Source organism: Methylobacterium sp. J-092 (assembly GCF_022829325.1).
Classification (GTDB): domain Bacteria; phylum Pseudomonadota; class Alphaproteobacteria; order Rhizobiales; family Beijerinckiaceae; genus Methylobacterium.
In genome coordinates, this window is record NZ_JAKSXU010000067.1 from 111,397 (window position 1) to 163,595 (window position 52,199).

Below are 52,199 nucleotides of genomic sequence, written 5' to 3' on the forward strand. Positions count from 1 at the left end.
GCCGTCTGAAGGCCTTGCGCCGCGAACTGCTCGATCCTCGCATCGTGGGCGCGCGCGGTCGTATCGTGAAGTCGACTGGCGATGGCCTGATCGCCGAGTTCCCTAGCCCGGTCCGGGCGGTCTCCTGCGCTGTTGCAATTCAGCGAACGATGTTGACGCGTGAAGCAGGCGTGTCCGACGACGACGCGTTCAGACTTCGCATCGGCATCAACCTCGGCGACGTGGTCGCCGAGCCGGACGGCGACCTCTTCGGGGACGGCATCAACGTGGCGGCTCGGCTCGAACCTTTGGCGGAGCCGGGCGGGATCTGCATCTCGCATACGGTTCACGACCAGGTGCGGGATAAGTTGCACTATCCGTTCGAGGACCGGGGCAGGCAGTCGTTGAAGAACATAGCCCGGCCTATCGGCGTGTTCGCGCTGTCCGCCACAGCCATACTGGCGGTGCCTGTCGAGACCGACACTGAGACCGAACCTTCAGTTCGGACTTGGCCCGCAGTGCGCCGACTACCGATACGGTTCGCGCTCGCTGGTGGGTTACTCATCCTCACCGTTCTCGGCAGCCTCTGGTTATGGTTCCAGATGACGCCGCGCGAGGCGGGACGGATCCCGCCGGCGGCTCTCGCCGATGACCGTTCCGGCACGGACTGGATACCGGCCGCGGATATTCGGCAAAAGCTATTGGACATAGGTTACACGTCGATCACCGAGCTCAAACCCGATGATGGTTTGTGGGACGGCAAGGGGACGAAGAACGGCGTGGAGGTGAGGTTTCACGTCGATCCGCGAACGGGAGCGATCCTGTCCGAAAGGGCGGACGACTGAGACGAGCCGGGCTGGTTTGGCCCTCAGCTACCATTTGGCAGCGAGAGCGGCGCGCCGTAGTGGAACGTCGAGGTGCCTCCGGAGCTTTCGGTGAACGTACCATCTCCATGATCGGCCCATGCAGTCGTCACGGTCCCGTGCAGGATCCCCGCGCCGGTGCAGTCGAGGCTGATGGGCACAGGCGCATGCTTGAGATCTAGCGCGAAGCTTCCGCTGCACACGACGTAGCCCGTCGCATCTCGCGTGAAGAAGCTGATGCCGAGAAGGCGGACCGATGCGTGACCGTTCAGAACACTGCCGTTGGCGCGCTGGATCCGGAAAGGTAGGGAGTCGAGGCCGAACGTGCTGCCGCCCTCGCTTGAGCCGATCTGGATACCCGGCAACGCCTCTCCGCCGCAGCCGGACAGGAACAACAGCAGAATACCTGCAAAACCCGAGAACGCGCGCCGCCGCATCGAAACCTCGTCCGTTATACCGCCCGTCCACGTACGTTCGGCGCATGCCCCCCGCATCAGCCGTCCGCTCTGACTCACCTGCGGCGGACGCGTGCGGGACCAGGGGGTCATCCTGCGGGCATCCGCAGGAGCCGCAAGGCATTCGCGGTCACGAGGACCGTGGCTCCGGTATCGGCCAGGATCGCGGGCCAGAGCCCGGTGAGACCAGCCACCGTCGTCACGAGGAACACCGCCTTGAGACCGAGGGCGATGGCGATGTTCGCCCGGATGTTCGCCAACGTCCGGCGAGAGAGCTCGACCATCCGGGCCACGTCGGCGACGCGCCCATGCAGCACCGCGGCGTCGGCCGTCTCCAGGGCGACATCGGTACCGCCGCCCATGGCGATGCCGACATCGGCGGCCGCGAGCGCCGGAGCGTCGTTGATGCCGTCACCGACCTTCGCCACTACCGCACCCCCGGCCTGGAGCTCGCGCACGATCCGCTGCTTGTCCTCCGGCAGGAGCTCCGCCCGCGCCTCGATGCCAAGGGCTCCGGCCACGGCCTGGGCGGTTCGTGCGTTGTCGCCAGTAAGCACGACCGCTCCGACACCCTGTGCTGCCAACCGGTCGATCCCAGCCTTCGCGTCGGATCGAGGCTCGTCGCGCATGGCGAGCAAACCGGCCAAAGCGCCGTTTACCACCAAGACGGCTACCGTCTTGCCATCGCTGTTGAGTGCAGAAACCTGCACCTCCTGCTCCGCCGTAAACGCCACGCGCTCCGCCGCCGCGCGCGGCGAGCCGAGGAAAACGTCCAGGCCCCCGACCTTTCCAGTCAGGCCCTTACCGCCGAGCGCCTTCGTCCCGAATGCCGGTGGCACCGGTGCGCCGGCCTCTGCCGCCTTGGCAAGGACCGCCTTGGCGAGCGGGTGCGACGAGCCGCCCTCGAGGGCGGCCGAGAGCGAGAGCACGTCTCGTTCGGACCGTCCGAACCCGGAGATGTCGGTGACGACCGGTTTGCCTTCGGTCAGGGTGCCGGTCTTGTCGAAGGCGACTATGGTTACGGCGGCGAGCCGCTCCAGGACGGCACCACCCTTGATGAGCAGGCCCCGCCGGGCGCCGGCCGAGAGACCGGCCGCGATGGCTGCCGGTGTCGAGATGACCAGAGCGCATGGGCAGCCGATCAGCAGGATGGCCAGCCCCTTGTAGATCCACTCGGCCCAGGCCGCCCCTACGACGAGGGGCGGCAGCACGGCCACGAGGAACGCAACGCCGACGACGGCCGGGGTGTACACCTTTGAGACCCGGTCGATCAGGCGCTCGGTCGGGGCCTTCGCTTCTTGCGCCTCCTCGACCAGGCGTACCACCCGAGCGATCGTGTTGTCCCTGGCCGCCGCTGTGACGCGGATGCGAAGCGCGCCGTCGCCGTTGACCGTACCGGCAAAGACGGCTTCGCCGGGGCCCTTGCGCCGCGGCACGCTCTCGCCGGTGACCGGCGCCTCGTCTACCGCACTCTCACCGTCGAGGACGACTCCGTCCGCAGGGACGCGGTCCCCGGGACGCACCAGCACGCTCGCCCCAACCCTAAGGGCCGACGCGGGGACTTGCTCGGTCGCTCCATCCCGCTCAAGCAGGGCCGTGTCCGGCACAAGGCCGGTGAGACCACGGATGCTTGCTCGGGCGCGGCCAGCGGCGACGCCTTCCAACACCTCGCCGACTAGGAACAGGAAGACGACCGTCGCCGCCTCTTCGGTCGCTCCGATCAGGGTCGCGCCGATGGCCGCCACGGACATCAGCATCTCGATGGAGAACGGGGTACCATACCGGGCCGCGGAGACGGCGCGTCGGACGATCGGCACCAGGCCTACCATCATGGCCGCGAGGAAGGCCCAGCGCTCCGTCGTCGGCGCGACGTGGCCTAGTGCGTAGGCAAGCACCAGGGCCGTGCCGCACGCGAACGCCAGCAGCGCCTTCGGTGACCGCCACCAGGGAAGCTCGGCGGTGCTCGTATCCGTTGAGGTGGATACATCCGGCTCTTCGGCACCGTAGCCCAACCCCCGAACCGTCTCGGCGATGGCACGCGCGTCGATGCTCGGGCCGTGTCGAACCGTCAGGGTTTCCGTCGCCACGGAGACTTGGATGCCCTCGATCCCGGGCAGGCGCCGCACGGCATTCTCGACCTTGGTCGCGCAGGCAGCGCAATCCATTCCGGTCACGCGCAGGCGCGTTTGAGCTTGGTCGGTCTGGTCCAAGGTTGCAGCGTCGCTCATTGCCGATGCCTTCCACAATCTGAAGGTGATCCTATTTCCTCTACCGGCTAGAGGAGCAAGCGACATGAAGTCCATCGCGATCGGGGAGTTGTCGCGGCGCGCCGCGGTGAAGGTCCCCACGATCCGGTTCTACGAGGAGCGGGGACTCCTGCCGAAGCCGGAGCGAACGGAAGGCAACCGGCGCACCTACGGCGAGGCCGACGTCCGGACGCTGCGGTTCATCCGGCACGCCCGCGAGCTCGGCTTCGAGATCGAGGACATCCGCGCCCTGCTCGACTTGGCCGGCCATCCCGACCGGCCCTGCGGGGAGGCGGACGCCATCGCCCGAAAGCACCTCGCCGACATCGACGACCGGATCGCGCGGCTGACCGGCCTCCGGCAGGAGATGCAGGCCATGGTCGAGCAGTGCTCGGGCGGCGACGTCCGGGAATGCCGCATCATTGAGGTGTTGGCCGATCACGGCGAATGCCTCAGCGACCAACACTGACCAAGTCCGAAGCGCGCTCTTGCTTCTCTAGTCGCTAGAGGAATTAGGCAACGTGATCACCGCCTCGAACCGGAAGCCGAGATGACGGAAAGCCACGACCACGCCGGACACGACCATTCTCACGCCCACGGCGGGCACAGCCACGCCCCGGCGAGCTTCGGAAAGGCGTTCGCCATCGGGATCGCCCTGAACGTCGGGTTCGTCGTCATCGAGGCTGTATACGGTGTCCTCGGGAACTCCGTCGCGCTCCTGGCCGACGCGGGCCACAACCTCTCGGACGTGCTCGGCCTCGTGGTGGCCTGGGTCGCGACGGTGCTGGCCAAGCGCGCCCCGACCGCCCGCTACACCTACGGGATGAAGGGCTCCTCGATCCTGGCGTCGCTCTTCAACGCGGTGTTCCTGCTCGTGGCCGTGGGCGCCATCGGGTGGGAGGCGATCCAGCGCTTCGGCGAGCCGGCCCCGGTGGCGGGCAAGACCGTGATGGTCGTCGCGGCCGTCGGCATCCTGGTCAACGGTATCACCGCCTGGCTGTTCGCCTCCGGGGCCAAGGGCGACATCAACATCCGCGGGGCCTTCCTGCACATGGCGGCCGACGCTGCCGTCTCCGCGGGCGTGGTGCTCGCCGGCCTGGTGATCCTCTACACCGGCTGGACCTGGCTCGATCCGGTGACGAGCCTCGGCATCGTCGCCGTCATCGTCTGGAGCACCTGGGGCCTCCTGCGCGACAGCCTCACGATGTCGCTGGCCGCGGTTCCCCCCGGCATCGATCCGACGGCGGTCCGCGCCCACCTCGAAGGACTGCCGGGCGTCACGGCGGTGCACGACCTCCATATCTGGCCGATGAGCACCACGGAGACGGCCCTGACCGCGCACTTGGTCATCCCCGCCGGCCATCCGGGCGACAGCTTCCTGATGGAGGCCGCGCACGGGATGAAGGACGACTTCGGGATCGGGCACGTTACCTTGCAGGTCGAGACCGACGAGGCCACCGCCTGTTCGCTCGTCCCCGACCACGTGGTCTGACGCCGGCATGCAAGCCTGGATCTACACGCTCATCCCCGCAGCAGCGGCCATCATCGGCGCCGCCGTGGCGGTAAACATGCGACCGGGACCCGTCCTCGTCAGCGCCATCCAGCATTTCACCGCCGGCGTCGTCTTCGCGGCGGCGGCGGGCGAGATCCTGCCCGAGCTCAAGCATACGGGATCGATCTGGGCGACTCTGATCGGCGGTAGTCTCGGGGTCGCCGCGATGCTCGGCGTGCGCAGCCTCGAAAAGCGCGTGTCGGGCCCGGTCGGACTCATGGCCGTCACCGGAATCGACATTCTTGTCGACGGCCTCGTGCTCGGCATCGCCTTCGCAGCGGGCGCCAAGACCGGTATCCTGCTCACCGTCGCGCTGACGTTGGAGGTGCTGTTCCTAGGCCTCACAGTGGCGAACGAACTCGGCGAGGGAGGCGCATCGAAGCGGAAGGTCGTCGGCCTGACGGCGGCCCTCGTCCTGCTGCTCCCGCTCGGTGCACTCCTTGGCGGCCCTGTCGGCTCGCTGCCACTTTCCGTCCAGGGCGGCTTCTTTGCCTTCGGCTTGATCGCGCTGCTCTATCTCGTCACGGAGGAACTGCTGGCGGAGGCGCACGAAACGGAAGACCGACCTTGGGTCACGGCGATGTTCTTCGCCGGGTTCCTGTTGCTGCTTCTCATCGACGAGGCGATCGTCTGAAGGCAACAATCTCAGTGACAGCTCCGACCGCGCAGGACAGGCGGGGACGAAAACTACTTCGCATTCGCCAACGACTGCGCGTCGTTCGTCCGGGCGAGATCCGGGTCAGTCGTCGAAGTGGTGATGATGGTGATGGCGCCGTTCCTCGTAGAACGGCCTGTCCTCGTAGCTGCGGGGATGATGGTGCCGGACGACGACGTCCTCGTGGTCGCCATGCCGGTAGATATCGACATGGTCGTGCGGACGCCGCTGGCCGTAACCGCCCTCGTAGTATTGGGCGGACGCCGCCATCGGTGCCAGGATGAAAGCCAACCCGGCAATACCGGCAAGGTACCTTACCATCGTTGTTCCTCTCCGACCTCGAATGGCGTCAGCTTGTGCTGCCGCCGTTGAACGCGTTCTGAAGCCATCGTTCAGGAATGGACCGCCGGGAGATCGCGGCTCCGAGGCCGACCGGACATGCAATGCGCCCAGACGTCGTCGCCGCTGGCTTGGCCTTGCGAGAGATGTCGTGTGATTAGGAAAGATGCAGACATTCTTTGCCTACGCCGGCGCGGCACTCGCCGAGATTGCGGGATGCTTCGCTTTCTGGGCATGGCTCAGGCTGGGAAAATCGGCGTGGTGGGTCGCACCGGGCATGGTCTCCCTCGGGCTCTTCGCCTACCTCCTGACCCTTGTGGAAGTCGAGGCGGCCGGGCGCACCTACGCTGCTTACGGCGGGGTCTACATCGCGGCCTCGATCCTGTGGCTATGGCTAGCCGAGGGCCATCAACCCGACCGCTGGGACATCACGGGAGGCATCATTTGCCTCACCGGCATGGGCGTGATCCTTTTCGGACCGCGTGGTTGAACGACCCGCCGTAAAGTCTGAGCGAACGGCATGATTGCAGATGGAAAAGGGGCCACGTGCCGGGTGTCGTCCCGCGCTCATGGCCCCTTCCAGCGACTGACCTAGTGCCGGTGTTCTTTCACAACGGTGTGCTCGTGATGGTCGTCGTGGTGGTCGTGAACCACCGGACGGTCGTGGTGATGCTCCTCGACCGTCGAATGGGTATGCTCGACCTCGTCGTGATGTCGGTCCCCGTGGACCGCGACGCCGCCGGGACCGACGTCCACGTGCTGGGCGAATGCGCTGATGGGGGTAAGGACGAGGGCGACCGAGGCGGACAGGGCGGCAATCGTGAGCTTCATCCGAATCTCCTCCAAGTTGGAATTGAGATCGAAATGCAGATCTCCGCAAAACCGTTCCGGGATTATTTCCATGCGGTTTCCGTAGGCGTTTGCACTCAACACTCTCGAGCGCGCGATCGAATTGTGCTTCGCGCATCAAGGGGGATCGAGCTTGGGATGCGCTGTCTGTTGAAAAATCGCACTCGAATTCGGTTTCGGGCAGATGGGATCTATCGATAAGCTTCAGGCTGTGTGGTGCCGATCGTGAGTTCAAGTCGCAGGCGCGACGGCTTGTGTCCATGGGCTGAAATCGTGGATAAGGGCCACGATGAACCTCGGTGGATGGCATAGGCGTCGGCGAGCGGCACGTGGCGGGTGGGCACTCGCCGTCCGCACGTTCATGCTCGTCCTGACGCTCGCGTTCGTCACCCCGTCGGCTGGGCTCGCCGAGGATCTAGGCTTTCTTGCCGGACGCCACGATCAAGGCACGGAATTGACTGCGGTCGAGACCTCAGCTTCGACAACGGTGGCCGACCTTGGCCTCGCGTGCCATGCCCATTGTGGCTGCCACCAGATGGCCGACCTTGACGGCGCGCCCTTCGCGCCTGCGCCGGACCGCCCGCAACCGTCCTACGCACGGACCGCCGACGCTCCCGTCTCCATCGCATCCGATCGTCTGGCCCGACCGCCCCGCACTTGAAGTGACGCCGCGCGCTCCCGCGCGCGGATTGCGTTCGGTCGCTCCCCAAGGCTCCGGACCCGTCTCTTCTTGAAACCTGCGGAGCGACCGCGGCGGCATGCGTGCCCGCCGGGTGTTCCGGTCGAGTGGTATCCATGCGCATCCTTGTTCTCGCGGCCATGCTGGCCATCGGCATAGCCGTCGGCGCGACCGTGCCCGCCGTCTCCGGCTTCGTCCGCAATACCCTGTCCGCAGCGGGGGTGCCGCCGACCCTGTTCGCGTTCACCGCTGGGCCGGGCGCCGCAGCGCCGACGACCGAGCCCGACCACGCCGAGGGCAACGGCCAGGAAAACGCCAAGGCCAGACCTGTCGCGAAGGATGCAGACGGTCATGCCCACGGCGAGCACGCGCATTCCGAGGCAGAGGGCGAGGAAGGCCACGTCAGGATGACGGCGGAGCAGGTCGAGACGCAGGGCATCCAAGTGGCCAAGGCCGACGGCGGCACCCTTTCACGGCACCTTCTCGTCCCCGGCACCATCACCCCTGACACCGACCGGATCGCCCGGGTCCCGGCTCGGGTGGTCGGGACCGTGTCGGAAATGCGCAAACGCCTCGGCGACACCGTCCAGAAGGACGAGGTCGTGGCCGTGCTCGACAGCCGGGAGGTTGCCGACGCCAAGAGCGAGTACCTGACCGCTCAGGTCCAGGCCGAGCTTCAGAAGATCAACTTCGAGCGCCAGCAGAAGCTGGTTGCATCGCAGGCGGCGTCCGAGTCCGCCTTCCAGAACGCGCGCGCCGTCTACCTGGAAAACCAGCTTCGCGTCGACCTCGCGCGCCAGAAGCTGTCGGCGCTCGGCCTGAACGCCGTTGAGGTCGCGGCTGCTCAGAAGCGCGACGAGGCGACACCGAACCGGTCCAGCCTGCGCCGCTACGAGCTGCGCTCGCCGTTCACGGGCCGCATCGTCGAACGCAAGGTCGATGTCGGCACCACCGTCGGCAGTCAGGGTGATCCGGCCGACCTCTACACGGTGGCTGACCTCGGGACCGTCTGGATCGAGCTCTCGGTCCCGACATCCGAACTCGCCAAGGTTACGGAGGGCGCCGCCGTCACCGTCACCCCAAGCCAGGAGGGCGGGGAGCGGCATGAGCGCGGCAAGGTGATCTTCGTCAGCCCGCTGCTCAATGTGGACACCCGCGCTGCCCGGGTCGTGGTTTCCCTGCCGAACAAGGACATGGCGTGGCGGCCCGGTACCTACGTCACCGCCGAAATAGAGATCGCGAACGACCAGGTTCCCGTGCGGGTGGAAAAAACGTCGCTGCAGACCATCGAGGGCAAGCGTGTCGTCTTCGTGCGGACCGAGGAGGGTTTCGAGAAGCGCGAAGTCGAGCTCGGGCGGTCCGACGATGAGGCCTACGAGGTCACCGCGGGGCTGAAAGCCGGCGAGGACATCGCGGTGGCTAATACCTTCCTGCTCAAGGCCGAGCTCGGCAAGGCCGAAGCCGACCACGACCACTGAGGAGCAGGACATGATCAGCCGAATTCTCGACGTCTCGGTCCAGCAGCGCTGGCTCGTCCTGCTGCTGTCGCTGCTCGCCGCCGGTTTCGGCGGCTACTCGCTGACTAAGCTGCCCATCGACGCGGTGCCGGACATCACCAACAACCAGGTGCAGATCAACACGACCGCGCCCTCGCTCTCGCCGGTCGACATCGAGAAGCAGGTGACCTACCCGGTCGAGACGGCGCTGGCCGGCATCAAAGGCTTGGAATACACCCGCTCGCTCTCGCGCAACGGCTTCTCGCAGGTCACCGCCGTCTTCGCGGAGAAGCTCGACATCTATTTCGCCCGTCAGCAAGTTGCCGAGCGGCTTGCGCAGGTGAAGGTGGACCTGCCGCCTAACACCGAGCCACGCTTGGGCCCGATCTCCACAGGCCTGGGCGAGATCTACATGTGGTCGGTGCACTACGCGAAGCCGGACGAGCGCAAGATCTCGGCTCCGGGCAAGTCGGGCTGGCAGCCGGACGGGAGCTATCTGACCCCTGAGGGCCAGCGGCTGACGACCGAGTTCGAACGCACGGCGTACCTGCGCACGGTCCAGGACTGGATCATCCGCCCCCTGATCAAAACGGTCCCTGGCGTCGCCGGCGTCGACGGCATCGGCGGCTTCGAAAAGCAGTACCACGTCCAGCCCGACCCCACGAAGCTGGCAGCTCGCGACCTGTCCTTCTCCGACGTCGCTCGGGCGCTGGAGACGAACAACGCCAACCAGGGCGCCCGCTACCTAGAGGACAACGGCGAGGGCTATGTCGTCCGCGCGGCCGGTCGCCTGGAGAACATGGACGAGATCGCCGATGTGGTCGTGGCCACGCGGGGCGGCGTGCCGGTCCGTATCAAGGACGTCGCCGACGTCCGCATCGGCCGCGACCTGCGCACCGGATCCGGTAGCGAGGACGGGCACGAGGTCGTCATCGGCACGGCCCTAATGCTGATCGGCGAGAACAGCCGAACAGTCGCAGCCGCCGTCGACGCTCGCATGGATCAGATCCGCAAATCCCTGCCGCCCGGCGTCGAGGTACAGACGGTTCTCAACCGAACGCTGCTGGTCGAGGCCACCATCCGCACGGTGGCCAAGAACCTCGCCGAGGGCGCGGCCCTCGTCATCGTCGTCCTGTTCCTTCTGCTCGGCAATATCCGGGCGGCCGTCATCACGGCGCTGGTCATCCCGGTTGCCATGCTGATGACCATGACCGGCATGGTTGAGGCACGGATCTCGGCCAACCTGATGAGCCTCGGGGCCCTGGATTTCGGCCTCATCGTCGACGGGGCCGTCATCATCACCGAGAACGCCCTGCGCCACCTCGCCGAGCGGCAGCATGGGCTTGGCAGGGCGCTCGATACCGAGGAGCGCCTGGAGACGGTCCGAGCCTCGGCCGAGGAGATGATCAAGCCGTCCCTCTACGGGCAAGCCATCATCATACTGGTCTACGTCCCGCTACTGACCTTCACGGGCGTCGAAGGGAAGATGTTCGAGCCGATGGCGCTCACCGTCATCATAGCCCTCGTCGCGGCCTTCGTGCTGTCGCTGACCTTCGTGCCGGCCCTGATCGCCATCGTGATCACCGGGCGGGTGACGGAGAAGGACAACCTCATCATCCGGGCCTTCAAGGCGATCTACCGGCCGGTACTGGGCGCGGCGGTACGGGCGCCATTTCTATTCGTCAGCGCGGCCCTGCTCCTCCTCGTCGGGGCCGGCGTGCTGTTCACCCGGCTCGGGACCGAGTTCATCCCGCAGCTAGACGAGAAGAGCATCGCGCTGAACGCCACCCGGATCCCGTCGACGTCTCTGACCCAATCGCAGGCGATGCAGCTCAACATCGAGCGGGCGGTCTCGAAATTCCCGCAGGTCGCCTACGTATTCTCGAAGACCGGCACCGCCGAGGTCGCCTCGGATCCGATGCCGCCGAACTCGTCCGATACCTTCGTCATCCTGAAAGCGCAGGATGAATGGCCCGACCCGGACCTGTCCAAGGCCGAGTTGCAGGAGCAGATCGAGAAGGCGGTCGGTGCGCTCGCCGGCAACGTCTACGAGTTCTCCCAACCGATCCAGCTCCGCTTCAACGAACTCCTGGCCGGCACTCGCGGGGACCTCGCCGTGAAGGTGTTCGGCGACGAGTTCGAGCCGATGCTCAAGGCCGCCAATCAGGTTGCGTCTGCACTGAAAGGCATCGACGGCGCCGAGGACGTAAAGGTGGAGCAGACGGCAGGCCTGCCGTTCCTGGAGATCAAGATCAACAAGGCCGAAGCCGCCCGCTACGGGCTCAGCACCGGGGCGATCCAGGAAGTCATCGGTGCCGCCATCGGCGGTAGGGACGCCGGCGTCGTGTTTGAGGGAGACCGGCGCTTCCCTATCGTGGTCCGCCTGACCGACAAAGTCCGCGAGGATCGAGAGGCGCTGGAGAACATCCCGGTGCCGCTGCCGCCCGGATCGAACGGGCGCGCGATCTCCGTGCTGCTGAAGCAAGTGGCCTCGTTCTCGGTGACCGAGGGGCCGAACCAGATCTCTCGGGAGAACGGCAAGCGCCGAGTGGTGGTGACGGCCAACGTCCGGGGCCGCGACATCGGATCGCTCGTTGCCGAGGCACAAGCCAAGGTCGGCGGCCAAGTGCAGCTTCCGCCTGGGTATTATGTGACCTGGGGCGGGCAGTTCGAAAACCTCGCCTCGGCCAAGCGGCGGCTGATGGTCGTGGTGCCGGTGTGCTTCTTCCTGATCTTCCTGCTGCTGTACTCGGCCCTTGGTTCGTCCCGGGACGCGCTGCTGGTGTTTAGTGCCGTGCCGCTGGCGCTCACCGGCGGCATCTTCGCTCTCTGGCTGCGCGGTATGCCGGTCTCGGTGCCAGCCGCCGTCGGATTCATCGCGCTCTCCGGCGTGGCGGTGCTGAACGGCCTGGTGATGCTGACCTTCATCAAGCAGCTGATCGCGGAAGGGCGCCCGAAGCGCGAGGCCATCCTAGAGGGGGCCATGACCCGTCTGCGGCCAGTAGCGATGACGGCGCTCGTCGCCTCGCTCGGCTTCGTGCCGATGGCCATTGCTACCGAGACCGGCGCCGAGATCCAGCGCCCGCTCGCCACCGTGGTCATCGGTGGCCTGATCAGCGCGACCTTGTTGACACTGATCGTGCTGCCGGCCCTCTACGCCCGCTTCGGCAAGGCGGCGGTGCCGCAGGCCGCTAAGAGGCCGACGGAGACGATGCCGCGGCACCTCAAGGCAGCGGAGTAGGCCCATGCGCGTCCTCGCGATCACGGTTACCATAGCCTCCATGGCCGCCTTCGCCACCACTTCCGCATCCCCCGAGGTCTCGGTCGACGCCGGCGACGCGCCGTTCGGGTTGTCCTGGGGACCGGTCGACGCGGTGCCGCGCCCGCTCAAAGTCGACCGCGAGGCCAACCTGACCACGCTCTATTATCCGCATGGCTGGCCGCCGACCCTCAGAGCGGGCACCGCGGAGGCAGTCCTTGTGGTCTGCGGAGACGATGAGCGTGGTCGGCGTCGGCCTCGCGGCGTTCCGGCACGACACGACAGCCCGTGCGAATTAACGTGCTCGGGATGAAGCCCCCTGTCGAGAGGAGCCACGTGCAAGGTAGGACGGTCAGGCCTCGCGTGCTCGATATCAAAGGATGCATCTCGCGCCGGAAGCCTGCACCGTCCGCTCAGTCTTGCCCCACGGTGACCGGAACGCCTCGGTTCATAGCCTCATTCCTGATCGGTCTTCAGCAGCCTCGGGACCGGCGCACCGACGGCGCTTGGCGCCGTGCTCTGGCGTGGCTGCTCGCTTTCGTCCTGATTATCACCCTCGTAGACCCGGCGCTGACATCGGCCCGGATAGGACCCGACCACGAGAATGGGTCCGGCACGTCGTTCCGGTTCGAGCCGGGTACGACCGTATCGGCTGCGGACAACCCCTCCGACCGCAGCAGGCTCGGACCGGTCCGATGCAACGGCTGCTGCCCCTGTCATGTGGCCGTTCGGCCCGACGGCGGCCTCGCGGTGCCCGCCCGCGTCGCACGAGCTCTGGAATTCCCGCTGTCCGGCGACGAATTCTGGTCCCAGAAGGCCGCCCCTCCCCTCGAGCCGCCGCGCGCCTGACTACTCGTTCGCTGCCAGCCGCGGCGGCGCACCGGGTCGAAGAGTCCTGTCGCGTGACCTGGATGTGAGTTCGCTTGCCTCGCGTGAGCGCGCGGCCTGTCGCTGTGACGGAGCCGCAGGTTGGAATCGCCTACGAGATCGAGTGGAGCGATGCGAGTGGCTAGTCACCCTTGACCAGCCCTGCACGGCCGACCGTCGAGCTGGAAGCCGAGGGCCGTTGGCAAGCGCAATCATGCCCGCCGGACATCTCTGGCTCCTCGAGGTGAGGGAGCCCACTGCCGTCGGACACACTGAAAGCAGTTTGCCCGCCCCAGGCGAGGCTCGCGCTGAGCGGCTCAACCGGCGCTCCCATGGCTCGCCTCGCGCGGCCTAGCCACCCCTGCGTCAACCCGGCTTCCGACCCTGCCGACCTGGAACGGCGTGGGAAGCCCCAAAGCCCTCACGAGAGAGGGCCGGACAACATATCGGAGCCCTTCTTGGTCATGCCTTCCCTGATTCATGCCCTGGCCCACAGGATCGTGGGGGTCGATTACCCCCACAGCCATTGGTGGGTCGACCTCCTGGCGCTGCTCGCCTTCGTGGTCGCGCCGGCCTGGACAGGATGGCTGATGGTCCGGCTCGGCCTGCGATGGATGAGGTCGGGAGGACTTCGACGGGTCCATCCGGTTGTCATTCCGTCTCGCGAGCCCCGAACCGGATCGGTGCCGCCGACGTCGGGCGCCGTCCATGAGCGCCGCGCTGGCTGGTGCCTGGAGCGTTTCGTGGTCCGTGCGACGCTGCGCTTTCAACTGCGTCTCGTGCTGCTCTCACTGCTGACGCTGCCCGCGGCGTGGCTGCTCCTCGAAATCCCCAAACACATCATCAACCGCGCCATTACCGACGCGGATGGGGACGGACGTCCGGAGATGGTCGTCCTCGGCTTCACCCTAAGCCAGGTAGAGTTGCTGTTCGCCCTGTGCGGGAGCTATCTCGCCGTCCTCACGCTCGGCGGGCTGGCAAAGTATGCGGTCAACCGATCGCGCGGGCGCGTCAACGAGCGTCTCGTACGCCGCCTGCGCCTTGCCATCCTCCGTCGCGCGCGAGACGAGCCCTCTCCCGAGCGACGGACCACGCTGGCGGCCGTGGCCATGCAGGAAGTTGAGCCGATCGGCTACTTCGGTGGGAGCCTCGTCGTCGTGCCGCTCGTGCAGGGCGGCACGCTCGCGACCAGCATCGCATTCCTGCTCCTCCAGAACGTCGCCCTCGCGCTGGCGGCGCTGATGATGCTGCCGGTCCAGCTCACGCTGCTACCGCGCCTGCAGCGGCGCCTGAACGCGAAGGTGCGTGAACGGGTTCACGCGACGCGGGCCCTGGGAGGTCTCCTGACGGCGGGGCCGGTCGGTCGGGGGCCCATACCGCTTTGCGACCGGGTCGCACGAACGCCCGCTCGCTCGCGGCAGATGCGCTTGGCAGAGGACCTTGAGCACGTACGCATCGAGATCAACGACCTCAAAGGCCGTCTCAAGGGCCTGTACAACTACACCTCCAACCTGACGCCGTTGTTCTTCTTTGCGATCGGCGGCTACCTGGTCGTGCAGGAGCGCCTCTCGCTCGGCGCACTCGTCGCCGCCTTGGCGGCCTACAGGGAGATCGCTCCGGCGATGCGCGAAATGTTCGATTTCGTCCAGAGCCGGTCCGACGCGAACGCGCGGTTCGAGGAGATCACGACGGTGCTGCGCCCCACTCTGCACGACCATGCACTTCGATAGGCCCGAGCGGCCGAGCGTTTGATCCGGTTGCTCTGGCCGGCCCGGCGTGCCCGCCGCGGGCGGCAGGAAGGCGACGCGAAGGGGTTCGACGAGACGGCCGCTGTTCACGAGGAACATGGCGGCGGCGAGTGAGAGATAGAATTACGCTGTGACTGAGAGCTTTGAGCATGAGCAAAAAATTGGGGCGCCTTCAAACCGGTTGGACTTCAAACCCGCGTGGCAAGCGGCGCGTTCGAGCCGATATCCGCAAAGCTGCAGATCGCTCTATGTTAATTATTTTAGCAGCATTGATGTTGGTGGTGTTCGTATTGATTATATTAAGTCAATGATGTGATTATCAGTTTTCCGTAAAATACCCTTATGCGAATGGGCCGCCACAGCCGCCACGTTGGACGTCCGCTATGGAGTATCGACCGCGGCTCATTGGATGACCGAGATGGGTGCGGAGCAGCCGACTTCTCCAGTCCGAGCGAATGTCTGCTTCCTCGATCACACTTCCCGAAAGCAGACCGGCAAAAATCCACCCATCCCGGTCGTAGAGCGGACGCACGGGTCGCGACCCAACGCGTCGGCTCAGTCCGTTTCCATGTCTGCCTGTAAGCGGGCGTTGTTTTGCATCCCGCTGTTTGGGTAGGATCAGTGGAGTGTCGCCCAATCGACCTTCGACAACGGATGTACCGCAAGCGGTATTTCGTCGGCGAAGGCAGGGGGCGCTATAGGAGGCGAAGAGCAGAACCGAGGGCATGGGTAATGAGCGTCTTCATGCAAAATATGGTCGCAATCTGTGCTTTTCTCCTGACGGAAAATAACCCGCCAGGGGATGATCCAGCGACAAAAGATCAACTTCGAGCTTTTGGAGATTTAATTAGATCTGAAACTTACTCTTGCCCAATAGCAACGAGCGCGACCTTCCTGGGCAAGAGTGGAAATGGATACGCCGTGAGGGTGACTTGTTCTGATACGACCGTCGGAGCATTTTACGTTCCGACCGAGTATGTATTAATCATAGACCAGGATTTTAATGTCGTGATACGTCCGATGAAATAATATTAGAGGACGAAACCCTTTGCTCTTAGATCGGTAAATGAGCGTATGGGCCGCTTCCCGAATGCGAAATCCTCAGGCATACGATCGACCGGATCGTCCCCTTCTAAATCAAATCCATCCAACCGGTAGCGACGCGCATCCAAACCTTGGTCGTCGGTCACGGCAACACGTTGCGAGCCCTCGTAATGGTGCTGGAGGCCTTGGGCCGAGCCAGGTCGAGGCCATGGAGATCCCAACCGGATCGGTCCGGATGTACGGCTTCGGGGCCGACACGACCATCGCCTCGCGTAGGGTGATCGGCTGGTATCCGACCGGGTCCTAGACCTCTCCTCCGACCGTCGGACCATGCACCCAGGCCCCCCTGACGCTTCGGCGGATTTCGCCAGCAACCGGTTATATGAAGCGTCATACGCACAAAGAATCAAAACGATGCAACAATAGCTTTCCCAAGATCAATGCCCCCCGACGGCGAAGGTCGCCCCAGGTTTATCGTGAGTACCGATGCGCTCGACCATCGTTGCCATCGCCTCGTTCATGCCGACGACGTCGACCGTGATCCCGTGGTGGCGGAGCTTGAGGACGACCCGGTCGAGGGCATTGATGGCCGAGATGTCCCAGAAGTGCGCCGCCGAGAGGTCGATCACGACGCCCTTCAGAGCTTCCTCGCGGAAGTCTGGATCGCCCTGATCTCAACCCCAATCTCAATTCGCAAACCCGTTACTCGGACGGGCTACTAGAGCCGTTTCCGGTCATGTTGGGTCGAAGGCATCGTATCCAGCAGCGGTGACGTAGTTTCGGCATTCGTGCGGGCGGAAGGCCTTGAAGGCTTCTCGGATGGCGGCCCAGAGGTCTGGCACCGTGCGCGCGGCGGCCGTGCGCAGGAGCGCCTTCAGCTTGGCGAAGGCTTGCTCGATCGGGTTGAAGTCCGGGCTGTAGGCCGGGAGGTAGAGCAGATGCGCGCCGGCCACCTCGATGGCCTTCCGCACGCCGGCCACCTTGTGGACGCTCAGGTTGTCGAGAATGACCGTGTCGCCGCGCTTCAGCACCGGGACCAGGGTATCGGTGACGTAAGCCAGGAAGCGCCCGCCGTTCGTCGCTCCGTCGAACAAGGTGGTGGCGACGAGGCCGCTCGTGCGCAGGGCGGCGGTGACGGTGGTGGTCTTGTAGTGCCCGTGCGGAGCGGAGATGCGGCAGCGCTTGCCCCGTAGGGATCGGCCATAGGACCTCACCATGTTGGTGGCGGCCGCCGTCTCGTCGATGAAGACGAGGCTGTCCGGATCGAGATCGAGTTGGCCGTCGAGCCAAGCGTCCCGGGCCGCCCTCACGTCCTCGCGCTGCTGCTCGTCTGCATGAAGAGCCCCTTTTTACGGGTGATGCCGTGGCGACCGAAGAACCGCCACAGCCCGCTCGTGCTGGTTCGGACACCCTGCTGGGCCAGCCTGTCGCGTAGTTCCCGCAGGAAAATCTGCGGATGCTCGCGGCAGCTCTCCAGGATCGTCTCGGCATGAGCCTCGATGGCGGGCGGGGCCCGGTCGCCGCCCGCGGGCTTGGGGGCGATCTCGCCCGCGTCCCGGAAGCGCGCGTGCCAACGGATCGCGCTGGCCTTCCCGACACCGAAACGCTCAGCCGCTTGCCGGCGCGACGATCCCGCTTCGACCGCTTCGATGACTCGCTCGCGCAGATCGACTGACAGAGCTGATGGCATGGCGCTCTCCTTCGAAAGCGCGCCATCGAATCAGACCGCGCCCCTCACCGCTACCCCCGACTCAAGCCGAACGGGAACGGCTCTAGCCTTCAAGGATAGGCGTGCCGCCGGTTCCGTTCGAAGGCCTGCTCGCAGGCCTGATCGAACAGGGCGCAGGGGGGCCTCTCGCCGTTGGGCTCCGTCAGCATCGGTTGACCGCCAATGTCGCCCAGGGAATGTTCCTGCGAATAGCGGGAGCGCGGATCAAAATATGGATCGCTCGTGTAACTGCTCATGAAGGCACCGCCCGCTGGCTGTTCGTTCCGGGCCAGAGCAGAAGTGGCCCATGGCGAAAGGATCGCCAGAGCCGCGAGGACGCGGATGGGCTGTCTCGACATCGGGAACTCCGAACGCGCAAGCCTGCCGAGCCGGCGGCGACGGAGAATGGTGGCTCACAAACTCTGATCAGGCAATCGAATAAACATTTGATCGCTGAAGTAAAATAGCTGTTTTTAATTTTTATTTATAAATTAAATTTTTGACTATTTTGCGCTTGAGCCGTCCCTTCGCCTCACGGCTAGTTGCTTCCCACCTTTTAAAGGCTGCGTGGCGATTTTCTGTTTCAAAATATTTTTAAAAAATCAATCGCGAATTCATTCGTAAGACCTTTCGTCTAGCTCTATCTAGCGGTCGACTTACTTCGCTTCGTTAAAAGACCTCCAAATAGCGCCTTTCCTCTGTTCGTCCGAGCGCGCTTCAGGCGCTGGCCGCATGGTGGGTTGTGCCGGGAAGCCCGATTTATCGATGAATCTTGTTCGGTTCGCCCTGAAATTCCGTAAGAGCTTCTACGTTCTGGCGATTTTGATGGCGTTGGGCGGCGTCGGCGCAATCGCCGTAGCGCCGAAGGACGTGCTGCCCTCGGTCGACATTCCCGTCGTTGTCGTGGTGTGGACCTATAGCGGTCTCGACGCCACCGACATGGTTCAGCGCATCACGAACTACAGCGAGTTCTCGCTGTCGAGCAACGTGAACAACATCAAGCGAATCGAGTCGACGTCCATCCAGGGGACCGTGACCGAGCGGATCTATTTCGATTCCGCCGTAAGCATCGACCTCGCCATGACGCAGGTCGATTCCGCCATGAACGCCATCCGCTCGCGCATGCCGCCGGGCGTGCAGCCGCCGGTGATCATGCGCTTCTCGGCCTCCTCAGTGCCGGTGATCCAGCTTGCGCTGTCCTCGGGCACGCTGCCGCTGACCAAAGTGTTCGATTACGCCCAGTACCGCACCCGCCAGCGCCTCGCCCAGGTGCCGGGCTCGACCTTGCCGTCGCCCTATGGCGGCGCCCCGCGCCAGGTGATGGTCGATCTCGACCTCGCCGAGCTCCGCGCCGTGGGCATGACGCCGCTCGACGTCACCAACGCGGTCCTCAAGCAGAACCTCGTCGTCCCCTCGGGCCTCGCGAAGATCGGTCGCCAACAATACACCGTGCGGCTCAATTCGAGCCCCCAGCTCGTCGATCAGCTTAACCGCATCCCGATCAAGGTCGTGAACGACCAGCCGGTGCTCCTGCGCGACGTCGCCCATGTCCGCGACGGCTCGCCGCCGCAGACCAACATCGTCCGCGCCGATGGCGAGCATTCCGTGCTGTTGCAGGTGCTGAAGAACGGCTCGGCCTCGACGCTGGACGTGGTCAACGCCGTGAAGGCGGCCCTGCCGGACATCCGCGCTGCCTCGCCCAAGGGCCTGTCGATCACGCCGCTATTCGATCAATCGGTCTTCGTTTCCGACGCCATCGGCGATGTCGTACGCGAGGCGGTGATCGCCGCCGGGCTCACGGGACTCGCCATCCTCCTGTTCCTGGGCTCGTGGCGATCGACACTCGTGGTCCTCGTCTCGATTCCGCTCTGCATTCTCACCTCTCTGTCGGTGCTGGTGGCGCTCGGCCAGACCATCAACGTCATGACGCTCGGCGGCCTCGCGTTGGCCGTCGGCATCCTCGTGGACGACGCCACGGTGGCCATCGAGAACACTTACCGGATGTTCGAGGAGGGCTATCCCTTCCGCCGCTCGGTGCTGGAAGGCGTGGCTGGTATCGCCAAGCCGGCGCTGATCTCGACACTGGCTATCTGCTCGGCCTTCTCGGCGGTGTTCTTCCTAACGGGCGCCCCCCGCTACCTGTTCGTGCCACAGGCCGAGGCGGTCGTCTTCGCGATGCTCACCTCCTACCTGCTCTCACGCACCCTTGTGGCGATCCTGATCGACGTCCTCGTCGCGCCGGAATATGCAAGACATCATGGTGGGGCGGCTCCTGCGCTGGAAGTCGGCCCACGCCGCCGCTCGCTCCTGTCGCGCCTCCTGGCGCCGCTTGCGTGGCTGCTGCGCTTTCCACTGCGTGTCGCCTTGGCATTCCGCGAGGCCTTCGAGCGCGGCTTCGCACGATTCCACGCTGGCTATGTCGGGTTGCTCGGTGCGGTAATCCGCCATCCGAAGCGGGCGCTTGCCGGGGCAGCCTGTGTCTTCGCCGTGACAGCGGGGCTCTTCCCCTTCATCGGGCAGGACTACTTTCCGCAGATCGAGTCGAGCCAGATGACGCTGCACATCCGCACCCGGCCGGGAATGCGGATTGAGGAGGCGGAAAAGACCTTCGCGCAGGTGGAGGACATCGTCCGGCAGGTCGTCCCGAAGGACGAGCTAGGCCTCATGCTCGACAATATCGGCCTGCCGGCGTCGAATTACAATTACGCGTTCATGGACGCATCCTTCGTCGCCTATAACGACGGACAGATGCTCATCAATCTCAAGGGTGAGCACAAGCCGATCTCGTTCTACGAGCGGCGTTTGCGGAAGGTGCTACGTCGGGCGTTTCCTTCGGATGTCTTTTATTTCCAGCCCGCCGACATCATCACGCAGATCCTGAACTTCGGCACCGTGGCGCAGATCGACGTGCAGGTCTCTGGTCGGCACGACGCGAAGGACCTCGCCGTCGCCCGCGCGCTCGTGCGCCGGGTCGCGGCGGTGCGGGGGGCGGTGGACGTCCACCTGCACCAGATCGTCGATGCGCCGCAGATGTACGTAAACGTTGATCGCCGGCTCGCCTCGGAGATGGGGGTGAGCGAGCAGATCATCGCCCAGAACCTCAACGTCTCCCTTTCCGGCTCCTTTCAGGTCAGCCCTAACTTCTGGGCCGATCCGAAATCCGGCACGCCGTACCAGCTGTGGGTGCAGACCCCGGAATGGCGCAACGGAGACATCGCCCGGCTGATGAATACGCCAGTCTCGGTCCACGGCACCGGAGACGGCCAGCCGGGCATCCCGATCCTGCTCTCGAATATCGCCACGATGCAGCGGCAGCCAGAGCAGACGGTGATCAACCACGTCAACACCCAGCCAACCTTCGACATCCTCGCCAACGTGCAAGATGCCGACCTCGGAAGCGTGCGCAGCGCGGTCGAAAAGATCGTCGCGGAGGAGCAGGCGACGTTGCCCGCCCCCGACAAGATCCGTGTGCGTGGTCAGATCGAGAGCATGGAGGGCGCCTTCGCCCATATCGAGGTCGGACTCGGGATCGCGCTGATGGCGGTCTACCTGCTGCTCGTCCTCAACTACCAGACTTGGGTCGATCCCTTCGTAGTCATCGCTGCGCTGCCGCTCGCCTTCTGCGGCATCGTGATGAGCCTGTTCGTTACCGGCACGACCTTCTCCATCCCGGCCCTGTTCGGGGCGATCATGTCGGTGGGCGTGGCGAGCGCGAACTCGATCCTGCTCGTCACCTTCGCCAAGGAGCACCGTGAGGCCACGGGCTGCTCGGCCCCCGAGGCCGCGCTGATGGCCGGCAACACCCGGCTGCGACCGGTGCTGATGACCGCCTCGGCCATGTTCCTCGGCCTGATCCCGATGGCGATCGGCTCGGGCGAGGGCTCGGAACAGAACGCGGCGCTGGCCCGCGCCGTCATGGGCGGCATCGGCATGGGCACGCTCTCCACGCTGCTCTTCGTACCGCTCCTCTACACGCTTCTCCGCCGCAACCCGATCAAGCCCCTTGAGGACTATTGATGAGCCCGTTCATCGAACCCGACGACGCTGGGAACGACTCCGCGGAGCGGGCGCATGCCCATGCGGTCGAGATCGATCCTCTGCGGCAGGACCTGCTGGGCGAGGCCCTGACTCATTCGCACCTTCCCCCGCCGCGCAAGCGCCCGTTCGTGATCGCGCTTCTGGCGCTCGGCAGCGCCCTCGGCCTGGGCGGCTGGCACCATTGGCAGACCTACCGCACGTCGTTGGAGACGCAGGAAGACGTCATCAGCTTCGTACCGACCGTCCGCACGGTTTCGGCCGTCGAGGACGACAAGCCGATGAGGCTGACACTGCCGGGACAGACCGAGGCTTTCGACCACGCCGACATTTTTGCCCGTGCCACTGGCTACATCGCCGAACGCCGGGTCGATATCGGCTCCCGGGTCAAGAAGGGCGACCTCCTCGTGCGCATCGCCGCCCCCGACCTCGACCAGCAGAAAAGCCAGGCCGAGGCACAGCTCGGCCAGCTTCAGGCCCAGCTCGCCGTCGCCCATGCCGACGTGGAGCAGGCCAAGGCCAACGTCACCCTCGCCAACGCCACCGACGCCCGGACGTCGACGCTCGCCGGCCAGGGCTGGGCCTCGAAGCAGACTGCCGACCAGACCCGGGCGCAGATGCTCACCGCCACGGCCGCCCTCACCGCCGCCGACGCGAAGGTGAAGGTGGCCGAGGCGAACATCACTGCCCAACAGGCGACCGTAGACCGGCTGCGCACGCTCACCACCTTCGAGAACGTGACCGCGCCCTTCGACGGCATCGTCGTGGCGCGCATGGTCGATGTCGGCGACCTCGTCCATGCCGATCTCGGCAGCGGCGCGTCACTCTTCTCCATCGAAAGCACGGACTTGCTACGCGTGTCCGTCCAGGTGCCGCAATCGGCGGCGGTCCACATCCGCGACGGTGTCCGAGCGACGGTTCAGGTGGCTCAGATGCCGGAGCGGAGTTTCCAGGGCACGGTCTCGCGCAGCTCCGTGGCCCTGCGCTCGTCGGTGCGGACCCTCGACACCGAGGTTGACGTAGCGAACCCGGACGGGGCGCTGCGGCCGGGGCTCTATGTGAACGTGACCTTCGCCGTGCCCCGCGCCCATCCCGGCCTTCAGATCCCGTCCGAGGCACTCATCTTCGATGCCGCCGGAACCCAGGTCGCCGTGGTCCAGCCCGACGATACGGTGAAGCTTCATCCGATCACGATCTCGCGTGATCTCGGCACGACCCTTGAGCTGCGTTCCGGCCTGAAGGGCGGCGACACCGTCGTCCTCAACCCCCCAGCCGACCTGCGAGACGGCAGCCGCATCGTCCCGAAGGGCAGCGTCTCTTCAGGGGAACCCGTTGCCAAGCTCTCCGTGCAGGCAAGCGCGGAGTGACGAAATGGCCAACGACAGCGCCTATGTGACAAGCTTTGCCGACGATATGACGCACGCCCTGCCGCCTGATAACGCGCCATTTGACACCGACCGCGAAGAGCATAACTCCAGCGTCCCAGCCGAAGCGCCGAGCCCGAAAGGGGCTCAGCGTATCCATAATAAAAAGGATAAAAGGATGGCCAACGTTCTTGTGGTTGAGGATGATCAGCGCGTTGCTGCCGAAATCGGATTGGCACTGACCGAACACGGCTTTCGGGTGGATGAGGCCATGAACGGATCAATCGGTCTACGCAAGGCGATGGATGGTGACTTCGATGTCATCGTCCTCGACCGGATGCTGCCGGAGATCGACGGCCTCGCTCTGCTTACCAAGCTGCGCGCCGCCAAGGTTTCGACCCCGGTCCTGATCCTTAGCGCGCTCTCGGCCGTCAACGAGCGCGTGGACGGGCTGCGTGCCGGGGGCGACGACTACCTCGCCAAGCCCTTCGAGTTCATCGAGCTGACCGCGCGGGTCGATGCTCTTGCCCGGCGCAAAATGGCCGCCGAGGCGGTGAGCGAACTCGTCGTCGGCGACCTACAACTCGACTTGATCGAGCGTGTGCTCCACTGCGCAGGTCGGGAGATTGAGCTTCTACCGAAAGAGTTCGCGATCATCGAGTTCTTGATGCAGAACGCGGGCGTGCTGGTGAGCCGCAAAATGATCTTTGAGTCAGTTTGGGGCTACAGCTTCAACCACCAGTCGAGCGTCATCGACGTCCATGTCGGTAAGATCCGCAAGAAGCTTGATCCCGACGGGCTGAACCCGCGCATCCACACCGTCCGCAACACGGGGTTCATCCTCCGTGCGACTGCTTGAGGTCCGCCGCACAAGCGGGTTCCGGGTCGCGTGCCTGTTCTTCGCGACGTTCGGAACTGCCTCCCTCGCACTCTCGGGCTTCCTCTATCTTGACACCCGCAGCTACGGCCGCAAGGCCGCGTTCGAGTGGGTCGGGTGGGAGTCGAAGCATCTCCTGAGTCTCGCGCCCCACGCCCTGCGCGATCGTATCGACGCCTCGGAGGATTTCGCCGAAGGCGGCCGCCCCCTCGTGCTGTTCGGACCCGACCACGCTCGCCGCGTAGGGGCACCGATCCCGTTTCCTGAAACGGCCCCGGTCGGCCGACCATTCGTACTGACGCAGCCGGCGGAGCACGGGTCGCGCACCCTGTTCAGCCAGTTGAGCCGCCTTCAGAGCGGCGAATACGTCCTCGTAAGTCGCTCGGCCAAGGATCTGGAAGCCCTCGAGAAGGCCCTCGTCGAAACCTTCGTCTGGGGCATGGCAGCCACCATCGTCATCGGCCTCGTCGGAGCAGTGATCTTCGGCGCCGGATCGCTTCGCCAGAACGACGCCATCACCAAAGCCGTCGAGCGCATCATGCGGGGTGACCTCAGCGAGCGCCTGCCGACAAGGGGCGTCTCTGCGGACCTCGCGCACCTGACCGGCGTCGTGAACGACATGCTCGATCAGCTCGAGCGGCTGATGTTCGAAATCAAGGGCGTCAATGAGAACATCGCTCACGACCTGCGGACCCCGCTGACGCGAGTGGTGGGCATTTTGGAACGGTCGCTCCGCAAGGCCGACAACGTCGAAGCGTTCCGAACTTGCAACGAGGATGTCCTCGCGGAGGTCAAGGATATCGTCATCCGCTTCTCAGCACTACTGCGTATCTCGGAGATGGAAGATCGCATGCGCCGGTCGGGCTTTACGGACCTCGACCTCGCTCGCCTACTGGAGGATGCGGTCGAGTACTACGAGCCCCTAGCCCTGGAACGGGATATCGGGCTCCGCTGGGAGCAGCCCGAAGAGCCCTGTTCCGTAGAGGGCGACCGCAGCCTGATCTTTGAGGCGGTGAGCAACCTGATCGACAACGCCCTGAAGTTTACCCCTGCCGGTGGCGAGGTAAAAGTCACGCTGGTGCGCGATCCTCCGGGCATCCGCATCGACGATACGGGCTGCGGCATCCCGGTCGAAGAACTCGGTGCGGTGCGGGAGAGGTACCGGCGCGGGGCGTTGAGGACAGGCAAGAGCGGCTTCGGCATCGGGCTCAGCCTCGTCGATTCCATCGCCCGGTTGCACAGCGCCGCGTTCGACATCGCGAGCGATGCGGGTGGCACCCACGCCACCTTGGTGTGGAAGCCTGCGGTCACGGCGGCAGGATCCCCCGCTGTCATCCAAGCCCAGAGCGCTTGAAGCACCTTCCATCAGAGCGGTTGCCGGTTCAACGAAAGACAATGCGGCATCACAAAGAGATAGAGCATTTCCCATGATCCGAGGACCATGAAAAATGCTCTACACTGGTGCCGGGGCCAAGCCCTGTGGTTTCAGTAAGCGTCGCCGTAGGCCCGGCGCTGGCGCGACCGCAGGTGGCTCCATTGGCGGTCCGTCGGGACCGATCCGACAATGACCGGGCGCTGTGCCGCGAGCGAGCCGCTCGCTCCTATTGCGTTCCGCCACATGCCGCCGGAACGGTCGTTGCCCTGTGCGTAGGCGTCGGCGTCGAGACCATCGCCGCTGGTGCGGATGATGAGTTTCGGGTCGATGGACTGCTGCGTGTCCGCCGCAGAAGCAGCGCCGGATATCAGGATGGCACCAAGAGAGCAGGCCAGAACGAACGTTTTCATGGTCAATTCTCGTATCGATGGCGTCGCTCGCTGGCGACATGCCATCATAGTGTATCCGACGCTGTATAAATTCAACGTTTTATCAAACAATAAAATTTTCGTCTTGAACTCTGGATTTGAATTTGAAACGGAACTTTAAGTCCACTTTAGCGCCAAAGAAAAAGCCGACCGGTTTCCCGGTCGGCTGAGTCTAAGGGTCTGAAGCTTTTGTTCAGAGTCGATCGGCCCCGGTACCTGGGCCTGTCGGCTCTGAAACTAAGCGTCTGTTCTGCCGGCTGTGCACTGAATCGCCGAAGAACTATGGTATTTGTAGCAAAGCCACAGTATCAAGCAATCAAAATAAATTTTATCATTTTAATACCGATTTATCGATTTGGAAACAACAAAGCCCAGCTAGTGGGCCGGGCTTTGTCGATCCTGCGAAGGGTAAGAGAAACCAGAAGTTCTTCCGTTCTCCATTAATCTAGGAAAACACCCTGGTTGATAGTCGTGCGACTCTTTTACTCGCCCAGCTGGTATCAGCGTTGGCGGAACAGGCTTAGAAATCGCGCTGAATACGGAAACGGACCTGGGCCGCATCCTGCGAACTTATGTAGCGCAGGGAGCTCTTGGAGATGTCGGGGGTCACGCCGCTGTTGAGGGCGGTTCGGATGTATTCGCCCTCGACGCCGATATCAAGGTCCCTAACCGGGGTCCAGATTAGGCTGGCGCCCGTGACGATCTGGTTGTTGCCGCGCAGGACGGGGCTCGTGGCGAAGGCTAACGCATTTGCCGCATTAGCTCCGCTTGGCGCGAAACCGAAACCGAGGGCGCCGAGTGCGTTGCGGCCCCGCGTGTTGTAGTCGATCTGCGCGTAGCTCCCGAAAACTGCCGAGCGCCAAGTTGGCGACCAGTAATGCAGCAACGAGGCGACAGTTGAGAACGAAGTCGAGAGTTCTAGCTTGCCCGTCGATGGGTTTAATACAGCATCGGAGTAGTATTGCAGGAACGATCCTCCACTCACCGGGGCGGCAGCGAGGGCATCGTACGGCGCCGTGTAGTTGGAGATGCCTGTGTAGCTCATGGCGCCCTGGCCATAGGCGCCTTGAAGGTAGAAGGTGTCGCCCGGGGCGATGAAGGGCAGATTGACCTTCACGGCGCCTTGCACCGCGAACCCGTAGTCGCTGGATGCGCGGCCCGTCGGAGCGATGCCGAGCCCTGCCGTGGCGGTCGCGACACCCGCGACCGTGCTGGCGGCGTCGCCGGCGTTGATCTCGTGCACGGCTGCCGACAACTGCGCCGACCCCCAGGGCTGATCGATTCGAGCGACGCCGACGAAGTCAGGAAGGCGGCTCTTCTGCGTCACGTCCACGAAGGCGACGGTGCCCGGCCCTACGATGATCGGGGCGAGGAACGTGGACGGCGTAAAAGGGTTGAAGGCGTTGCTATAGCCTGCAAATCCGCCCGCCGCCGTGAAGGCCCCAGCGGCGGCGCCGGTGCCGAAGATTGGGAAGCGTCGAAAGGTCGGATCTTCCATCGAAGCCGTCAGGGTGATGCCGTTGCCGAGCACCGCCGAGTAGGCAAGCAGGTTGGTGCTGTAATTATCCGAACCAGCGGTGCCGCCGATCAACTCGAAGTCGTGGGCGTAGAAGTCGAAGAAGGACGATGCGCGACCGGCAGTGAGGCCGGCGAACTGGATAAAAGCCTTGTCGGCATTCACGAAATCCTGCGTCCGGCCGAAGGCGTCCGCGCCGAGGCCTGGGAAGGCCTGCCCCTCGCGCTGGCGGGAGGCCGAAGTGACGAAGGGGCCGCTGCGAGAGGCGACGTCAAGGCGCAGGAACGCGCGCAACGTGCCGTAATCAGTCTGCGTGCGCGCATCGAGGTTCAATCGGAGGAGGCCGACATAGCCCGACACGTCGCCTCCGCTTCCCGTGCGGACCTTGCTGGCCTGATACAGGTAGTCGTACCGTGCGCGCCCCGAGAGGCGGATACAGGTGTCGCTGCCAGGAATGTAGAAAAATCCCGCGCCGTAGGCGGTGCAGACGCGGACATATTCGACAGGGACTGCCTTTTTGACTGGAAGATCCGCGGCACGTGCGCCCCCTCCGACGGCTAGCAGGGCCGAGGAATAGAGCAGAATCGTCTTGAGGTTTTGCATTGTGTCCCCACATCCGACGCCATTTGCGCCCAAGCGCCAGCATCGACCCGAATCGGTGCCCAATCGCAGTCCTCGTCAGTAGAAAGGACTATCGTTGCAGCTTTTTGGTGGCTTGGCCGCTTATCGATCGGCAGCTTGACTATATATTTGGTTGCATCTCTCGACAAATAAAAAGTGATTTATTTGAATAAAGGTATTTCGATTTTTAAAATAGGATTTTAATTTTCTAACTGATTTGACTTTATGAGTTTGAAGCAGACACCATTTTCTCCGTCACCAGAACGCCGATAAAGACCCGTAGAAATCGAAAGAATAGACGATAATCGATGCGCATCTTGTGAGATGCTTCGGCCAACGCTTGGACGGCCCTGCGGCCAAGACGGGAGTAGATCTCGTTCGCGGTCGCCAATAATGGAATGTTCTAGGTCAAGGATTGCTTTGCCATAGCCGTCCACAGCGGATCAGTTAAGTCAGAGGGTGCTTTCCAAGCTCTTTCTGCTCCCGGACTGATGGCACCGCCCCTCAATAACGTCAGCCTTGTAAGGTTCGCGGCCTGAGCAGACGTCCAAATTTTCAAACTTGACTTACGAAAGCAGACGGGCGGCAAACCACCCACCCCGGTCGTAGAGCAGACGGACGGGTCCCGACCCAACCTCGCCGTTTGAGGCATTTCCCGACGCACCTGAAAGCGGTCGTTCAGCCATTGGTTGGCGTGCATCTGGCGAACTTGGTCTCGGACGAATATGCCTCGTTTTCTGCCGTTCCGCTTGTACTGTTTCATTGGCGGCCTGATGTGGAACTCAGGCCCGGTTAGAGGGTAAGGGGGGCCGCGATGGCTGACGTCCGCCGCATTGGCCTTGTGCTTTGCCCAGACTTCGATTTCATGGGCTTGGCTACCACCTCGCCCTTTGCTGTCGCCAATAGATACGTAACTGACACGACCTATGACATTCGTGTGCTGTCGGAGGCCGGTGGCCTTCTTCACTCGGGGTGCGGCCCCGCCGTCGAGACCGAGCGGCTGAGCGATCCGTCCGCCTTCGACACAATTATCGTCGCCGCGGGGATCAGCCTTCCCGAGCCGAGTTCGGATCTCTTCGTTTATCTACAAGAGGCGGCTCGCTCCACGCGCCGCTTGGCCGGCCTCTGCCTCGGTGCGTTTGCCCTGGCCGATGCCGGCTTATTAAGCGGGCGGCGCGCCACAACCCACTGGCGCTATGCGCCTCAATTCCGCGCGCGCTATCCCGACTGCCATCTCGACATCGATAAGATCTATGTCGCGGACGGCAATATCTGGACGTCCGCTGGCATGGCGGCGGGCATCGATCTCGCTGTCGGCATGGTTGAGCGCGACCACGGCCGGCAAGTCGCCCGTACTGTGGCACGAGGCCTCGTCATGGAGCGCCGCCGGGCCGGGGGCCAGGCCCAGCATTCGGCCCTGCTCGATTTCGACGCGCCGAGCGACCGGATACAAAGTGTTCTCGCCTACGCGCGGCAGAACCTGCAGCGTCCGTTGATCACGGAGGATCTCGCGGCGGTCGCCTGCCTCAGTCCGCGTCAGTTCGCACGGGCTTTCCGAGCCGAAACGGGGGTCTCGCCGGCCAAGGCGGTCGAGGTGATGCGCGTCGAGGCCGCCAAGCACATGCTGGAGCAAAGCCGCCTACCCATTGAGGAGATCGCCGACGCTGCCGGCTTCGCCAGCCGCGAGCGGATGCGCCGGGCGTTCCTGCGCGTTCAGGGAGAAGTCCCACGGGCAATCCGTCGGGCGGCTGGACCGCTCGCGGTCGTCTGACCGCCCCGCATGTCCGAAAACGAGGCAATTATGACGTAGTGGGTGCGGAGACCTCTGCGTAAGCATGGCCGTGGGGCCTACTTACTCTCAGGGATTCGTTGCGATGGTCAGCCTGACGATCAATGGTCGCCAATATGCAGTCGACGCCGAGCCCGATACGCCGTTGCTCTTCGTCCTGCGCGACACGCTCGGCCTGACTGGCACGAAATACGGCTGCGGCATCGCTCAGTGCGGGGCCTGCACGGTGCATCTCGACGGTCAGGCGACGCGGTCATGCCAAGTGCCGCTGGGGAGTGTCGGCACCCAGACCGTTACCACCATCGAGGCGATCGAGCAGGACGAGGTCGGCCGGAAGGTTGTCGAGGCTTGGGTCGCATTGCAGGTGCCGCAATGCGGCTATTGCCAGTCCGGTCAGGTCATGGCCGCCACTGCCCTGCTGAAGCAGACGCCGCACCCGACCGAAGGCGACATCGTCGACGCGATGACGAACCTTTGCCGGTGTGGAACCTACAACGCCATCGCTGCCGCCGTGCGGCAGGCTGCTGCCTAAGGAGCAAGCCATGATCCCGCTTCTTCGCCCAGCAGCTCCGTCCCGCCGCCGCTTTCTCGCGGGTGCCAGTGGCGCCCTCGTCCTAAGCGCCCTCCTGCCAGCGCGCTTAGCTCGGGCCGAGGCCCAAGGTCCTGCCGAGGGTGCCGGTGCCCTGGCGCCTAAGCCAGGGACGCGGGTGGCCGCCTTCCTGGAGATCCACCCGGACGGTACCATCAGGCTGCTCAGCCCCTTCGTAGAGGGTGGTCAGGGCATCGCCACCGGTATGGCCCAGATCGTCGGCGAGGAACTCGACGTGCCGCCCTCCCGCTTCGTTGTGGAATGCGCTCCGCCCGGCCCGGACTACGCCGTCGTGAACGGCATCCGCATGACCGGCGGCAGCTTCTCGACCCGGTCAAGCTACGAGACCATGCGCCGCCTCGGCGCTACCGCCCGCGACCTGATGATCCGGGCGGCGGCAGCCAAACTCAAGGTGCAGGACGGCGAACTTACCACCCGCGACGGGGTGGTGATGCACGCGGCCTCGAACCGCTCGCTGTCCTACGGTGATCTCGCAGCCGACGCCCTGAAGCTCAAGCCAAACGAGTCCGTGTCCCTGCGCGACCCGGCGACGTTCCGCTACATCCGCCAGCCGGTCCCCCGCCTCGACGTGCGGGACAAGTCCACGGGCCGCGCCGTCTACGCCATCGATCAGAAGGTCGAGGGCATGCTCTACGCCGCCGTGCAGCACGCGCCGCGCCTTGGGACGGAACCAAAGGGCCTCGCCAACGAGGCGGAGGTCAGGGCCATGCCAGGCGTGCACTCAGTCCACCGCCTGCCGGGCGCGGTGGCGGTTGCCGCCGACAGCTGGTGGCGGGCGCGCAAGGCTGTCGAGGCGCTGAAGGTCGAGTGGACGGCGCCGAAGGCGAGCGGCCTCGATACCGTCGCGGCCGACTTCTCGTCCGAGATCATGCTCGCGGCTCTCAAGGCGTCCACCGATCCGGGCCAAGTGGCCGAAGAGAAGGGCGACGTTGCCGCCGCCTTCGCCAAGGCCACCAAGGTGGTGGAGGCCGATTACGAGGCGCCCTATCTCGCACATGCCCAGTTGGAGCCGCCCTCGGCCATTGCACGCTTTGACGGCAACGGGACCCTCGACGTCTGGCTCCCGAACCAGATGCCAGAGGTATTCCAGACCGTGTCAGCGAAGGTTGCCGGACTGCAGCCTGCACAGGTCCGCATCCACTCGCCGATGCTTGGCGGCTTCTTCGGCCGGCATTTCTTCTACGAAGCCAGCAATCCGTTCCCGCAAGCGATCCTGCTCGCCAAGGCCACTGGGCGCCCGGTGAAGGTGCTGTGGTCGCGGGAGGAGGAGTTCGCCCGCGACGCCGTGCGCCCCCTGAGCTTCAGCCGCTTCCGCGCGGCCCTCGATCCGGCGGGGCAGCCGACGGCGCTTGAAGTGCGGACGGTGGGGGAAGGTCCGATCGGCCGCTACTTCAGCATGATGATGCAGACGCCCGTCGATCCTTCAGCGGTCGAGGGCATCGTAGAGAAGCCCTACGCCGTGCCCAACCGGCGCATGACCTTCACGAAGGTCGCGCATCCGGTGAACATCGCCTTCTGGCGCTCGGTCGGGCACTCGATGAACGACGCGTTCTACGAGAGCTTCCTCGACGAGGTCGCCCAGGCGGGCGGGCAGGATCCGTTCGCGCTGCGCATGGCGCTCCTCCAGGGTAATGCCCGGCATCGGACGCTGCTTTCGACAGTGGCCGAGATGTCAGGCGGCTGGCAGCGCGGCCCCTATCGTGGCGAGGGTGGGATGCGCGCTCGCGGCCTCGCCATGGCTTCGCCCTTCGGATCTGAGACGGCGACCATCGCGGAAGTCTCGGTGGAGGGCGGGGAAGCCCGCGTCCACAACCTCTGGATCGCGTTCGATCCCGGCAGCATCGTCAACCCGGCCATCGTCAAGGCGCAGGTAGAATCCGCGGCGGCGCTCGGCCTGTCTTCGGTTCTGTTCGAGCAGATCGTCTACCGGGACGGCGTGCGGCAATCGCAGAACTACGACACCTATCCAGTCCTGCGCCGCGAGCACATGCCGAAGGTCCACGTCAGTATCGTCGAGAGCGGCGCGCCGATGGGCGGGGTCGGCGAGCCGGGTCTGCCGGGCGTGCCGCCTGCCGTCCTCAACGCCATCGCGGCGCTTACCGGCCAGCGGGTCCGCGCGCTACCGGTCGCCAACACCAAGCTCTCCAGCGTCTGATAAGGATACCTTGATGACCCAACACATTGGGACGGCGCTCGTGACGGGCGCGTCCTCGGGAATCGGCGCGGCTTACGCTGACCAGTTGGCTGCCCGAGGCCATGACCTTATCCTCGTTGCTCGCGACAAGGCCCGGCTGCGAGCGGCGGCGGAGCGTCTCGGCCGAGAGGCCGGCGTGACTGTGGAGGTCATGTCGGCCGACCTGACCCAACCGGAGGATCTTGCCTCAGTCCGGGACCGCATCGCCACGGATGCCGCCCTAAGCGTCTTGGTGAACTGCGCCGGCCTCGGGCCGCTCGGCCCCGCCCTAGACAGCCCCGCCAGCCTCTATGACGGGCTGCTCGACCTTAACGTCAGGGCGCTGCAGACCCTGTCCCTCGCGGCGGCGAAAGCTTTCGGTGAGCGGGGAGCGGGCACAGTGATCAATGTCTCCTCCGCGGTCGCCATCGTCCCAGAGCGCTTCAACGCCCCCTATGCGGCGAGCAAGGCCTTCGTCCTGGCACTGACGCAGGGGCTCGGAGCTGAACTCGCCGGCAAGGGCGTACGGTTCCAGGCGGTGCTGCCCGGCGTCACCCGAACCAACTTCTTTGACCGGACGGGCGCTGATATCGGGCAGATTCCTTCCGAGATGATCATGGAGGCGAGTGACCTCGTGGCGGCAGCCCTAGCCGGCCTCGATGCGGGCGAGACCGTTACGATCCCCTCGCTCCCCGATCTCGGTGATTGGCAAGCTCTCGAAGCCGCCCGGTTCCGACTTGGTCCCAACCTCTCCCGCAGCATGCCGGCCTCCCGCTATGGTCTCGGCTAACGCGCGAAGGATTCGATGCCTCGTTGAGTAGGAGTTCGTCCATGCTGCAGGTCGTCGAAGGCGAGCCGAGCGAAGCCGCGCTGACCGCCCATCGTGACCCGGACCAGCCCCCTCTGCTGGGAGGCTGGCGGCAGATCGAGGCATTGCCGGTCGGCCTGTTCGCGGCGGTGATGGGTCTGACGGGACTGAGCGTCGCGTGGCGGCTCGCCCATGCGCGATATGGCGTGCCGTCCTGGGTCGGGGAGGCCGTCGCGCTGATCGCCTCAACGGCCTTCCTCGCTATTGCGGCGGGCTATGCCGCCAAGGCCGTCATCGCGCGTGAGGCCGTGCGGGCGGAGTTCCGCCACCCCATCGCCGGCAACCTGTTCGGCACGCCGCTCATCAGCCTGCTCCTGCTGCCGATCCCCTTGGCGCCCTTCAGCCTCACGCTGGCGCGCGCGCTGTGGATCGCCGGCGCCATCGGCATGACGCTGTTCGCGTGGCTGATCGTGACGCGCTGGTTGAGCGATCGGCAGCAGGCGGCGCATGCGACGCCGGCCTGGATCGTACCGGTGGTCGGCCTGCTCGATGTACCCCTGGCCCTTCCGGGGCTCGGTCTGCCGCCGATGCAGGGAGTGATGATCTTCGGGCTGGCGGTGGGGCTGTTCTTCGCCATGCCTCTGTTCACGCTGATCCTCTCCCGCCTCCTGTTCGAGGCGCCGCTGCCCGCAGCCTTGCAGCCGTCGCTCCTGATCCTCGTGGCACCCTTCGCGGTCGGCTTCTCGGCCTATGTCGCCACGACGGGCGCAATCGATCTCTTCGCTAAGTCGCTTCTCGCGATCGCACTGTTCCTGCTCGCCGTGCTGCTGCCGAAGCTTGCCCGGTTCGGTCGCGCCTGCCCTTTCCGCGTCTCCTGGTGGGGCGTGAGTTTCCCGCTCGCCGCAACAGCGGTCGCGGCTCTGCGCGTCGCGACGGCGGAACCGGCTCCGGCGACCGACGGCCTTGCCCTGGCCCTGCTCGGGCTGGCCACGCTGGTCATCAGCTGGCTGCTCGTTCGAACCTTGATCGGCTTAGCTCGTGGAGAGCTGCGGACACTGACGCTATGACGGCCAATCGCCGAACTCCAGTTGCTCATCCGATGTCGGCTCTCACCACTTCTCATCAAAAAGCGGACTGACAGAAATCCACTTGGCCCGGTCGTAGAGCGGACGGACTGCTGCCGACCCAACTACGCCATAGAAGCGGGCTGACGCTGTTCTCGAAAGCAGACATCGAGGCTGGGCTCGCGTCACGGAGGCATTGTTTGAGATGTTCGCCTTCCGGACTGGCGACACCGCTCGATTAATCCGTGATCTGCACCTGCTCGACGCCGCCGAGTTTGCCGGGCTTGCCCGCCGCGACCACGAGGTAACGGCGGCTCGGGCCGGCGTCCTTGCGGGTGACTTGCCGGATCGGACCGATCGCGTTGACGATGGCCGCGCCGGCCGGGTTGGTGGTGAAGGCGGCGAGTGGCTCCAGGCCGGTCGCGCCCTTCGGATCTGCGGACAGCGCCAGCACGAACGGCATCTTCGGCGCCAGTCCCGTGATCGCGGCCTGCAGCGTCTGCAGCACGCCCTGGTCGAACAGGGTGACCTGCGTCGCCGGCTTGCCGTCGCCGCCCGCGAGCGTCAGCGCACTGGTCTGGCCTGCGGCCCCCAGCGGCTGGAGGTTTTGCATTTCGTCGCCCTTCGGCACGGCGTTCGGGACGTAGGCGACGCCCTGCGGACCCTGCCCGATCGGCACCTCGGCGATCACCGTGTTCGACGCGGTGTCGATCACCGCGGCCTTGTCGGCGTTCTCCAGGCCGACATAGACGCGGCTGCCGTCGCCCGAGGGCCAGAGCCCGTGCGGCAGGGCGCCGGTCGGGATCGTTGCGAGCTGGGAGAAATCGTCGGTGCGGAACACCTTGACCTGGTTCAGGCCGCCAATCGTCACGTAGGCGAACTGGCCGGCCTTGGTCGAGACGATGTTGACGTGGTTGGTGATCGGCCCGGTCTCGATCGTCTTCAGCGGCGCAAATGGCGGACGCGCCGAAAACACCTGGGTCCGGCCGACATCCTTGAGGGTGAACCACACCTGCTTGCCGTCCGGCGTGGCGGCGATGTCGGGGCAGAACGGGCTCTCCTGCTTCACGCGGCCGACGATGGCGTGGGTCTTGGTGTCGATGACGACGGTCTCGGGGCTGAAGCTGGAGCAGACGTAACCGTAGGTGCCGTCCGGCGAGAAGATCGTCATGCCCGGCCCGTTCGGTACGGTGATCCGGCGGGTCTCCATGGCGGTCGCGGCATCGAGCACTGCGATATAGTCCTCGCCGCGCACGCTCACCCAGACCTCTCGGCCGTCCGGCGTGAAGAAGGCTTCGTGCGGCGAGCGGCCGACATAGGCGGTGTGGCGGACCGCGTTGGTCGCCGTGTCGATGAAGCTCACGGAGTTCGAACCGATCGAGACCGCGAGCAGGGTCCTGTGGTCCGGCGAGAAGCCCATGCCGTGAACCAGAAGCTGCCCGCGATAGAGCGGGCTCAGGTTTATCGGCGTCGGGTCGCCGAGCCGGATCACCCCGAGCAGGGTGTTGGCGGCGGGATCGACCACAGAGACCGTATTGGAGAACTGATCGGAGGTGTAGAACCGGTCTTTGCTGCTGATGGGCACGTCGGGCGCCGAGGCGGGGCCCGGAGCCTGCCCGGCGAAGGCCGAGCCGGAGAGCAGCACAAGGGCGAGAACGGTCAGGGCGGTCTTCATCGGCGGTGCTCCGAAGGCATTTCGGCGGCAGGTGCCGCGCCATGGTGGTGTACGGGAGGGGCGCCGGCGGCCCGACCCGGCATCGCGGGGCGATCGGCGAGCGCGCGGCGCATCACATCGATCTCCTGGCCCTGCTCGACGACGATCCCCTGCGCGAGGCGGCGCAGGACCGGATCCTTGCCGTGGAGCAGCTCCGCCTTCGCCATCGCGATCGCGCCTTCGTGGTGCGGGATCATCATCGCGGCGAAGTCGCGGTCGGGGTCGACCGAGGGCGGGACCATCATGTCGGCATGCATCTGCGCCATCGACTGCGCCATCATCGCGTCGAAGGACGCGGACGGAGCTGCCGCTGGCTCGGTGGCGGCCAAGGTCGGGCGCATCATCATCCGGCCGCCGACGAGGCCGCTCGCCATCAGCGCCGCCGTCACGGCAAATCCCAGTGCTCCGCGCATGCGGCTTCCTTTTGATCCGGTGTCGATGGGAAGGATGCCTGGGGCGCGGCTTTATTCCGCGGATGTGGCTGAGAGCCCGTTCACGCCTTCGTGATCTGTCGTCGAGAAGACGCGTGGAATAGAGGCGCTTCTTCGGCATCCCTCCCGATGCGGTCATGCTCGACCGCGGGAGACCTCACCCATGCGCACTCTGCTGATCCGCGGCGCCTTCGCGGCTGTCGCCTTCTCCGCCTTGGCCGCCCAGGCCGCCGCGCCTGCCATGACGGCCGAGACCGCCAAGGGGCCGGCGCTCGTCGATGCCAAGAGCATGACCCTCTACACCTTCGACAAGGACATGGGCGGCAAGTCGATGTGCAACGGCCCCTGCGCCACCAACTGGCCGGCCCTGATGGCCGCCTCCGGCTCGGCCGCCAGCGGCGACTGGACGATGGTGACGCGGGACGACGGCACGATGCAGTGGGCCTACAAGGGCAAGCCGCTCTACACCTTTGCCAAGGACAACAAGCCCGGCGACATCACCGGCGACGGCTTCCTCAACGGCGCGTGGCACATCGCCAAGCCTTGATCGGTGAATGCCTTGATCGGCCCCCTCTGACCGGGAAACGTCGTTGGACGAAATCGCCGCCCTGATCGAACCGCAAATCCCGGCCCTGCGGCGCTACGCCGTCGCGCTGCTGCGGGACCGCGAGGCGGCGGACGACCTCGTCCAGGACACCCTGGAGCGGGCCTTGTCCGCTTGGTCCGGGCGCCGCCGCGACGGCGACCTCCGAGCGTGGCTGTTCACGATCGAGCGCAACCTGTTCCTCGGCGCCGTCCGGCGCCGGGGCCGGCGCGGCGTCGATTGCGGCGCGGAAGCGCTGGAGCAGGTGCCCGACCCAGGTATCGACCCGGAGGCTGCGATGGGGGCCCGCGACGTGCTCGCCGGCCTCGACGCCCTGCCCGAGGAACAGCGCTCGGTGCTGCTCCTCGTCTCGGTGGAGGATCTGTCCTATGCCGAGGCGGCCCAGGTGCTTGGCGTACCGCTCGGCACCGTGATGTCCCGGTTGAGCCGGGCGCGGACGCGGATGCGAAGTTTTCTGGAAACTGGCCGGACCGGCCTCTTGAGGAGGGTGAAATGAGCGGGGATCCACGCCCGGTCGGCGAGGACGACCTGCACGGCCTGATCGACGGCCGCCTCGAACCGGAGCGGCAGGCGCTGGTCGAGGCTTGGCTCAAAGGAAACCCCGCGCGTGCGGCCGAGGTCTCGGCGGATCGCGCCCTGCGCGAGCGCCTGCGTGCCCGCCTCGCGCCGATCGCCGAGGAGGCGATCCCGGCGCGGCTCCGGGTGGCCAACATTCGCCCGCGACGTCGGTTCGTCGGTGGGGGCTGGTTCCCCATGGCGGCTGCAGCCGTGCTCTGCCTTGCGCTCGGCGGTGCCGGCGGCTGGGTCGGCCATGCCCTGCGCGGCGGATCCGCGACGGCCATGGTGGCGGAGGCACCGGCGACGCAGGACGCGGTCGCGGCCTTTCGCACCTTCGTGGTCGAGGTGGCGCATCCGGTGGAGGTGCGCGCCGACGAGAAGCCCCACCTCGTGACGTGGCTCTCGAAGCGCCTCGGTCACGCGGTCGCGGCCCCCGATCTCGCGGCCCAAGGGTTTCGCCTGATGGGCGGGCGGCTGCTGCCGGCCGGCGCTGAATCCGCAGCGATGCTAATGTACGACGACGACCGCGGAACCCGCCTGACGCTTTACAGCCGCGTCGGAGACGGCGATGGGCGAACGCTCTTCCGCTTCGCCCGAGAGGGCGACATCGCTGCCTTCTCCTGGGTCGATGGTGGCATGTCCTACGTCGTCACCGGCCGTACCGACGAGGCCCGGCTGCTCACCGTCGCGCAGGCGGTCGATGCGCACGTCCGCGGCCTCGCGCCGGATCGTCGGCAGCCGTGACCCTCGACCAGCTTCGCATCTTCGTGGCGGTGGCCGAGCGGCAGCACGTGACGCGAGCCGCCGAGGCGCTGAACCTCGTCCAGTCGGCGGTCAGCACGGCGATCGCCAACATCGAGGGGCGGCACGCGACGAAGCTGTTTCACCGGGTCGGCCGCGGGATCGAACTCACCGAGGCGGGGCGCGTATTCCTCATCGAGGCTCGCGCGGTGCTCGCCCGGGCGGAAGCCGCCGAACTGGTGCTCGCCGACCTCAGCTGCCTGCGACGCGGGACGCTGGCGCTCTACGCCAGCCAGACCATCGCCAGCGACTGGCTGCCGCGCCACCTCGTCGCCTTCCGCCGCACCTACCCTGAGATCGCCATCCGGCTGGCGGTCGGCAACACCACCGATGCCGCCGACGCGGTGCGCGCCGGGCAGGCCGAACTCGGCTTCGTCGAGGGAGCGTTGGACGACCCGACGCTTGCGAGCACCACCATCGCGCGGGACCAACTCGTCCTCGTGGTTGCCCCAACACATCCCTTCGCGGGGGCGACCGCGCTCGCACCCGAGGACCTCGCCGGGGCCGATTGGGTGCTGCGCGAGGCGGGATCCGGAACCCGCTCGGCCTTCGAGGCAGCGCTCATGGAGGCTGGCCTCTCCACGGCCCAACTCCGGGTCACGCTCGAACTGCCCTCGAACGAGGCGGTGCGCGCCGCCGTCGAGGCCGGGGGCGGGGCCGCCGTCCTGTCCGAGACCGTGGTCGCCGCCGCGCTACGGGCCGGAACGCTGGTGCGGGCGGCGTTCGCCCTGCCGAGCCGGCCGTTCCGGGTGCTGCGCCACAAGGAGCGCTATCGCAGTCGGGCAGCCGACGCGCTGCTCGACCTGATCCAGGAGGCGGCTGCCGGATGAGGGAACCTGCGAAGCCCGTTCCCCCCGACGACCCGCGGGTCAGGCTCGCCGAGGACCGCACGGTGCTGGCAGCCGAGCGCACCTTCGTGGCGTGGCTTCGCACCGGGCTCGCCTTCCTCGGCGTCGGCCTGGCCGCGCAGCGCTTCCTGCGAGAGGTGCTGGCGGTCTGGCCACTGAAGGTGCTGTCGCTCACGCTGATCGCCTGCGCGCTTGCCTCGTTCGCCGGCGCCGCATGGCGGGACCGGGCGATCCGAGCGCGCCTCGCCCATGCCGAGATCCCGATGATGCCGCGCATCCTCACCGTCGGGGTTGCGGCCCTACTCATCGCGATCTCGGGCCTCGCGGCCACTGCCCTGCTCTGGGCGTGACGGTCAGGCCACCGTTACCCGCACCCGGTGCCAGGCGGCGCTGAGGTAGCCCTTGTAGTTCCAGGTGTCGTCCGGCGCCGCAGGCTGGGTCTGGCCGGCGGAATCCCAGGCCCGCACCGCGAGTTCGTGCTCGCCGGTCGTCAGCTCGCAGTCGATCTCCCAGAACGTCCAGGCGTAGGGCGCGTCCGCATCGCGGTCGATCCGGGCCTGCGCCCAGCTGCGACCGCCATCCGTCGAGACGTCGACGCGGGCGACCGCTCGGTCGCTGGCGATGGCGTAGCCGCGGATCGCGTGCCGGCCGGCCTTCAACGCTGCGCCGCGGGCGGGCTCGCAGATCGCGCTGTTGAGCGGCATCGCCTCGATGGTGATGCCGTGGGCGGGGTCCGCGGTCTCGGCGGTCACGTCGGGCGGAAACAGCTTGTAGTCGTCGGCCTGCATCGGGTTGTTGGAGGGGTGATCCTGCACCGTGATGCGGGCGAGCCACTTCGGGCTGCGGATACCGGCAAAGCCCGGCACCACCACGCGCAACGGATGGCCGTGCTCGGGGGCGAGAGGCTCGCTGTTCATCGCGAAGGCGAGCAGCGTCTCGGGGGCGAGCGCCTTGGCGAGCGGGATCGAGGCGCCGAAGCGCGTGTCCGTATGGGCGATCCGGTCGTGGCTCTCGAAGGCGACGTGACGTGCGCCCCCCGCGTCGAGGCCGGCCGCGCGCAGGACGTCGGCGAGGCGCACGCCGGTCCATTCCGCGTTGCCGATGGCGCCGGCCGCCCACGGGTCGCCGGCGACCGGGGCCACCGCCAGCATGTCCGCCCGGCGGTTGCCGGCGCATTGCATTACTGCCGTGACGGTGATGGGTGCGAACCGCGCCTTGAGGTCGGCGACGGACAGGTCGAGCGGCGTCGCGACCATCCCGTCGACGGTCAGGCGGTAGCTGTCGGCGTCGATGTCCGGGATGTCGCCGTGGCTGCGGACGTAGAAGTCGGCCTGCTCGGTGATGAAGGTCGCGCGCAGGCGATCGAGCGGCGGCTCGGCGTTGTAGGGCGCCTTGCCGTGGACGATGAGGCGGTCCTTGCGCTGGAACAGGCCGAGCATGGGGTCTTTGTCCTGCGTTCGTGACGTGTCGACGACGAGAACGCGCCGGGGGCGATAAGGCCCCCGGCGCGCGTCGCCTCAGGGCTTCATCGTCGAGATGACCGCGTTCTTCGCCCGGTCCACCACGGCGACGCTGAGGTCGCGGTTGAGGACGTAGGCGTGGGCGTTGTCGGTCGAGAACGCGATCGCCTGGCGCGGCTCGTTCAGGCCGGTCACCGTTGCGACGACCTTGAGGGTGCCGGTGTCGATCACCGACAAGGAGTTGTCCTTGAGATTGCCCGAATAGACGAAGCGCCCGTCCGGGGTCAGCGCGGCGCCGTAGGGGTCCTTGCCCACTGCCACCTCGGAGGTGACCTTACGGGCGGCGACATCGACCACGCCGATGGTGTTGCGGCCGCTGTTGGCGGCAAACAGCGTCTTACCGTCCTTGGTGATCGAGATCGCGCGCAGCTTGTCGAACCCGGCGATCTCGCCGGTGATCTTGTTGGTAGCGGTATCGACCAACGTGATCTTGTCGCCGAGGAAGTTCGTCACGAACACGGTCTTGCCGTCCGGCGACAGCTTCACGCCCTGGCGCGGCTGCGCGAAGCCGGGGATCACGGCCTCGGCGAGCATGGTCCTGGTGTCGAACACGGTCAGCGTGCTCGCGGCCTCGTTGTTGACGTAGAGCTTGCCTCCGTCGGCCGAGAGCACCGTACCGAACGCGCCGGGGCCCGCGGCGAGAACGCCGGCCTCCTTGCCGGTGGCGGTCTCGTAGACCGTGATCCGGCCGGTGCCGCTGTCGGAGACGTAGAAGCGGGCGCCGTCCGGCGCGAACACGATGTTGCGCGGCGTGACGAAGCCGTCGAGGCGGCGCAGCACCGTGCCCTTGGCGACGTCGTAGACGACGACGGCGCTCTCCTCGCTGTTCGAAACAGCGGCGACGGTCCCGGCGGCGTTCAGCGCCAGGGCGTTGTTCTTGATCGCGCCGTCGAAGCCGGCGGCGAACCCGGGCTGGGCCTGGGCTAGGAGCAAGGCGGCTCCGGCGAGGAGGGTGCGGAGGCTGGTGCGGATATGGGTCATGAAGCGGGTCTCTCGGGCATGCGCGCTCGTTCGGCGGCCGGGGCCTGCCGTGAGGGCTGGTTCGAAATCGGAAATCCGTGGTGCAAGGCCGGGCCGGCCGTGCATCGCCCTGAGGAGACGCCAGAAGGCGCGGTTTATTCCCCGAGGCCGGCGAAATAGCGCGGCGGCCTCGGGATTCGGGGGTTCAGGGCGTCGGCTTCAACGCCGTGAGGTAGTCGACGATGGTCTGCACGTCGGCCTGATCGACCGGCGCCTTGTAGACGTGGACCATCTTGTTCACGGTCTCGGTCCACTGCGCCTTCGTGAGCTTGGGCTGGGTCAGCACCATCCCAGCCGAGTGGCAGGCGAGGCAGTTGTTATTGACCGCCTCGGCCCCCGGTCCGTCGGGGAACATTCGGTCGGAAGTCGGGAATTCGATCGATTGCGAGGTGAAGCGCATCGGCTCGGGAGCCGGGGCGGCGAGCGCCACCAGGGGAGACAGTATGAGCGCGGCGATGAGGGCCGCAGGGCGGATTGGGTTCATGGCTGTTCTCCTCAAGCGGCCTGGAAGGACACGGCCTCGATGCCGTTCTGCATGAAGCCGGCGCCGTTCCAGACCCGGTCCATGGGCTGCGCGACGCCGTTGGTGTTGGTGCAGCGGACCCTGATCGTGTGGGTGCCGGAGGCCAGCGCCGGTAGGCTGCCCTCGAAGCGGCGGAAGCTGTAGGGGCCCTCGTCCGCGCCGAGCTGCGCCGGGAACCACGTCGCTCCGCCATCTCCGGAGAAGTCGACCGTCTTCACCCCGCAATCGCCGCCGAAGGCGATGCCGCGAAGGGCCACCGGCGTTCCGGCCGCCACCTTGGCGCCATCGGTCAGGTTGGTAACGAAGGAGCGCGGCACCATCCTGTTGATCGGGACCGTTTTGAAGCCGGTCTGGCCGGGCTTAATGTTGGCGCCCGGCACGTCCGGGATGCGGTAGGCGGTCTTCATCCAATATTGGTCGTCGGGCTTGTCCAGCACCTCGATGTCGGACAGCATCTTGACCCAATAGGTCGAGTACCAGCCCGGCACCACGAGGCGGAGCGGGAAACCGTTGAGCAGCGGAAGTTGCTCGCCGTTCATCGCGTAGGCGATCATCACCTCACCATTGTTGGCGTGGTCGAGATCGAGCGACTTCTTGAAGTCCGGCGCGTCGTCGACCACGGGCTCGTCGAGGCCGCTGAAGCGCACCTGCAAGGCACCAGACTTCACGCCAGCGCGTTCGAGCACGTCCTTGAGGCGCACCCCGGTCCAGCGGGCGTTGCCCATCGAGCCGTTGGCCCATTGCGCGCCGGGCACACGCGGCTCGAACAGCCCGCGTGAATTGCCCGAGCACTGGTTCACCGCGGCGATCTCGAAGCGGGGCAGGCCGGCGATGGCGTCGAGGGAGAGCGAGAGTTCCTTCTCGACATGACCGTGGACCTTGAGCCGGAAGGTGCCGGCATCGACCTCGGTCGGGATCGAGGCCCAGTGCCAACGGACGTAGAAGCGGTCGTTGGGGGTGAACACGCCCTCGTCGAATACCGAGAACGGCGTCTCCAGCAGCGGCGGATGAGTGCGCTGCAGGATCATCTCGCCCTTGTCCGGAAAGGCCGTGGTCAACGCCCGCTCATCCGGGCCACCCGGCAGCGGAAGCTTCACCGAGCCCGCCGCCCAGGCCGGCATGGCGGCGCCGAGGCTGCCGAGCCCTAGGCCACCCAGGACGAGGCGGCGGTTCGTCGGTCTGTCCAGTCCGTGCATGGTCTCTCCCCTAAGAATGTCGGCGTCGATGCGTTCGAGGGCATCGGACCCGTCGCGATTCCTCGCGACCATGGAGATGCTACGGGATACGATTTATTCCTTCCAACGGTCTTTCGCGATGTGAATGATCTCCAAACGCGATGATTTGAGAAGTTTCGATCTACGATGGGACGATCAAGGACGCCGTCTCGGCGTCACGCCGCCGGCGCGCCGACGGGCGCGGTCCTGCGATGCCCGAACAGGGCGTGACGCTCTGAAAAACCGCGAAGGGCGACGGTGCCGAGAGGTTCGAGGGCATGCGCCAATCCGTCGATGAATGTGTCGGTGGCGATCAGCGGCGTGTCGTAGGTCTTGCACAGGCGCTCGACGCGAGCGAGCACGTTGAGATCGCGGCCGATCGCCGTGAAATCGACCCGGTCGCCGCCGCCGATATTGCCGTAGGCGATCTCCCCGACATGAAGTGCGACGCCGACCTCGAAGGCAGCTGTGTCACCGTCGCGCAGGGTCGCAAGCGCAGCAAGTGCGGCCTCGGCGGCATGCAACGCGGCACGGCGCGCCGCGGCCTCGTTGCGATCGGCATCGAACACGGCCAGTAGCCCGTCGCCGATATACTTCAGCACCTCGCCGCCTTCCGCCTCGATGGCCGGCACGATGGCATCGAACATCCGGTTGAGGGCGGCCACGACACAGTCTGGGCTCTGCCGGTCGGACAGTTCACCGAACCCGCGCAAGTCAGTCAGCATCATCGCGGCCCGCATCAGGCGCACGTCGCCACGCCGCACCGTGCCGGCCAGAATCTGCCGCGCCGGGTCGCGCCCGACATAGGCGCTCAGCACCGCGCCGAGCATGTCGTCGAGCGCCTTGATCTCGAACAGCAGCGAGAAAGACCCGACCAGCGCCAGCAACGTGTCGATCTCGATCGGCGTGAAGCCGCCCGGTCTCGCCGTGGCCCAGGAGGCGGCGCCCATGCGTCCACGTGCGGCGCGCAGCGGCACGATGAGGTAGTCGGTCAGACCCTCGTCGCGAAGCTCGCCCAGCACGGGAAACGGCAGCGGCCCATCCCCGTCGAGACGGCATCGGAATGGGGTACGGGTCTCGACCACGTGCTCGACGGTGTTGCCGTGAAAAGTCGGCGTGCCCTCGATGCCGTGGCGGCGACGCAGGGCTAGGCTCGACGCTCCTGGATGCCAGACGCGCATCACCCACCGGAACGACGGATGCAGGGTCGGCGCGTGGGTGGTGGCGCGGGCCAGTGGCAGGCCGAGCCCCGAGAGGCACGCGCTGAACCCGTCGAGAAGGGCTGCCGCGTCCGCCGCTTCGCGACCTGGCCCCATCAACCATCCCGTCGCCTGCGCAACCGCCTCGGACGAAGATTGGGACGAACGTGTCACGGCAGTTCTTTCATCAAGAATTCGGATCGATGCCATAGCGCGGATCAGACGAGGCCGAGCACGTGGATCAGGCCGAGGCTGACGGCGCCTAGCGCAAGGAGCGAGGCGACCACCGCGAGGGTCACCCGCGCCCCGGCCTTGGCGACGCTGCGCACGTCGACCCCGAGGCCGAGCGCCGCCATCGAGACCACGGTCAGCACGTTGGCGGTCTCCGACATCGGCGCGAGCGCAACCTGCGGGACCAGCCCGGCCGAGCGAAGGCCCGCGAGCGCAAGGAAGGCGAGGATGAACCACGGCACCAGGCGGTGAATCGCGAGGCCGCCGGGGGCCGGGCGGTCACCGGCGGTGACGCCGGGAGCGGACTCGTCGGTCTCCTCGCGCAGCCGGCTCGCGCCGAGGGAGAGCACCAGGACGACCGGGCCTAGCATCAGCACCCGGACGAGCTTCACCAGGGTTCCGACCTGGACGCTGAGCGCCGCGACCGGCGCGGTGGCGGCGAGGACCTGCGGAACAGCGTAGACGGTGAGGCCGGCGAGCACGCCGTACTGCATCGGCGACAGACCGAGCAGCGGCACCAGCAGCGGCAAGCCGAGCACCACCAGCACGCCCAGCACCGCGGTGAAGGCGATGGAGGCGGCGACGTCCTCGCCGTCGGCGCCGATCACCGGTGCCGTGGCCGCGATCGCCGAGTTGCCGCAGATCGAGTTCCCACAGGCCACGAGGATCGCCATGCGCGGATGCAGCCCGAGCGCTCGGCCGATGCCGTAACTCGACAGGATCGCCACGACGACGACGCCCGCGATGCCGAAGAGCAGGCCCGGTCCGGCGGCGAGGATCGTCGCGAGGCTGAGCGACGCGCCGAGCAGTACGACCGCGATCTCCAGCACGGTCTTGGCCCCGAAGGCGATGCCGGGAAAGAAACGCTGCGACGGGGTCCAAATCGTGCGGATCGCGCTGCCGAGCAGGATCGCGAGCACCAGGGCTTCGAGCCAGGCACGACCGAACAGATGCGCCTCGGCGGCTTCGAAGCCGATCGCTGCGGCGGTGACCGCCACGCAGAGGCCCAGTCCCGGAAGGATGGCTCTCGTGCCGGCCAAGGCACGCGTCGGACGAGAGTGGGAGAAAAGTCTGGGCGCGGACATGGATGGCTCCGATGTGATGCCGGAGGATCCCAGGTCCCGTTCATTCACTCCAACGGAATGATTAGATGCTTTTCATCACTGGAATAGATGAAAGCAGGGCCCCTTCTGAGTTTGCGGAGACCCATTGTGGGGGCCGACAGGCGGATTCACCCGTCGATCCAGCGGGCCGTGATCGTCGTGTCCGCAGCAAGCTCATAGATCCTGACTGCTGTTGCTGATCGTCGTGCTTGGTCCCTACGTGGCCCGGATCCCGATGGCCGCCCTCGTTGTGGTGATGATCATGGTGGCCATCCACACCTTCCAGTGGAAGTCGCTCGGGACCCTGGTGACCCACCCGAAGGCGTCGAGCTTCGTGATGCGCGGCACCGTGGCGGTGGTGGTCGCCACCCACGACCTCGCCAAGGGCGTCCTTTTAGGCGTGGTCCTCAGCGGTCTGTTCGTCGCCCACAAGGTCACGAGGTTCATCGCCGTCCGGTCGTCCCACCGTGAGGGCGACGTGCGGACCTACCAGGTCACCGGGCAGATCTTCTTCGCGACGGCCGAAGCCTTCCACGCCGCCTTCGATTTTCGCGAGGAGGCCCTGCGGGCGGTCGTGACTGACCTACAGGCGGCGCACTTCTGGGACATCTCGGCCATCAACGCCCTCGACCGGGTCGTGCTGAAGTTCCGTCATCACGGCATCGCGGTCGACGTCGTCGGCATGAACGAAACGACGGCCACGATGGTCGAGCGCGTCGGCACCCACGACAAGCCGGGGGCGACCTTCGCCGTGGGCGGCCACTGACCGTGGCGTCATCCTTCGCAAGGGCGGACGGATGCGGGCTGCCGTCTTCATCCGCCGGTGCGACAGGCCCCTCGGGCGCGCGGTCCGAAAGTCGCGTCGGCAGGTTTGCGGCGTTTGTCGGGAGGTCGCGACCTCGATGACCCTCGACCTCTCTCGGCCAAAGGCCCTTCGGCACCATCGCCGACGCCCGCAACGCTTTGCCCTGGCCGGGGACCGCGGCCGCGCCCCGCATCGCGCTCCGTTGGACGAGTGTCAGGTGGGACGGGACGATCCGCGCGACCGTATCCCCGACGCTTTCGCGATCAGGGGGAAGGCCCACATGGGAGCGACGCCGGTCCTCGATCTGCCTCAAGGGTGGAGGCACAGAAATCGACGACCCGCGAAATTCCCGCCTCGGCCTTCCTCGGAACGTCGAGGCTAAGCCGACGCCGGATGGTGGCCGGCCCTCTGGGGAACGACCAGAACGCATACGACCATCAACGCCGCGAGCACCACCGAGATGGTCAGGTCGCTGATCCCCAGGCCACCCTGGGCAGAGGGCTTGTCGAGCGAGTTCGCGACCGTCGCACCGAGCGGACGCGTCAGGATGAAGGCGGCCCAGAACAGCGCCGTGCGGGAGGTTTTCGTGAAGAAGTAGAGACCGGCCGTGACGGCCAGGGCGCCGGCGATCAGCATGGCGCTTCCGTTGTAGCCGAGTGGGGTGTCGTCGGCCATCCAGTCGCCCAACGCGGTGCCGAGCGTCTGCGAGAACATGATGGTCAGCCAGTAGAAACATTCCACCTTCGGGGTCGAGACGGTCTCGACCGCGACCGTCCCCTCCGACCTGTACCAGAGGCCGAGCGAGCCCAGCACGAGCGCGAGGAGGGATAGCGACCCGCCAAGGTAGCCGATGCCCAGCGACCGGTCGAAGAGATCGGCCATCGTCGTTCCCGCCAAGGTCGTCACAGTGATGACGGCCCAGTACAGGGACGGGTGAAACCGCTTGGCCTTGATCTGGGCCGCCACGGCGACAGCCAGGAGGGTCGTGAAGATCAGGGTGCCGACGAGGTAGCCCAGACCCAACGTCAGGGTGACGGCGTTGCCGCCGACCTCGCCCAGGGTCGTGGCAACGATCTTGATCCCCCAGAAGGCCAGCGTGATCTCCGGGACCTTGCTCGCTTCGATACCGGTTCGGTCGTCGGCCATGGATGGGTCCTCCGTCAGGTCGATGGGTCGGCGGCGTCACGGCTGCCGCTCAGGACCCGATCAGCTTCCTCAGCCGGTCGAGGTTGGCGAGTTGCCGAAGGGCGGTGTCGCGCTCGGCCGCGGCCAGGCCGAGGATGACGGCCTCCAGGGCGACGAGCGTGGTGGCGTGAAGGGCGACCTGGTTCGCGCGGCCGCGACGGGCCAACAGCACGACCGTGGCCTTGCGGGCGATGGTGCTGGTCTCCGTGTCGGTCACGAGGACCACGGGCAGGCCCAGACGGTGCGCCTCGCCCATCACGGCCTGCACCTCGCGGTAGGGCTTGCCGTAGGCCAGGAGTATGACCGCGTCGTCGGCATGCAGGCCCAGCAACTGGTCGGCCAGCGACCATCCCGTCGCATCGAGAAGCAGGCTCTGCCGTCCCGAGCGCGTAAGTTGGATGGCCACGTACCGGGCAAGATGTGCGGAGGGGCCGATCCCGAAGACGCCGATCCGGGTCGCTGGATGCAGGGCGGTGACCGCCGCGAGGATACCCGCGCGTCCGTCCTCCGTCCGGAGCGCTTCCATCCCCTCCCGATGCGCTTCCAGCACGGCATCGATGGCATCGCCGGTGGTGGCGCCGACTTCCGCCAGCGTTCGACGCATGTCGGTCGCCGGCGTCCGTCGGCCGTCGAGTCCGGCGGCGAGCGCCTGCTTGAGATCAGGCAGGCCATCGAACCCCAGCGCCTGGACGGCGCGGATCACGGTCGCGTCCGATGTCGCGAGATGCGTGGCGATCTGCTGGGCCGAGCTTGCGAGAACCGTCGCCCGGTTCTGATCCAGGTAACCCGCGACCCGGGCAACGGTGGGGGACAGGGATGGCATCAGCCGCCGGACCGTGTCGCCGAACTCGTCCGCCATCGGCTTCGCCTCCGCCAGTCGGGGGTGCCCCGTTTGGAACCATGATGTAGCATTTTCTACAATAACGTTGACATCGGTAGCAAGAGCGACAATTCCTCCTGACGGAAACCGCGTCCGGCCAAGCGGTCGAGCGGCAGGGAGGATCGGAATGGCCATCGACTGGGTGCATGCATGGCCCACGGCACTTGCGGCGTTCCTCGCCTCCATCGTCGAGTTCGTCGAGGCCCTCACCATCGTGCTCGCCGTCGGCGCGACCCGGGGTTGGCAGAACGCCCTCGCGGGCGCCGCGGGCGCCCTCGCCGTCCTCCTTGCCATCGTGCTGCTCTTCGGCCCGCTGCTGACCCGCATCCCCCTGCGGGACGTACAACTCGTCGTCGGCGGCCTGCTGCTGCTGTTCGGCATGCGTTGGCTGAGGAAGGCCATCCTCCGCTCCGCCGGGGTCATCGCCCTGCACGACGAGGACGAGGCTTACGGCGAGCAGGCGGCCGCGCTGGGCACCGGAGGCGGCGGCCGCCTTCGATGGGATGCGGTGGCCGTGACCACCGCCTTCAAGATCACCATGCTCGAAGGCCTGGAAGTCGTCTTCATCGTCGTCGCCGTCGGTGCGGGCGGGGCGGGACTCCTGGTCCCCGCCAGCCTCGGGGCGCTCGGCGCCCTGATCGTCGTGGTGGCGCTCGGCGTCGCGCTTCACCGCCCCCTGTCGATGGTGCCGGAGAACACGCTCAAGTTCACGGTCGGCGTCCTCCTGTCGGCCTTCGGCGCGTTCTGGGTCGGCGAGGGCATCGGCCTCGACTGGCCCGGCGGCGACTGGGCGGTCGCGGCGCTGACCGCGGGCTTCCTCGGCCTCTCGGTTCTGGCCGTGCCGACGTGCCGTCGACGTGCCGCCGCCCTTCGTCCCCTTCCCAACCTCTAGGCATCCGCATGCACTGGCTCGGAACCGTCCTTCGCGAACTCCTGGGATTGGTCGTGGACGATGTCGGCTTCGCCGCCTCCATCGTCGCCTGGGTCGGGGCGGCTTGGCTGGTGCGCGCCTACGGACAGGCCGGCACGACATCGGCCGCGATCTTCCTGTTCGGAGGGCTTGGCCTGATCCTGGTGGAAAGCGTCCTCAGGCGTTCCGGGGCGCCGCGATGACCCGGCCCTCGCTGCCGGTCGCGACCGATGGGATCAAGGCCGCCGGGATCACCCCATCGCTCCTAGCACGCATGGGGCAGCGCGACTTCGGGCTGGCGGCGGGCGCCTTCCTCGTCGTGGCACTGCTCCTCGGCTTCGGGCTTCTCGCCGACGAGGTGATCGAGGGCGGAACAGCACGGTTCGACCTGGCGGTGCTCACCGCGCTTCGAACGGGCAAGGATCTCGCCATCCCCATAGGACCGGCCTGGGTGCAGGAGACGGGACGGGACGTCACCGCGCTGGGAAGCTTCGTCTTCCTCGGCTTCCATTCGGCCGCGACCGTTGGTTACCTCATGCTGGTCCGCAAGCGCGGCCTCGCGATGGTGATGGTGGCCGCGGTCCTCGGCGGCGCAATCGCAAGCACCTTGCTCAAGTACGGCATCGACCGGCCCAGGCCGGACTTCCCGAACGCGGTGCGGGTCTTCACGCCGGGCTTCCCGAGCGGTCACGCAACGCTTGCAACCGTCACCTTCCTGACACTCGGCGTCCTCCTGACCCGAGGGAGCGCCGACCGCCGGGTGAAGTCGTACTTCATGGGCCTGAGCGTGTTCCTGACGGTGGCGGTTGGGCTGAGCCGGATCTACCTCGGCGTGCACTACCCGAGCGATGTCCTCGCCGGATGGTGCGTGGGCGCGGCCTGGGCGGTGTCCTGCTGGATCCTCGCCCTCTGGCTTCAATCCCGCGGCGAGATCGAGCGGGAAGGAGCCGAGGCCGCACCGGCTCGATCCGGAACGGGCACGGAGCCGGAGCTCAGTCGATGATGCGGCGGGATGCGATGGTGGTATCCGGACCGAACTCGTAGACCCGGATCGATCCGGTCGCGATCTCGACGGATTCGATTTCCCTTGGGCCCAGTCCTTCGAGCACCATCACCAAGGCCCGCAACGAGTTGCCGTGGGCGACGACCAGCGTCGGACCGCGCATCGCCGCCGGCTGGATATGCCTCAGGTGGAAGGGCACGACCCGGGCGACGGTGTCCCGGAGGCTCTCGCCGTTCGGCGGCTGACCCTTGTAGGAGCGCCGCCAGCCCTCGATCCGCTCCGCCCCGAAACGTTCGTAGGCGCCCTGCTTGCCAAGGCCGCTGAGGTCGCCGTAGTCGCGCTCGTCCAGGGCGGTATCCCGGAGGGGCACCAGATCGGCCTGCCCCAGGGCATCGAGCGCCAGCCGGGAGGTCGCGATGGCCCGCGCGAGGGTCGACGTGAAGGCTGAGGCGAAGCGAAATCCTTCGTCCTTGAGCCGCAGCCCGGCCGAGCAGGCTTCCTGTCGGCCCCGCTCGGTGAGGGGTGAGTCGAGCAGTCCCGTGAAAAGGCCGTCGGCGTTGGCCTGGCTCTGGCCATGGCGGACGAGGACGAGACATCGCCCCGGCGGGGGTACTGAAGAGGCGATCACGCGGGCTCCGGGCGAAGGGTGGTGCGGACAGGGAAATGCCGGCGCGGAGGACCCGCGCCGGCACCCTAGGCTCCTTGGTGTTCGCGACCGATCAGTTCGGCAGGGCGAACACGGTGAGCTGGCCACCGAGGTTGGTGTAGCTCGACAGGGCGGCGTAGCCGCCCACCGCGCCGAGGCCGGCGTTCGGGTCGGTCAGGCCGGCCGCGAGGCCGATGCCGGCCCAGCCACCGACACCCGACAGGATGCCGACGTACTGCTTGCCCTTGTGGGTGTAGGTCATCACGTTGCCGATGATGCCCGACGGGGTCTTGAACTTGTACAGTTCCTTACCCGTCTTGGAGTCGACGGCCTTCAGGTAGCCTTCGAGCGTGCCGTAGAAGACAACGTCGCCGGCGGTGGCGAGGGCGCCCGACCAGACCGAGAACTGCTCGGGATCGGACCACGCGATCTTACCCTTCACGCCGTCCCAGGCGATGAAGTTGCCCATGCCGCCATGGCTGTTCGGCGCGGGGTACATCGACAGGGTCGCACCGACGTAGGGCTGGCCCGGGGTGTAGGTCACCCGGAACGGCTCGTAGTCCATGCAGACGTGGTTGGTGGGCACGTAGAACAGGTTGGTCTTC

The 52,199-nt window shown here is 66.2% G+C and carries 47 protein-coding genes and 3 pseudogenes (1 of these 50 running past the window's edge); 29 read left to right on the forward strand and 21 right to left on the reverse strand.

Annotated features, from left to right (window positions below; genetic code table 11):
* Positions 1-824, forward strand: partial view of an adenylate/guanylate cyclase domain-containing protein gene (locus MKK60_RS28430; RefSeq protein WP_279604000.1) — the 3' portion only. It extends 97 nt beyond the left edge of the window; only the last 824 of its 921 coding nucleotides appear in the window; its start codon lies beyond the left edge, outside the window; it ends in the stop codon at positions 822-824.
* 23 nt (positions 825-847) lie between these two features.
* Here the strand turns inward: MKK60_RS28430 and MKK60_RS06665 are convergent, their stop codons facing one another.
* Positions 848-1,279 (reverse strand): hypothetical protein, encoded by a 432-nt coding sequence (locus MKK60_RS06665; RefSeq protein WP_243984571.1) that lies wholly within the window; start codon positions 1,277-1,279, stop codon positions 848-850.
* Positions 1,280-1,386: 107 nt separating this feature from the next.
* Positions 1,387-3,525 (reverse strand): heavy metal translocating P-type ATPase, encoded by a 2,139-nt coding sequence (locus MKK60_RS06670; protein ID WP_243984574.1) that lies wholly within the window; start codon positions 3,523-3,525, stop codon positions 1,387-1,389.
* Between the two features lie 64 nt (positions 3,526-3,589).
* Here MKK60_RS06670 and MKK60_RS06675 point away from each other — a divergent pair, with 64 nt between their 5' ends.
* The 3 genes from MKK60_RS06675 (at position 3,590) to MKK60_RS06685 (ending at position 5,729) form a co-directional block, all read left to right on the forward strand.
* Positions 3,590-4,012, forward strand: a complete 423-nt coding sequence (locus MKK60_RS06675; protein WP_243984576.1) for a MerR family transcriptional regulator — start codon at positions 3,590-3,592, stop codon at positions 4,010-4,012.
* An 81-nt stretch (positions 4,013-4,093) separates the two neighbouring features.
* The gene (locus MKK60_RS06680; RefSeq protein WP_243984578.1) at positions 4,094-5,035 is read left to right on the forward strand and encodes a cation diffusion facilitator family transporter; all 942 of its coding nucleotides are present in this window, start codon (positions 4,094-4,096) and stop codon (positions 5,033-5,035) included.
* 7 nt (positions 5,036-5,042) lie between these two features.
* Positions 5,043-5,729: a transporter gene (locus MKK60_RS06685; protein ID WP_243984581.1), complete on the forward strand. Its 687-nt coding sequence runs from the start codon at positions 5,043-5,045 to the stop codon at positions 5,727-5,729.
* Positions 5,730-5,834: 105 nt separating this feature from the next.
* Here the strand turns inward: MKK60_RS06685 and MKK60_RS06690 are convergent, their stop codons facing one another.
* Entirely contained in the window at positions 5,835-6,071 is a 237-nt protein-coding gene (locus MKK60_RS06690) for a hypothetical protein (RefSeq protein ID WP_243984583.1), read from the reverse strand.
* Between the two features lie 184 nt (positions 6,072-6,255).
* Here MKK60_RS06690 and MKK60_RS06695 point away from each other — a divergent pair, with 184 nt between their 5' ends.
* Positions 6,256-6,579 carry a YnfA family protein gene (locus tag MKK60_RS06695; RefSeq protein ID WP_243984585.1) on the forward strand — a complete coding sequence of 108 codons (324 nt, stop codon included), beginning with the start codon at positions 6,256-6,258 and terminating at the stop codon, positions 6,577-6,579.
* Positions 6,580-6,680: 101 nt separating this feature from the next.
* Here the strand turns inward: MKK60_RS06695 and MKK60_RS06700 are convergent, their stop codons facing one another.
* A complete protein-coding gene (locus tag MKK60_RS06700; protein ID WP_243984587.1) occupies positions 6,681-6,920 on the reverse strand; it encodes a hypothetical protein in 240 nt (79 codons plus the stop codon).
* 379 nt (positions 6,921-7,299) lie between these two features.
* Here MKK60_RS06700 and MKK60_RS06705 point away from each other — a divergent pair, with 379 nt between their 5' ends.
* From MKK60_RS06705 to MKK60_RS06730, 6 genes are all read left to right on the forward strand, one after another.
* Entirely contained in the window at positions 7,300-7,599 is a 300-nt protein-coding gene (locus tag MKK60_RS06705; RefSeq protein ID WP_243984590.1) for a hypothetical protein, read from the forward strand.
* Between the two features lie 134 nt (positions 7,600-7,733).
* Positions 7,734-9,095 carry an efflux RND transporter periplasmic adaptor subunit gene (locus MKK60_RS06710; RefSeq protein WP_243984592.1) on the forward strand — a complete coding sequence of 454 codons (1,362 nt, stop codon included), beginning with the start codon at positions 7,734-7,736 and terminating at the stop codon, positions 9,093-9,095.
* A gap of 10 nt (positions 9,096-9,105) precedes the next feature.
* Positions 9,106-12,354, forward strand: a complete 3,249-nt coding sequence (locus MKK60_RS06715; protein WP_243984594.1) for an efflux RND transporter permease subunit — start codon at positions 9,106-9,108, stop codon at positions 12,352-12,354.
* A 4-nt stretch (positions 12,355-12,358) separates the two neighbouring features.
* Positions 12,359-12,685, forward strand: coding sequence for a hypothetical protein (locus MKK60_RS06720; RefSeq protein WP_243984597.1), 327 nt, complete (start codon positions 12,359-12,361; stop codon positions 12,683-12,685).
* Between the two features lie 1,018 nt (positions 12,686-13,703).
* Complete coding sequence (locus MKK60_RS06725) at positions 13,704-14,969, forward strand: multidrug ABC transporter ATPase (protein ID WP_243984599.1); 1,266 nt, start codon at positions 13,704-13,706, stop codon at positions 14,967-14,969.
* 167 nt (positions 14,970-15,136) lie between these two features.
* Entirely contained in the window at positions 15,137-15,298 is a 162-nt protein-coding gene (locus tag MKK60_RS06730) for a hypothetical protein (RefSeq protein WP_243984602.1), read from the forward strand.
* A gap of 1,170 nt (positions 15,299-16,468) precedes the next feature.
* Here the strand turns inward: MKK60_RS06730 and MKK60_RS06735 are convergent.
* From MKK60_RS06735 to MKK60_RS06745, 3 genes and pseudogenes are all read right to left on the reverse strand, one after another.
* A pseudogene (locus MKK60_RS06735) lies at positions 16,469-16,690 on the reverse strand (STAS domain-containing protein); the annotation flags it as partial.
* Between the two features lie 75 nt (positions 16,691-16,765).
* Positions 16,766-17,721 (reverse strand): IS630 family transposase gene (locus tag MKK60_RS06740; protein ID WP_243984604.1). Its coding sequence is split into 2 segments (ribosomal slippage): positions 16,766-17,376 and positions 17,376-17,721, totalling 957 coding nucleotides; the frame shifts between segments, so codons are not numbered across the junction.
* An 89-nt stretch (positions 17,722-17,810) separates the two neighbouring features.
* On the reverse strand, positions 17,811-17,996 hold the full coding sequence (locus MKK60_RS06745; RefSeq protein WP_238272951.1) for a hypothetical protein: 186 nt from the start codon (positions 17,994-17,996) through the stop codon (positions 17,811-17,813).
* A gap of 508 nt (positions 17,997-18,504) precedes the next feature.
* Here MKK60_RS06745 and MKK60_RS06750 point away from each other — a divergent pair.
* The 4 genes from MKK60_RS06750 (at position 18,505) to MKK60_RS06765 (ending at position 25,369) form a co-directional block, all read left to right on the forward strand.
* Positions 18,505-21,756 carry an efflux RND transporter permease subunit gene (locus MKK60_RS06750; protein WP_147762528.1) on the forward strand — a complete coding sequence of 1,084 codons (3,252 nt, stop codon included), beginning with the start codon at positions 18,505-18,507 and terminating at the stop codon, positions 21,754-21,756.
* Positions 21,756-23,141: an efflux RND transporter periplasmic adaptor subunit gene (locus tag MKK60_RS06755; RefSeq protein ID WP_147762529.1), complete on the forward strand. Its 1,386-nt coding sequence runs from the start codon at positions 21,756-21,758 to the stop codon at positions 23,139-23,141. The genes MKK60_RS06750 and MKK60_RS06755 overlap by 1 nt, the downstream gene beginning before the upstream one ends.
* A gap of 175 nt (positions 23,142-23,316) precedes the next feature.
* Complete coding sequence (locus tag MKK60_RS06760) at positions 23,317-23,997, forward strand: response regulator transcription factor (RefSeq protein WP_147762567.1); 681 nt, start codon at positions 23,317-23,319, stop codon at positions 23,995-23,997.
* Complete coding sequence (locus tag MKK60_RS06765) at positions 23,984-25,369, forward strand: sensor histidine kinase (protein WP_147762530.1); 1,386 nt, start codon at positions 23,984-23,986, stop codon at positions 25,367-25,369. The genes MKK60_RS06760 and MKK60_RS06765 overlap by 14 nt, the downstream gene beginning before the upstream one ends.
* A gap of 131 nt (positions 25,370-25,500) precedes the next feature.
* Here the strand turns inward: MKK60_RS06765 and MKK60_RS06770 are convergent, their stop codons facing one another.
* A complete protein-coding gene (locus MKK60_RS06770) occupies positions 25,501-25,800 on the reverse strand; it encodes a hypothetical protein (RefSeq protein WP_147762531.1) in 300 nt (99 codons plus the stop codon).
* A gap of 538 nt (positions 25,801-26,338) precedes the next feature.
* Positions 26,339-27,937, reverse strand: a complete 1,599-nt coding sequence (locus tag MKK60_RS06775) for a porin (protein ID WP_147762532.1) — start codon at positions 27,935-27,937, stop codon at positions 26,339-26,341.
* Between the two features lie 832 nt (positions 27,938-28,769).
* Here MKK60_RS06775 and MKK60_RS06780 point away from each other — a divergent pair.
* From MKK60_RS06780 to MKK60_RS06800, 5 genes are all read left to right on the forward strand, one after another.
* The gene (locus tag MKK60_RS06780; protein WP_243984606.1) at positions 28,770-29,726 is read left to right on the forward strand and encodes a GlxA family transcriptional regulator; all 957 of its coding nucleotides are present in this window, start codon (positions 28,770-28,772) and stop codon (positions 29,724-29,726) included.
* A 103-nt stretch (positions 29,727-29,829) separates the two neighbouring features.
* Positions 29,830-30,276: a (2Fe-2S)-binding protein gene (locus MKK60_RS06785; RefSeq protein WP_243984609.1), complete on the forward strand. Its 447-nt coding sequence runs from the start codon at positions 29,830-29,832 to the stop codon at positions 30,274-30,276.
* Positions 30,277-30,286: 10 nt separating this feature from the next.
* Positions 30,287-32,509 (forward strand): xanthine dehydrogenase family protein molybdopterin-binding subunit, encoded by a 2,223-nt coding sequence (locus MKK60_RS06790; RefSeq protein WP_243984611.1) that lies wholly within the window; start codon positions 30,287-30,289, stop codon positions 32,507-32,509.
* Between the two features lie 13 nt (positions 32,510-32,522).
* The gene (locus MKK60_RS06795) at positions 32,523-33,317 is read left to right on the forward strand and encodes an SDR family NAD(P)-dependent oxidoreductase (RefSeq protein ID WP_243984614.1); all 795 of its coding nucleotides are present in this window, start codon (positions 32,523-32,525) and stop codon (positions 33,315-33,317) included.
* Positions 33,318-33,358: 41 nt separating this feature from the next.
* Positions 33,359-34,402 carry an SLAC1 anion channel family protein gene (locus tag MKK60_RS06800; RefSeq protein ID WP_243984616.1) on the forward strand — a complete coding sequence of 348 codons (1,044 nt, stop codon included), beginning with the start codon at positions 33,359-33,361 and terminating at the stop codon, positions 34,400-34,402.
* 235 nt (positions 34,403-34,637) lie between these two features.
* On the opposite strand, the gene MKK60_RS06805 is transcribed toward MKK60_RS06800, so the two are convergent.
* Both MKK60_RS06805 and MKK60_RS06810 read right to left on the reverse strand, forming a co-directional pair.
* Positions 34,638-36,074, reverse strand: a complete 1,437-nt coding sequence (locus tag MKK60_RS06805; protein ID WP_243984619.1) for a YncE family protein — start codon at positions 36,072-36,074, stop codon at positions 34,638-34,640.
* Complete coding sequence (locus tag MKK60_RS06810; RefSeq protein WP_243984621.1) at positions 36,071-36,526, reverse strand: DUF305 domain-containing protein; 456 nt, start codon at positions 36,524-36,526, stop codon at positions 36,071-36,073. Before MKK60_RS06810 ends, MKK60_RS06805 begins: the two co-directional genes overlap by 4 nt.
* Positions 36,527-36,707: 181 nt before the next feature.
* Between MKK60_RS06810 and MKK60_RS06815 the strand changes: the two genes are divergently transcribed.
* Genes MKK60_RS06815 through MKK60_RS06835 form a run of 5 tightly spaced genes read left to right on the forward strand, consistent with a single transcriptional unit; the run spans position 36,708 to position 39,705 of the window.
* Positions 36,708-37,091, forward strand: a complete 384-nt coding sequence (locus MKK60_RS06815) for a hypothetical protein (protein WP_243984623.1) — start codon at positions 36,708-36,710, stop codon at positions 37,089-37,091.
* Between the two features lie 43 nt (positions 37,092-37,134).
* On the forward strand, positions 37,135-37,644 hold the full coding sequence (locus MKK60_RS06820; RefSeq protein ID WP_147828853.1) for an RNA polymerase sigma factor: 510 nt from the start codon (positions 37,135-37,137) through the stop codon (positions 37,642-37,644).
* Complete coding sequence (locus MKK60_RS06825; protein WP_147762544.1) at positions 37,641-38,450, forward strand: anti-sigma factor family protein; 810 nt, start codon at positions 37,641-37,643, stop codon at positions 38,448-38,450. Before MKK60_RS06820 ends, MKK60_RS06825 begins: the two co-directional genes overlap by 4 nt.
* Entirely contained in the window at positions 38,447-39,337 is an 891-nt protein-coding gene (locus MKK60_RS06830; protein WP_243984625.1) for a LysR family transcriptional regulator, read from the forward strand. Before MKK60_RS06825 ends, MKK60_RS06830 begins: the two co-directional genes overlap by 4 nt.
* Positions 39,334-39,705, forward strand: coding sequence for a YidH family protein (locus MKK60_RS06835; protein WP_056203338.1), 372 nt, complete (start codon positions 39,334-39,336; stop codon positions 39,703-39,705). The genes MKK60_RS06830 and MKK60_RS06835 overlap by 4 nt, the downstream gene beginning before the upstream one ends.
* 3 nt (positions 39,706-39,708) lie before the next feature.
* Here MKK60_RS06835 and MKK60_RS06840 read toward each other — a convergent pair whose 3' ends face one another.
* The 6 genes from MKK60_RS06840 to MKK60_RS06865 form a co-directional block, all read right to left on the reverse strand.
* Positions 39,709-40,794: a sulfite oxidase gene (locus tag MKK60_RS06840; protein ID WP_147762546.1), complete on the reverse strand. Its 1,086-nt coding sequence runs from the start codon at positions 40,792-40,794 to the stop codon at positions 39,709-39,711.
* A gap of 78 nt (positions 40,795-40,872) precedes the next feature.
* Positions 40,873-41,856 carry a beta-propeller fold lactonase family protein gene (locus MKK60_RS06845; protein WP_243984627.1) on the reverse strand — a complete coding sequence of 328 codons (984 nt, stop codon included), beginning with the start codon at positions 41,854-41,856 and terminating at the stop codon, positions 40,873-40,875.
* A 184-nt stretch (positions 41,857-42,040) separates the two neighbouring features.
* Positions 42,041-42,379, reverse strand: coding sequence for a c-type cytochrome (locus MKK60_RS06850; protein WP_147762548.1), 339 nt, complete (start codon positions 42,377-42,379; stop codon positions 42,041-42,043).
* A gap of 11 nt (positions 42,380-42,390) precedes the next feature.
* Complete coding sequence (locus tag MKK60_RS06855) at positions 42,391-43,614, reverse strand: molybdopterin-dependent oxidoreductase (RefSeq protein ID WP_243932553.1); 1,224 nt, start codon at positions 43,612-43,614, stop codon at positions 42,391-42,393.
* A gap of 194 nt (positions 43,615-43,808) precedes the next feature.
* Positions 43,809-45,041 carry an adenylate/guanylate cyclase domain-containing protein gene (locus MKK60_RS06860; protein WP_243932554.1) on the reverse strand — a complete coding sequence of 411 codons (1,233 nt, stop codon included), beginning with the start codon at positions 45,039-45,041 and terminating at the stop codon, positions 43,809-43,811.
* 8 nt (positions 45,042-45,049) lie between these two features.
* Positions 45,050-46,147 (reverse strand): YeiH family protein, encoded by a 1,098-nt coding sequence (locus MKK60_RS06865; protein ID WP_243984630.1) that lies wholly within the window; start codon positions 46,145-46,147, stop codon positions 45,050-45,052.
* A 205-nt stretch (positions 46,148-46,352) separates the two neighbouring features.
* On the opposite strand from MKK60_RS06865, the pseudogene MKK60_RS06870 reads away from it, so the two are divergent.
* A pseudogene (locus tag MKK60_RS06870) lies at positions 46,353-46,931 on the forward strand (STAS domain-containing protein); the annotation flags it as partial.
* Between the two features lie 417 nt (positions 46,932-47,348).
* Here MKK60_RS06870 and MKK60_RS06875 read toward each other — a convergent pair.
* Positions 47,349-48,116, reverse strand: a complete 768-nt coding sequence (locus tag MKK60_RS06875) for a hypothetical protein (RefSeq protein ID WP_243984632.1) — start codon at positions 48,114-48,116, stop codon at positions 47,349-47,351.
* 49 nt (positions 48,117-48,165) lie between these two features.
* On the reverse strand, positions 48,166-49,014 hold the full coding sequence (locus MKK60_RS06880) for a MurR/RpiR family transcriptional regulator (RefSeq protein WP_187278718.1): 849 nt from the start codon (positions 49,012-49,014) through the stop codon (positions 48,166-48,168).
* A 148-nt stretch (positions 49,015-49,162) separates the two neighbouring features.
* Between MKK60_RS06880 and MKK60_RS06885 the strand changes: the two genes are divergently transcribed.
* Genes MKK60_RS06885 through MKK60_RS06895 form a run of 3 tightly spaced genes read left to right on the forward strand, consistent with a single transcriptional unit; the run spans position 49,163 to position 50,948 of the window.
* A complete protein-coding gene (locus tag MKK60_RS06885; protein WP_243984635.1) occupies positions 49,163-49,927 on the forward strand; it encodes a COG4280 domain-containing protein in 765 nt (254 codons plus the stop codon).
* A gap of 53 nt (positions 49,928-49,980) precedes the next feature.
* Positions 49,981-50,148 carry a hypothetical protein gene (locus tag MKK60_RS06890; protein ID WP_187278719.1) on the forward strand — a complete coding sequence of 56 codons (168 nt, stop codon included), beginning with the start codon at positions 49,981-49,983 and terminating at the stop codon, positions 50,146-50,148.
* Positions 50,145-50,948, forward strand: coding sequence for a phosphatase PAP2 family protein (locus MKK60_RS06895; RefSeq protein WP_243984637.1), 804 nt, complete (start codon positions 50,145-50,147; stop codon positions 50,946-50,948). The genes MKK60_RS06890 and MKK60_RS06895 overlap by 4 nt, the downstream gene beginning before the upstream one ends.
* Here the strand turns inward: MKK60_RS06895 and MKK60_RS06900 are convergent.
* Together MKK60_RS06900 and xoxF5 are read right to left on the reverse strand one after the other, a co-directional pair.
* The gene (locus MKK60_RS06900; RefSeq protein ID WP_243984641.1) at positions 50,938-51,573 is read right to left on the reverse strand and encodes a 2,3-bisphosphoglycerate-dependent phosphoglycerate mutase; all 636 of its coding nucleotides are present in this window, start codon (positions 51,571-51,573) and stop codon (positions 50,938-50,940) included. The two genes, MKK60_RS06895 and MKK60_RS06900, sit on opposite strands and share 11 nt — an antisense overlap.
* 94 nt (positions 51,574-51,667) lie before the next feature.
* Positions 51,668-52,199 (reverse strand): annotated as a pseudogene (gene xoxF5 / locus MKK60_RS06905) (lanthanide-dependent methanol dehydrogenase XoxF5); the annotation flags it as partial.

Coding starts and splice junctions, on each gene's coding strand:
- MKK60_RS06690 (WP_243984583.1), bottom strand. CDS start 6,071: ATGGTAAGGTACCTTGCCGGTATTGCCGGGTTGGCTTTCATCCTGGCA.
- MKK60_RS06805 (WP_243984619.1), bottom strand. CDS start 36,074: ATGAAGACCGCCCTGACCGTTCTCGCCCTTGTGCTGCTCTCCGGCTCG.
- MKK60_RS06670 (WP_243984574.1), bottom strand. CDS start 3,525: ATGAGCGACGCTGCAACCTTGGACCAGACCGACCAAGCTCAAACGCGC.
- MKK60_RS06880 (WP_187278718.1), bottom strand. CDS start 49,014: ATGGCGGACGAGTTCGGCGACACGGTCCGGCGGCTGATGCCATCCCTG.
- MKK60_RS06750 (WP_147762528.1), top strand. CDS start 18,505: ATGAATCTTGTTCGGTTCGCCCTGAAATTCCGTAAGAGCTTCTACGTT.
- MKK60_RS06835 (WP_056203338.1), top strand. CDS start 39,334: ATGAGGGAACCTGCGAAGCCCGTTCCCCCCGACGACCCGCGGGTCAGG.
- MKK60_RS06685 (WP_243984581.1), top strand. CDS start 5,043: ATGCAAGCCTGGATCTACACGCTCATCCCCGCAGCAGCGGCCATCATC.
- MKK60_RS06710 (WP_243984592.1), top strand. CDS start 7,734: ATGCGCATCCTTGTTCTCGCGGCCATGCTGGCCATCGGCATAGCCGTC.
- MKK60_RS06840 (WP_147762546.1), bottom strand. CDS start 40,794: ATGCTCGGCCTGTTCCAGCGCAAGGACCGCCTCATCGTCCACGGCAAG.
- MKK60_RS06675 (WP_243984576.1), top strand. CDS start 3,590: ATGAAGTCCATCGCGATCGGGGAGTTGTCGCGGCGCGCCGCGGTGAAG.
- MKK60_RS06815 (WP_243984623.1), top strand. CDS start 36,708: ATGCGCACTCTGCTGATCCGCGGCGCCTTCGCGGCTGTCGCCTTCTCC.
- MKK60_RS06760 (WP_147762567.1), top strand. CDS start 23,317: ATGGCCAACGTTCTTGTGGTTGAGGATGATCAGCGCGTTGCTGCCGAA.
- MKK60_RS06705 (WP_243984590.1), top strand. CDS start 7,300: ATGCTCGTCCTGACGCTCGCGTTCGTCACCCCGTCGGCTGGGCTCGCC.
- MKK60_RS06785 (WP_243984609.1), top strand. CDS start 29,830: ATGGTCAGCCTGACGATCAATGGTCGCCAATATGCAGTCGACGCCGAG.
- MKK60_RS06665 (WP_243984571.1), bottom strand. CDS start 1,279: ATGCGGCGGCGCGCGTTCTCGGGTTTTGCAGGTATTCTGCTGTTGTTC.
- MKK60_RS06895 (WP_243984637.1), top strand. CDS start 50,145: ATGACCCGGCCCTCGCTGCCGGTCGCGACCGATGGGATCAAGGCCGCC.
- MKK60_RS06775 (WP_147762532.1), bottom strand. CDS start 27,937: ATGCAAAACCTCAAGACGATTCTGCTCTATTCCTCGGCCCTGCTAGCC.
- MKK60_RS06810 (WP_243984621.1), bottom strand. CDS start 36,526: ATGCGCGGAGCACTGGGATTTGCCGTGACGGCGGCGCTGATGGCGAGC.
- MKK60_RS06885 (WP_243984635.1), top strand. CDS start 49,163: ATGGCCATCGACTGGGTGCATGCATGGCCCACGGCACTTGCGGCGTTC.
- MKK60_RS06725 (WP_243984599.1), top strand. CDS start 13,704: ATGCCTTCCCTGATTCATGCCCTGGCCCACAGGATCGTGGGGGTCGAT.
- MKK60_RS06770 (WP_147762531.1), bottom strand. CDS start 25,800: ATGAAAACGTTCGTTCTGGCCTGCTCTCTTGGTGCCATCCTGATATCC.
- MKK60_RS06865 (WP_243984630.1), bottom strand. CDS start 46,147: ATGTCCGCGCCCAGACTTTTCTCCCACTCTCGTCCGACGCGTGCCTTG.
- MKK60_RS06695 (WP_243984585.1), top strand. CDS start 6,256: ATGCAGACATTCTTTGCCTACGCCGGCGCGGCACTCGCCGAGATTGCG.
- MKK60_RS06860 (WP_243932554.1), bottom strand. CDS start 45,041: ATGGCATCGATCCGAATTCTTGATGAAAGAACTGCCGTGACACGTTCG.
- MKK60_RS06800 (WP_243984616.1), top strand. CDS start 33,359: ATGCTGCAGGTCGTCGAAGGCGAGCCGAGCGAAGCCGCGCTGACCGCC.
- MKK60_RS06715 (WP_243984594.1), top strand. CDS start 9,106: ATGATCAGCCGAATTCTCGACGTCTCGGTCCAGCAGCGCTGGCTCGTC.
- MKK60_RS06780 (WP_243984606.1), top strand. CDS start 28,770: ATGGCTGACGTCCGCCGCATTGGCCTTGTGCTTTGCCCAGACTTCGAT.
- MKK60_RS06850 (WP_147762548.1), bottom strand. CDS start 42,379: ATGAACCCAATCCGCCCTGCGGCCCTCATCGCCGCGCTCATACTGTCT.
- MKK60_RS06680 (WP_243984578.1), top strand. CDS start 4,094: ATGACGGAAAGCCACGACCACGCCGGACACGACCATTCTCACGCCCAC.
- MKK60_RS06875 (WP_243984632.1), bottom strand. CDS start 48,116: ATGGCCGACGACCGAACCGGTATCGAAGCGAGCAAGGTCCCGGAGATC.
- MKK60_RS06745 (WP_238272951.1), bottom strand. CDS start 17,996: ATGAGCAGTTACACGAGCGATCCATATTTTGATCCGCGCTCCCGCTAT.
- MKK60_RS06845 (WP_243984627.1), bottom strand. CDS start 41,856: ATGACCCATATCCGCACCAGCCTCCGCACCCTCCTCGCCGGAGCCGCC.
- MKK60_RS06755 (WP_147762529.1), top strand. CDS start 21,756: ATGAGCCCGTTCATCGAACCCGACGACGCTGGGAACGACTCCGCGGAG.
- MKK60_RS06720 (WP_243984597.1), top strand. CDS start 12,359: ATGCGCGTCCTCGCGATCACGGTTACCATAGCCTCCATGGCCGCCTTC.
- MKK60_RS06855 (WP_243932553.1), bottom strand. CDS start 43,614: ATGCACGGACTGGACAGACCGACGAACCGCCGCCTCGTCCTGGGTGGC.
- MKK60_RS06730 (WP_243984602.1), top strand. CDS start 15,137: ATGAGCAAAAAATTGGGGCGCCTTCAAACCGGTTGGACTTCAAACCCG.
- MKK60_RS06790 (WP_243984611.1), top strand. CDS start 30,287: ATGATCCCGCTTCTTCGCCCAGCAGCTCCGTCCCGCCGCCGCTTTCTC.
- MKK60_RS06700 (WP_243984587.1), bottom strand. CDS start 6,920: ATGAAGCTCACGATTGCCGCCCTGTCCGCCTCGGTCGCCCTCGTCCTT.
- MKK60_RS06825 (WP_147762544.1), top strand. CDS start 37,641: ATGAGCGGGGATCCACGCCCGGTCGGCGAGGACGACCTGCACGGCCTG.
- MKK60_RS06795 (WP_243984614.1), top strand. CDS start 32,523: ATGACCCAACACATTGGGACGGCGCTCGTGACGGGCGCGTCCTCGGGA.